This window comes from Desulfovibrio sp. SGI.169, from assembly GCF_050313595.1.
Taxonomy (GTDB): domain Bacteria; phylum Desulfobacterota; class Desulfovibrionia; order Desulfovibrionales; family Desulfovibrionaceae; genus Desulfovibrio.
Map to the genome: position 1 here is coordinate 1 of NZ_JBNPLS010000014.1, position 53949 is coordinate 53949.

General features: G+C 63.6%; 62 protein-coding genes and 1 pseudogene (1 of these 63 only partly in view). 43 read left to right on the forward strand and 20 right to left on the reverse strand.

Annotated features, from left to right (window positions below):
- Together ACQRA4_RS08440 and ACQRA4_RS08445 are read left to right on the forward strand one after the other, a co-directional pair.
- Positions 1 to 3762: pseudogene (locus tag ACQRA4_RS08440) on the forward strand (non-ribosomal peptide synthetase); the annotation flags it as partial.
- Between the two features lie 58 nt (positions 3763 to 3820).
- Positions 3821 to 4819: a condensation domain-containing protein gene (locus tag ACQRA4_RS08445; RefSeq protein WP_427822635.1), complete on the forward strand. Its 999-nt coding sequence runs from the start codon at positions 3821 to 3823 to the stop codon at positions 4817 to 4819.
- A gap of 202 nt (positions 4820 to 5021) precedes the next feature.
- Here the strand turns inward: ACQRA4_RS08445 and ACQRA4_RS08450 are convergent, their stop codons facing one another.
- The 11 genes from ACQRA4_RS08450 to ACQRA4_RS08500 form a co-directional block, all read right to left on the reverse strand.
- Positions 5022 to 5327 carry an HU family DNA-binding protein gene (locus tag ACQRA4_RS08450; RefSeq protein ID WP_427822636.1) on the reverse strand — a complete coding sequence of 102 codons (306 nt, stop codon included), beginning with the start codon at positions 5325 to 5327 and terminating at the stop codon, positions 5022 to 5024.
- 211 nt (positions 5328 to 5538) lie between these two features.
- Entirely contained in the window at positions 5539 to 5856 is a 318-nt protein-coding gene (locus tag ACQRA4_RS08455) for a Mor transcription activator family protein (RefSeq protein ID WP_427822637.1), read from the reverse strand.
- Positions 5846 to 6346 carry a gp16 family protein gene (locus tag ACQRA4_RS08460; protein ID WP_427822638.1) on the reverse strand — a complete coding sequence of 167 codons (501 nt, stop codon included), beginning with the start codon at positions 6344 to 6346 and terminating at the stop codon, positions 5846 to 5848. Before ACQRA4_RS08460 ends, ACQRA4_RS08455 begins: the two co-directional genes overlap by 11 nt.
- Before the next feature lie 9 nt (positions 6347 to 6355).
- Positions 6356 to 6883 carry a host-nuclease inhibitor Gam family protein gene (locus tag ACQRA4_RS08465; protein WP_427822639.1) on the reverse strand — a complete coding sequence of 176 codons (528 nt, stop codon included), beginning with the start codon at positions 6881 to 6883 and terminating at the stop codon, positions 6356 to 6358.
- 35 nt (positions 6884 to 6918) lie between these two features.
- Positions 6919 to 8097 (reverse strand): AAA family ATPase, encoded by a 1179-nt coding sequence (locus tag ACQRA4_RS08470; protein WP_427822640.1) that lies wholly within the window; start codon positions 8095 to 8097, stop codon positions 6919 to 6921.
- Entirely contained in the window at positions 8085 to 9893 is a 1809-nt protein-coding gene (locus tag ACQRA4_RS08475; RefSeq protein WP_427822641.1) for a hypothetical protein, read from the reverse strand. Before ACQRA4_RS08475 ends, ACQRA4_RS08470 begins: the two co-directional genes overlap by 13 nt.
- A gap of 4 nt (positions 9894 to 9897) precedes the next feature.
- Positions 9898 to 10920: a hypothetical protein gene (locus ACQRA4_RS08480; RefSeq protein WP_427822642.1), complete on the reverse strand. Its 1023-nt coding sequence runs from the start codon at positions 10918 to 10920 to the stop codon at positions 9898 to 9900.
- Positions 10921 to 10931: 11 nt separating this feature from the next.
- Positions 10932 to 11246, reverse strand: a complete 315-nt coding sequence (locus ACQRA4_RS08485) for a helix-turn-helix domain-containing protein (protein ID WP_427822643.1) — start codon at positions 11244 to 11246, stop codon at positions 10932 to 10934.
- A gap of 2 nt (positions 11247 to 11248) precedes the next feature.
- On the reverse strand, positions 11249 to 11995 hold the full coding sequence (locus ACQRA4_RS08490) for a DUF1937 family protein (RefSeq protein WP_427822644.1): 747 nt from the start codon (positions 11993 to 11995) through the stop codon (positions 11249 to 11251).
- 2 nt (positions 11996 to 11997) lie between these two features.
- Complete coding sequence (locus tag ACQRA4_RS08495) at positions 11998 to 12204, reverse strand: hypothetical protein (RefSeq protein ID WP_427822645.1); 207 nt, start codon at positions 12202 to 12204, stop codon at positions 11998 to 12000.
- Positions 12205 to 12273: 69 nt separating this feature from the next.
- Entirely contained in the window at positions 12274 to 12492 is a 219-nt protein-coding gene (locus ACQRA4_RS08500) for a DNA-binding protein (protein WP_427822646.1), read from the reverse strand.
- A 355-nt stretch (positions 12493 to 12847) separates the two neighbouring features.
- Here ACQRA4_RS08500 and ACQRA4_RS08505 point away from each other — a divergent pair, with 355 nt between their 5' ends.
- The 14 genes from ACQRA4_RS08505 (at position 12848) to ACQRA4_RS08570 (ending at position 22558) form a co-directional block, all read left to right on the forward strand.
- Positions 12848 to 13423 (forward strand): helix-turn-helix domain-containing protein, encoded by a 576-nt coding sequence (locus ACQRA4_RS08505; protein WP_427822647.1) that lies wholly within the window; start codon positions 12848 to 12850, stop codon positions 13421 to 13423.
- 6 nt (positions 13424 to 13429) lie between these two features.
- The gene (locus ACQRA4_RS08510) at positions 13430 to 13993 is read left to right on the forward strand and encodes an ATP-binding protein (RefSeq protein WP_427822648.1); all 564 of its coding nucleotides are present in this window, start codon (positions 13430 to 13432) and stop codon (positions 13991 to 13993) included.
- Positions 13975 to 15045, forward strand: a complete 1071-nt coding sequence (locus tag ACQRA4_RS08515; protein WP_427822649.1) for a hypothetical protein — start codon at positions 13975 to 13977, stop codon at positions 15043 to 15045. The genes ACQRA4_RS08510 and ACQRA4_RS08515 overlap by 19 nt, the downstream gene beginning before the upstream one ends.
- Complete coding sequence (locus ACQRA4_RS08520) at positions 15032 to 15391, forward strand: ASCH domain-containing protein (protein WP_427822650.1); 360 nt, start codon at positions 15032 to 15034, stop codon at positions 15389 to 15391. Before ACQRA4_RS08515 ends, ACQRA4_RS08520 begins: the two co-directional genes overlap by 14 nt.
- A 168-nt stretch (positions 15392 to 15559) precedes the next feature.
- Entirely contained in the window at positions 15560 to 15880 is a 321-nt protein-coding gene (locus tag ACQRA4_RS08525) for a hypothetical protein (RefSeq protein ID WP_427822651.1), read from the forward strand.
- Positions 15880 to 16554, forward strand: coding sequence for a hypothetical protein (locus ACQRA4_RS08530; protein ID WP_427822652.1), 675 nt, complete (start codon positions 15880 to 15882; stop codon positions 16552 to 16554). The genes ACQRA4_RS08525 and ACQRA4_RS08530 overlap by 1 nt, the downstream gene beginning before the upstream one ends.
- Positions 16551 to 16916 (forward strand): hypothetical protein, encoded by a 366-nt coding sequence (locus ACQRA4_RS08535; protein ID WP_427822653.1) that lies wholly within the window; start codon positions 16551 to 16553, stop codon positions 16914 to 16916. The genes ACQRA4_RS08530 and ACQRA4_RS08535 overlap by 4 nt, the downstream gene beginning before the upstream one ends.
- A gap of 97 nt (positions 16917 to 17013) precedes the next feature.
- A complete protein-coding gene (locus tag ACQRA4_RS08540; RefSeq protein WP_427822654.1) occupies positions 17014 to 17280 on the forward strand; it encodes a hypothetical protein in 267 nt (88 codons plus the stop codon).
- Entirely contained in the window at positions 17277 to 17660 is a 384-nt protein-coding gene (locus ACQRA4_RS08545) for a hypothetical protein (RefSeq protein ID WP_427822655.1), read from the forward strand. The genes ACQRA4_RS08540 and ACQRA4_RS08545 overlap by 4 nt, the downstream gene beginning before the upstream one ends.
- Positions 17661 to 17663: 3 nt before the next feature.
- Entirely contained in the window at positions 17664 to 17960 is a 297-nt protein-coding gene (locus ACQRA4_RS08550; protein ID WP_427822656.1) for an ArsR family transcriptional regulator, read from the forward strand.
- An 8-nt stretch (positions 17961 to 17968) separates the two neighbouring features.
- Entirely contained in the window at positions 17969 to 18529 is a 561-nt protein-coding gene (locus tag ACQRA4_RS08555; protein ID WP_427822657.1) for a phage protein Gp27 family protein, read from the forward strand.
- Positions 18529 to 19920 (forward strand): terminase large subunit domain-containing protein, encoded by a 1392-nt coding sequence (locus tag ACQRA4_RS08560; RefSeq protein WP_427822658.1) that lies wholly within the window; start codon positions 18529 to 18531, stop codon positions 19918 to 19920. Before ACQRA4_RS08555 ends, ACQRA4_RS08560 begins: the two co-directional genes overlap by 1 nt.
- On the forward strand, positions 19920 to 21410 hold the full coding sequence (locus tag ACQRA4_RS08565; protein ID WP_427822659.1) for a phage portal protein family protein: 1491 nt from the start codon (positions 19920 to 19922) through the stop codon (positions 21408 to 21410). The genes ACQRA4_RS08560 and ACQRA4_RS08565 overlap by 1 nt, the downstream gene beginning before the upstream one ends.
- A gap of 2 nt (positions 21411 to 21412) precedes the next feature.
- On the forward strand, positions 21413 to 22558 hold the full coding sequence (locus ACQRA4_RS08570; protein ID WP_427822660.1) for a PBECR2 nuclease fold domain-containing protein: 1146 nt from the start codon (positions 21413 to 21415) through the stop codon (positions 22556 to 22558).
- Positions 22559 to 22827: 269 nt separating this feature from the next.
- On the opposite strand, the gene ACQRA4_RS08575 is transcribed toward ACQRA4_RS08570, so the two are convergent.
- From ACQRA4_RS08575 to ACQRA4_RS08590, 4 genes are all read right to left on the reverse strand, one after another.
- Positions 22828 to 23136, reverse strand: a complete 309-nt coding sequence (locus ACQRA4_RS08575) for a hypothetical protein (protein ID WP_427822661.1) — start codon at positions 23134 to 23136, stop codon at positions 22828 to 22830.
- The gene (locus ACQRA4_RS08580; RefSeq protein ID WP_427822662.1) at positions 23129 to 23752 is read right to left on the reverse strand and encodes a Rha family transcriptional regulator; all 624 of its coding nucleotides are present in this window, start codon (positions 23750 to 23752) and stop codon (positions 23129 to 23131) included. The genes ACQRA4_RS08575 and ACQRA4_RS08580 overlap by 8 nt, the downstream gene beginning before the upstream one ends.
- Positions 23753 to 24160: 408 nt before the next feature.
- Positions 24161 to 24424 carry a hypothetical protein gene (locus ACQRA4_RS08585; protein WP_427822663.1) on the reverse strand — a complete coding sequence of 88 codons (264 nt, stop codon included), beginning with the start codon at positions 24422 to 24424 and terminating at the stop codon, positions 24161 to 24163.
- Positions 24417 to 25028 carry a Rha family transcriptional regulator gene (locus ACQRA4_RS08590; protein WP_427822664.1) on the reverse strand — a complete coding sequence of 204 codons (612 nt, stop codon included), beginning with the start codon at positions 25026 to 25028 and terminating at the stop codon, positions 24417 to 24419. Before ACQRA4_RS08590 ends, ACQRA4_RS08585 begins: the two co-directional genes overlap by 8 nt.
- 619 nt (positions 25029 to 25647) lie before the next feature.
- Here ACQRA4_RS08590 and ACQRA4_RS08595 point away from each other — a divergent pair.
- The 27 genes from ACQRA4_RS08595 to ACQRA4_RS08725 all read left to right on the forward strand — a co-directional run bounded on the left by ACQRA4_RS08595 (position 25648) and on the right by ACQRA4_RS08725 (position 51187).
- Positions 25648 to 26814 carry a phage protease gene (locus ACQRA4_RS08595; RefSeq protein WP_427822665.1) on the forward strand — a complete coding sequence of 389 codons (1167 nt, stop codon included), beginning with the start codon at positions 25648 to 25650 and terminating at the stop codon, positions 26812 to 26814.
- Complete coding sequence (locus ACQRA4_RS08600; RefSeq protein WP_427822666.1) at positions 26814 to 27233, forward strand: DUF2190 family protein; 420 nt, start codon at positions 26814 to 26816, stop codon at positions 27231 to 27233. The genes ACQRA4_RS08595 and ACQRA4_RS08600 overlap by 1 nt, the downstream gene beginning before the upstream one ends.
- Entirely contained in the window at positions 27233 to 28168 is a 936-nt protein-coding gene (locus ACQRA4_RS08605; protein WP_427822667.1) for a hypothetical protein, read from the forward strand. The genes ACQRA4_RS08600 and ACQRA4_RS08605 overlap by 1 nt, the downstream gene beginning before the upstream one ends.
- Positions 28169 to 28173: 5 nt before the next feature.
- Positions 28174 to 28593: a phage protein Gp36 family protein gene (locus tag ACQRA4_RS08610; protein ID WP_427822668.1), complete on the forward strand. Its 420-nt coding sequence runs from the start codon at positions 28174 to 28176 to the stop codon at positions 28591 to 28593.
- Between the two features lie 124 nt (positions 28594 to 28717).
- Positions 28718 to 29209 (forward strand): phage virion morphogenesis protein, encoded by a 492-nt coding sequence (locus ACQRA4_RS08615; RefSeq protein ID WP_427822669.1) that lies wholly within the window; start codon positions 28718 to 28720, stop codon positions 29207 to 29209.
- Positions 29210 to 29375: 166 nt separating this feature from the next.
- Positions 29376 to 29927: a hypothetical protein gene (locus ACQRA4_RS08620; RefSeq protein ID WP_427822670.1), complete on the forward strand. Its 552-nt coding sequence runs from the start codon at positions 29376 to 29378 to the stop codon at positions 29925 to 29927.
- Entirely contained in the window at positions 29924 to 30145 is a 222-nt protein-coding gene (locus tag ACQRA4_RS08625; protein WP_427822671.1) for a DUF2635 domain-containing protein, read from the forward strand. Before ACQRA4_RS08620 ends, ACQRA4_RS08625 begins: the two co-directional genes overlap by 4 nt.
- Positions 30146 to 30148: 3 nt before the next feature.
- A complete protein-coding gene (locus tag ACQRA4_RS08630) occupies positions 30149 to 31624 on the forward strand; it encodes a phage tail sheath C-terminal domain-containing protein (protein ID WP_427822672.1) in 1476 nt (491 codons plus the stop codon).
- 12 nt (positions 31625 to 31636) lie between these two features.
- Entirely contained in the window at positions 31637 to 31990 is a 354-nt protein-coding gene (locus ACQRA4_RS08635) for a phage tail tube protein (RefSeq protein ID WP_427822673.1), read from the forward strand.
- 159 nt (positions 31991 to 32149) lie between these two features.
- Positions 32150 to 32644 (forward strand): hypothetical protein, encoded by a 495-nt coding sequence (locus tag ACQRA4_RS08640; RefSeq protein WP_427822674.1) that lies wholly within the window; start codon positions 32150 to 32152, stop codon positions 32642 to 32644.
- A gap of 63 nt (positions 32645 to 32707) precedes the next feature.
- Positions 32708 to 34696, forward strand: coding sequence for a tail tape measure protein (locus ACQRA4_RS08645; protein WP_427822675.1), 1989 nt, complete (start codon positions 32708 to 32710; stop codon positions 34694 to 34696).
- Positions 34697 to 35932, forward strand: coding sequence for a DNA circularization protein (locus ACQRA4_RS08650; RefSeq protein WP_427822676.1), 1236 nt, complete (start codon positions 34697 to 34699; stop codon positions 35930 to 35932).
- Positions 35925 to 37001: a phage baseplate assembly protein gene (locus tag ACQRA4_RS08655; RefSeq protein WP_427822677.1), complete on the forward strand. Its 1077-nt coding sequence runs from the start codon at positions 35925 to 35927 to the stop codon at positions 36999 to 37001. Before ACQRA4_RS08650 ends, ACQRA4_RS08655 begins: the two co-directional genes overlap by 8 nt.
- Positions 36998 to 37633: a phage baseplate assembly protein V gene (locus ACQRA4_RS08660; protein WP_427822678.1), complete on the forward strand. Its 636-nt coding sequence runs from the start codon at positions 36998 to 37000 to the stop codon at positions 37631 to 37633. Before ACQRA4_RS08655 ends, ACQRA4_RS08660 begins: the two co-directional genes overlap by 4 nt.
- A complete protein-coding gene (locus ACQRA4_RS08665) occupies positions 37630 to 38127 on the forward strand; it encodes a phage GP46 family protein (RefSeq protein ID WP_427822679.1) in 498 nt (165 codons plus the stop codon). The genes ACQRA4_RS08660 and ACQRA4_RS08665 overlap by 4 nt, the downstream gene beginning before the upstream one ends.
- A gap of 66 nt (positions 38128 to 38193) precedes the next feature.
- Positions 38194 to 39258, forward strand: coding sequence for a baseplate J/gp47 family protein (locus tag ACQRA4_RS08670; protein WP_427822680.1), 1065 nt, complete (start codon positions 38194 to 38196; stop codon positions 39256 to 39258).
- The gene (locus ACQRA4_RS08675) at positions 39248 to 39847 is read left to right on the forward strand and encodes a YmfQ family protein (RefSeq protein WP_427822681.1); all 600 of its coding nucleotides are present in this window, start codon (positions 39248 to 39250) and stop codon (positions 39845 to 39847) included. Before ACQRA4_RS08670 ends, ACQRA4_RS08675 begins: the two co-directional genes overlap by 11 nt.
- Positions 39844 to 40776, forward strand: coding sequence for a hypothetical protein (locus ACQRA4_RS08680; protein ID WP_427822682.1), 933 nt, complete (start codon positions 39844 to 39846; stop codon positions 40774 to 40776). Before ACQRA4_RS08675 ends, ACQRA4_RS08680 begins: the two co-directional genes overlap by 4 nt.
- Before the next feature lie 317 nt (positions 40777 to 41093).
- Positions 41094 to 41696, forward strand: a complete 603-nt coding sequence (locus ACQRA4_RS08685; RefSeq protein ID WP_427822683.1) for a phage tail protein — start codon at positions 41094 to 41096, stop codon at positions 41694 to 41696.
- A 102-nt stretch (positions 41697 to 41798) separates the two neighbouring features.
- Positions 41799 to 42593 carry a hypothetical protein gene (locus ACQRA4_RS08690; RefSeq protein WP_427822684.1) on the forward strand — a complete coding sequence of 265 codons (795 nt, stop codon included), beginning with the start codon at positions 41799 to 41801 and terminating at the stop codon, positions 42591 to 42593.
- 222 nt (positions 42594 to 42815) lie between these two features.
- Positions 42816 to 42998, forward strand: coding sequence for a Com family DNA-binding transcriptional regulator (locus tag ACQRA4_RS08695; protein WP_427822685.1), 183 nt, complete (start codon positions 42816 to 42818; stop codon positions 42996 to 42998).
- 505 nt (positions 42999 to 43503) lie between these two features.
- The gene (locus ACQRA4_RS08700) at positions 43504 to 44244 is read left to right on the forward strand and encodes a DNA-methyltransferase (protein ID WP_427822686.1); all 741 of its coding nucleotides are present in this window, start codon (positions 43504 to 43506) and stop codon (positions 44242 to 44244) included.
- A 53-nt stretch (positions 44245 to 44297) separates the two neighbouring features.
- A complete protein-coding gene (locus tag ACQRA4_RS08705; protein WP_300907617.1) occupies positions 44298 to 44483 on the forward strand; it encodes a hypothetical protein in 186 nt (61 codons plus the stop codon).
- Between the two features lie 126 nt (positions 44484 to 44609).
- On the forward strand, positions 44610 to 47201 hold the full coding sequence (locus tag ACQRA4_RS08710; protein WP_427822687.1) for an AMP-binding protein: 2592 nt from the start codon (positions 44610 to 44612) through the stop codon (positions 47199 to 47201).
- Positions 47202 to 47212: 11 nt separating this feature from the next.
- On the forward strand, positions 47213 to 47845 hold the full coding sequence (locus ACQRA4_RS08715) for a 4'-phosphopantetheinyl transferase family protein (protein ID WP_427822688.1): 633 nt from the start codon (positions 47213 to 47215) through the stop codon (positions 47843 to 47845).
- Between the two features lie 182 nt (positions 47846 to 48027).
- Positions 48028 to 49413: a hypothetical protein gene (locus ACQRA4_RS08720; protein ID WP_427822689.1), complete on the forward strand. Its 1386-nt coding sequence runs from the start codon at positions 48028 to 48030 to the stop codon at positions 49411 to 49413.
- A gap of 16 nt (positions 49414 to 49429) precedes the next feature.
- Positions 49430 to 51187, forward strand: coding sequence for an MATE family efflux transporter (locus tag ACQRA4_RS08725; protein ID WP_427822690.1), 1758 nt, complete (start codon positions 49430 to 49432; stop codon positions 51185 to 51187).
- 156 nt (positions 51188 to 51343) lie between these two features.
- Here the strand turns inward: ACQRA4_RS08725 and mutM are convergent, their stop codons facing one another.
- The 5 genes from mutM to ffh form a co-directional block, all read right to left on the reverse strand.
- A complete protein-coding gene (mutM, locus tag ACQRA4_RS08730; RefSeq protein ID WP_427822691.1) occupies positions 51344 to 52198 on the reverse strand; it encodes a bifunctional DNA-formamidopyrimidine glycosylase/DNA-(apurinic or apyrimidinic site) lyase in 855 nt (284 codons plus the stop codon).
- A gap of 103 nt (positions 52199 to 52301) precedes the next feature.
- Complete coding sequence (rimM, locus tag ACQRA4_RS08735; RefSeq protein ID WP_427822692.1) at positions 52302 to 52823, reverse strand: ribosome maturation factor RimM; 522 nt, start codon at positions 52821 to 52823, stop codon at positions 52302 to 52304.
- A gap of 15 nt (positions 52824 to 52838) precedes the next feature.
- Positions 52839 to 53069 carry a KH domain-containing protein gene (locus ACQRA4_RS08740; RefSeq protein WP_427822693.1) on the reverse strand — a complete coding sequence of 77 codons (231 nt, stop codon included), beginning with the start codon at positions 53067 to 53069 and terminating at the stop codon, positions 52839 to 52841.
- Positions 53070 to 53386: 317 nt separating this feature from the next.
- Positions 53387 to 53626 carry a 30S ribosomal protein S16 gene (rpsP, locus tag ACQRA4_RS08745; protein WP_427822694.1) on the reverse strand — a complete coding sequence of 80 codons (240 nt, stop codon included), beginning with the start codon at positions 53624 to 53626 and terminating at the stop codon, positions 53387 to 53389.
- 86 nt (positions 53627 to 53712) lie between these two features.
- Positions 53713 to 53949, reverse strand: partial view of a signal recognition particle protein gene (ffh, locus tag ACQRA4_RS08750; protein WP_427822695.1) — the 3' end only. 1248 nt of this gene lie beyond the right edge of the window; the window shows 237 of its 1485 coding nt (coding positions 1249-1485); the start codon falls outside the window, past its right edge — the gene reads right to left on this strand; it ends in the stop codon at positions 53713 to 53715.

The following is a 53949-nucleotide window of genomic DNA, read 5'->3' on the forward strand; positions in this document are numbered from 1 at the left end:
CTGACGCCTGCCCCGGATCGCGAGGAATGGCCGCTTACCTTCAGCGAGCGCCAGATGGCCACGGAACAGGGGCTGACGCCGGATTCTGTGGCCTATAACGTCAACCTGGCCTTCCTCATGGAAGGGGCGCTGGAGAGCGCGCGCCTGAAACAGGCGTTGGCGGTGCTGGCACGCAAGTACCGCATCTTGCGTTCCTTCTACCCGCTGCGCAACGGCGCGCATGTCCGCTGTCTTCTTCCAGAAGACATGGAGATGCCCTTTGAACTGGAGAGCTGCGCGGAAGCGGAAGCGCCAGCGCGCATAAAGGAACGCAATACGCCATTTGACCTGGGCCACGGGCCGCTTTTCCGCGTGACTGTTTTCAGAATCGGGCCGGAGCGGCACATACTGCATTTCCTTTTCCACCACATCATCGTGGATGGCCTGAGCGTCGAGCCTTTGCTCACGACCCTCATGCAGGCGTACGCCAATGGCGCTCTGCCGGAAGAGGCAAAAACGGTTCGCCCCGATTACCTGGATTTTGCCGTGCTCCAGGCAAGCGAACCGGAACCGGCCCCGGACTTTTTCAAAAGCATGTTCGCGGACGGCGTTCCGGAAAACGAAATGCCCACAGTTCCCTCACGCCCGGAGATACTGCCCTGTCCCAACGCCTCTGCCAACCGCGCCGTTTCTTTCACCGGGCTGGAACAGCGCGCGCGAATGCTTGGCGTTACGCCCTATGCCGTGATGCTGTCCGCGCTGGCGCTGACCCTCGGCAAATATTGCGGAAACGATGACGTGACCCTGGGGGCGGCCATGAACTGCCGCCATCTGCCTGAAACGGTCGCCATGCCGGGCATGTTTGTCAATATCCTGCCCATGCGCCTGCATATCGCGGCGGGGGCGGGGCTGCATGAGCATATACGCAAAACAGGCGAACTTGTTGAGAAAGTGCGGGCCAACAGCGGCTGCCCCTTTTCAAGTCTTGTCCCGTTGCTCGCCCCGGACCGCAGCTCTGCCCGCGCGCCCATCTTTGACGTGCTGGTCAATTATCTTGAAGAAACCTCCTGCCCCGATCCGGGGGCGTCAGGTTTGCGCATGACCGCTTTCCCCCTGCCTCTCCAGGCGCTGCCCATGGACCTCACCCTGGAGCTGCGGCATTGCGGGGACGCATTGCAAATGAAGCTGCTTTATTCCACGGATCTCTATGACCGGGAAATCGCGGAAGGCATGCTGGAGCATTACAAGGCCGTCCTGGAACGCATTATCGCCGGCAACGACATGACTCTCGCCGATGCTTCCGAACTTACCGAAGCGCAACGCCGCCAGATTCTGGAAGATTTCGCGGGCAGGGATACAGGCCCGGAATCCGGCAAGACCGTTGTGGACGCCTTCCGCGACATGGCCCGGAAGCATCCGCAACGCCGTGCGGCAGCCCTTGGCGACGATTTTCTCACCTATGCCGGTCTTGACAGTCTCAGCGACCTCCTCGCCCGCAGGCTGGCAGACAGGGGCCTGCGCAGGGGCCGGGTCGCCGGCGTCATCGTCAAGCGCGGCCTCATGATGCCGGTCGGGGCCCTGGGCGTTCTCAAATGCGGCGCGGCCTATCTGCCGCTGGACCCCAGTTATCCGGCGGAGCGACTGGAATACATGCTGGCCGATTCCGGGGCCGATTTGCTTATCGCCGATCATGATTTGCTCGACAAGGTTCCCGGATTCAGGGGCGCAATTATGGACGCGGACGAAATACTCGCCACGCGCGCCCATTCGCCCGCTTTGGAGAAGGGGGATTTGCCGCCTGCGCCGCTGCCTGGCGACCTGCTGACCCTCATCTATACGTCGGGCACTACCGGAAAGCCCAAAGGCGTTATGATTTCGCACGCCAACCTTGCGACATTCTGCAACTGGTATGCGCGCCATTACGAACTGACGCCGGCTGACGTCGTGGCCGCCTACGCCAGCTTCGGCTTTGACGCCTGCCTGATGGACATGTACCCCGCGCTTGCCCAGGGGGCCTGCATCCAGATCATTCCCGAAGAAATGCGGCTCGATTTGCCCGGCCTGAACTCGTGTTTTGAGAAATACGGCGTGACGCTGGCCTTCCTCACGACCCAGCTGGGCCGCCAGTTCGCGGCAAGCATGGTCAACACCGGGCTTCGCGCGCTGGTCACAGGCGGCGAAACGCTGACGCCGCTGGATCCGCCGAAAAATTTCGCTTTCGATAATGCCTACGGGCCAACGGAATGCACGATAATCACCACCATCTTCCGCATGTCGCGACGTTATGACCGTGTGCCGCTGGGAAGGCCAGTGGACGACATGCGCCTTTACATAGTGGACAAACAGGGCAGACTGGCGCCCGTGGGCGCCGCGGGGGAACTCTGCATCGCCGGGCGACAGGTGGCTCTGGGCTATCTGAACCGCCCGGATCTCACAGCGGAAAAATTTACGCCCAACCCCTTCGACAACCGGCCAGGCTATGAACACATCTATCATACCGGCGACATGGCCCGCCTGTTGCCGGACGGAAATCTGGATTTCATGGGCCGCAGGGACTTCCAGGTCAAAATACGCGGCTTTCGCGTGGAACTGACGGAAATAGAGGGCCGCATCCGCCAGCATCCAGATGTGGAGGATGCGGCAGTCGTGGCCGTGGATGCCCCGGGAGGGGGGAAATGCGCCGCGGCCTATGTTGTCATGCGCGATGGCAAAAAGCTTGATGCCGAGCGCCTTGACGCCTTCATCGCGGAAGAGCTGCCGCCGTATATGATTCCGTCCGCCACTACACAGCTTGAGGCGATTCCTCTCAATCCCAATGGCAAGGTTGACCGCAGAAGATTGCCGCCCCCGGATTTTGCGGCGCCAGCGGCGGACGCCCCTGCGGAATGCGCCGCGCAGCCTGAAAACCTGCTTACAGGCGCGGTGCGCGAGGTTGTTGCCGCCGTCCTCGGTCATACGCAATTCAGCCGGTGTTCAAACCTGCTGCGAGCCGGGCTTGCCTCTCTTTCCGCGATAAGGCTTGCGGCCTTGCTCGATGAGCGCTTTGGGGCCGCTCCAGCCGTACGGGAGATAATGGCCGACCCTACGCCGCTGGGCATTGAAAATGCGCTTATCCGCTCCTTGCTCGCAAAAGGGCAGGCCGCGCCGCAGGACACGCCTGAAACGCCCGCCGGCGACAATGCGCCATGGCCTTTGGCCGCCAACCAGCTCGGCATTTATTTTGACTGCGTGAAGCGCCCCGACACGCTTGCCTACAATGTGCCTTTCAGTCTCGACTTGCCGTCGGGCGTTGATGCGGCGCGGCTTGCAGAGGCGCTCCGGGCGGTGGTTGCCGCCCATGACGCCCTGAATGTGCGCGTGGAGACCCTTGACGGCCGCGTATGCGCCGTTCCGTTGCGTCAGCAGGTGGAGATACCGTGCCTTCATGCCGAAACTGCCGAAATCGCGCATCGCCGCGCATCATTCGCGCGCCCGTTCGACATGTTCAAGGGGCCGCTCTGGAGGGCGGAAGTCATTGACAGCGGCAAAGGCGTCACCCTGCTCTGGGATGCCCATCATCTGGTCTTTGATGGCGCATCGCTGGATATTTTGCTGCATTCCCTGGCTGTCTGCTATGAAACCGGCGCTCTGCCTCCAAGGCTTCTCGAAAAACTCTCAATGCGGGATTGGGCGCTGCAGGCGGCAGCCCAGGAAAACGGAGAGCAACGGCAGAAAGACAGAGAATGGATCAGCGGCCTGTTTCAGAATTTTGAGGCCGCCAGTCAAATCCCCCCCCGATCTTCCCCTCCAGGAAAAGCGGAGCAAACTGGCCGAAACAGTTCAGCCGCTGGACAGGGAGGCCATGGAAAACTTCTGCCGGGCCAATGGGTTCACGCAGGCGGCCCTTTGTTTCGCCGCCGTGTGCTATGCCGTTTGCCGCTGGACGCAGGGCAACGATGCGTGGCTCTCCGCCATCAGCAGCGGAAGGAGCGACCCCCGCCTGCGCGCCACGATCGGGATGTTCGTCCAAACGGTTCCCCTGGGCGTCAGCCTGGGCGAAAACATGAGCAGGATGGCCTATGTCCGCTCCGTGCAGGGCAGTCTGAACGAAGCCATTGTCCACGAAGAATATCCCTATGCGTCGGTTTGCGAGGAATACGGCTTTGCCCCCCACATCATGTACGCCTGCGAACTGGGCATAGCCGCCACGGCGCAGTTTGACGGCAAGGCGGCGGTCATGACGCCCCTGGCCATGCCGGAACCCAAATTTGATCTTTCGATCCATGTGGAAGAGCGAGACGGCAAACCTGTTTTCGCGGTGCAGTATGACAGCGCGCTCTATTCGGCCTGGATCATGGATCGCTTTGCCGACACGCTGGGCATGGCATTGGCGGGCATCCTGGCCCGGCCTGATGAACCCGTGCGAACCCTCTCCCTCGTTTCTCCGCAACAGGAGAAGCTTCTGGAAAGCATCAACGATACGAGCTTCCCCCTGGATGAAATGGCGCTGCACCGCAAATTTGAAGCCCAGGCGGCGCGGTGGCCCCATCGCGCGGCACTTGTCGCGGATGAGGGAAGATATGAGTATGCGGCTCTCAATGCCGCCGCCAACCGTCTGGCGCATGGCCTGCTGGCCCTGGGGCTTCAGCCCGAGGAGCGCGTGGCCTTCGCGCTGCCCCGCACAGGCAGAATCATTGTGGCCATGCTGGGCATTCTCAAGGCCGGGGGGCCTATATTCCGCTTGATCCTGAATATCCCGCAGAACGCATCTCCCATGTGCTGGAAGACAGCGGGGCGCGTTTCATCATCACAGACGGCGGAAGCGGCGACATCTGCCCCGGAGGAAGCGCAACCGTCCTGAACTTTGAAGAGGTGGGCAAAAACCGGCCGGAAAGCAATCCGAACGTCAGCGTCGTGAACCGTGACGTAATAACTCTGAAGGAAATTGCGGGATAAGTCGGGAAAAGGCGGGATATATCGGAACGGCGTTTGTAATGGGATTACACACTGTGTAATGAAAAGGCGGGGGACGATCCCCGCCTTTTCTCATTCTTTTCCATTCGTCAGGCCGGAGCCGACATGCCCTTAGCGGCTGCCTTGAGCTCCCCGCTGGCCCGGAATACGGGCACGATGCAGGCCGGAATTTCCAGCGTCTCGCCCGTGCGGGGATTGCGCCCCTGCCGGGCGCGGCGTTTTTTGATTTCCAGTCTGCCAATGCCCGTCAGCGGCACGGAGTCACCGCTGGCGAGTGCCTGCTGCGCGATCATTCCCAAGGCGGCCAGAAATACCTCGGTATCAGCCTTGACAATGTTCCTCCCGGACTCCCGCACGGTGTGTGTCAGTTCATTGATGAGTTCTGCTTTGGTCATTGCTGTTTCCCTTCCTTTTTGTTTCCAGTTCCAAGAAAACCGCTCCCAACGCCAGACTGATAGCCTTCCTTAATCTCTCCATGAGCTTATCCCTTATGGGATTCAGACGGCTGTCAACCGCCACCTGTAACGAATAGTTGGCCTCATCAGCGGAACTTGATGGCAAGCATGATATGTTGATCATCCAGAGCAATTTTACCGCATTTTACGTTCATGTCATCCTCACGCCCGGCAGGGAAGCCTGCCGCTGTCGCCGGCGCATGCGTTCCTTGTTGACGATCTCATAGATCTGCTTTGTGGACAGCCTGTACCGGGCCGCAAGCTCGTGGACGTTATCGCCTTTGAAAGCGGCGTAGATGCGGGCATTCCTGCGTTTGCGGTCGAAAGGAAAGTACACCTGCTGGCCACCGAAAGTGTCGGCAATAATGTCCGTGACGCGACGGCCCAGCCCCTGAACGCCTTTGCTTGCCTCCTGATCCACGATGGCGGCAATCGTTTCCAGAATCTCCGCCGCACGGTCACTGAACACGCCCATTGCGCGCCTCTGTGACCAGATTGCCGTCAAGGACTGGCGGCGGATTTTCATCCTGAAGGATGGAAAGACAGACCGCGCGTTTCTTTGGATCGTCACAGCGGTCAAACCACTGTTTCAGGATTTCGATCATGGCCTGGCACTGTTTGACGGTGGCATCCTCCAGTGTGCGGCCCGTGAAGCGCCGCATGCAGGAGGCAAGCGCCTTTTCCGAACGGTCGCGCACGATGCCGCAGTCTGCCATTGTCAGCCAGAGCGCGCGTATCTTCTTCGCCTGCGGATCACTGATCAGGCGCTTGCCCTTGTGCGTGGGCTTCTTTTGAAAGCCCTTGCGCTTCATCTCTTCAATGACGCGCCATTGTTCCTTCGGCGTCATTCTTGAGCAGGAATCCTTGCCCGTGAGGTCGATAAGCAAGGCGCGATAGGTGTCATCATCCAAGCCTAGCTGAATCTTGGCCACATGGATCATGCCGATGAGCCTGGACATTGCGGACTCCTATGCGGGTACGGTCGATGTGTCGGCCAGTTCCGCCTCGTTGAGCTCGTAGAAGAAGTCATCGGACTGCGCGAGCTTGCAGCCCACCTCGGCCAGCATGTCGGCGGGCAAGGCGCGGAGCTTGTCCTTGTCCACTTCCTGCTTGATGCGCACGGCGTCGAGGCCCCTGTCCTGAATGAGGGTAAGGATGCGCTCCCAGGTGAACTTGCGATTGAGAGGTTTGACGGATGTGGAGGAGCGGAAGCCGATGGTGCCGAAGTCGAGCACAAGCGACTTGCGCGTCTTGAAAAGCTCCTCCCTGCGGTTTTGGGCGAACTGGACAAGAATCTGTTCGCGCTCGGCGATGCGCTGCCGGTGCGGCTCGCACTCCTGGGCGCAGCGGGCTTTGAGCTCGGCCACGCCCTCCTTGAGGGAAAGCTCGGCAAGGTCGATGGCGCGGCGGGACGCGGCGATTTCCGCGAGAACGGCGTCGGCGTCCTCCAGCGTGGAGATGGCGGGAATCTGCGGTACGGGTTTAACGCGTTTCATAATGCCTCCCAGAGTTATAAATCAAAGCCCCATCGCTATGCGCGCACCTGCCGCACGACATCTGCCGTGACCAGCCGTTCCCCCATGCCCGCGGCCAGGTTCATGGCCGCCGTGGCGTAGTTGCTGATGGCCAGCGGATAGCCCATGTACACGCCGTGGCCTGATCTGTCGCGCGCCACCATCAGCCTGTCCCGCAACGCCTCCAGGGCCTCGTCCTCGAATACGCTGTGAATATCGGCCCCCGCGCGGCTGAAACGGTGCTCCAGAAATTCGGCGGGCTTCTTGATGGGTTCCAGGCGAACGGGAACGCAACGCTGCACGACTTCCCGCACATCGCTCTGTGTGCTGCCGAGCTTGTCCATCAACTCGGTCTGGCCGATGAGGATGATGGACAGCAGGCGCTTCATGCCGTCCTTCAGTTCCCAGAAACGTTTGAGGCATTTCAGGGTATGGGCGTTCAGGTCATGCGCCTCCTCAATGATCAGCACATGGCGCATCCCGGCCCGGTTGGATTCCTTCAGTATCTGATGGAGCCGCCTGTCCCGCACTTCCTGGCTGCGCGGGATGGTAGTCCCCGGCGCCAGCGTGGCAATGATGGCCTCCGCGATATGCCGGGCCACCATAGGCTTGCCGTCGCGGCCGCCGGTCATGCTCAAGGTGTAGGGCTCGATGATGACCACTCCGTCGCCGTCTGCCCGCAGACGCTCGATCAGGTCTTCCCGCAGGGTCGACTTCCCGGAGCCGGATTCACCCACAACGGCCATGAAATTGCCGTTGGTGGCCGCGTCATACATGAACTCGCGCACATAGCGGCTTTCCGGCGAAAAATAGACATCCTCCGGGCTTTGCGGATCGTCGAACGGATCGCGCATGAGCTTGAAATGCTGCCGCGCCCGCGCGGTCAAAAGCTGTTTCCGCAATATCATTTCATCATCTCCCGTGTCGGTTTGTGCTTGTACTGGAGAACCTGGCGCCGGAGCGGAAGCCGTGACGGTTGTTCGGGCGGATTCGGCCAGCGCGGACTCGATCCTTTCAGGGGCAACATCGCGTTCTCGCAGCCACGCGGCGAGCTTGGCCCGGATGGCGGCCCAGTGCCGGGGAGTAGGCCGCCCGTTGCAGAGCCGGTTGATAGTGGTCACGGGCAGGCCGGTGTCCCTCGCCACCGCCCTCTGTCCCACGCCCATTTCCGACAGCAGCATCTTCAGTTGGCGCATGCCATGCCTCCGTCAAAATGCGTGATGGTAGCCGCCCGCGGCGCGAAGCGGGCCATGATGGCCTCCGCGAGTTCCGGGAGGGCGGATTCCGGCACCTGCCGGGGATAGCGCGCCCGAATCAGGTCATTGCAGCCCACCGGATCCGCCGCCCACGCCTCGCCGCACATCTCCATCAGCCGATTTGCCGCCTGCGCCCGATTGAGCGGCACAGGCGCGGCGGTCTTGCCTTCCACGTCCAGGGCACGGCCGGAGCGCCGCAGGTACTGCGGGGCCTCGCGCACATCGGCCATAGCGTCCATGTCCGCAAAGGGCTGCCGATTGCGGGCCTTGTGCGCCCGCTCGGCCTCTTCCAGATCGTCCGTGCCGTAGGCGCGCTTCTTGATCTCCTGGAGGCGTTGCTCGGCGGCGATCCGCGGCAGGCGGCGGTACTCCTCGCCGATGACCGGGGCCGTGATGTCCCGCCCAGCCTCGTCCTTTTCAATGGGCGGCACCTCAAAGCGCAGTTCCGTCCCGTCCGGCATGGCCTTGATGACCATGACGGCCGGGGCGCGGAAGGGATTGAGCCGCACGGTCACGCTGTCGCCGGAGGAAAGCCCGTGATAGCCGAGCTCGCGCAGGTCATATTCCCGGACGCCATGCGAGCGCGTGTCCACACTGATGCGGAAGCGGTTGTCGATCTGGCGGCGCTCGTCCTGCCAGTGGGCAATGGCCTCCAGCACCGGGCGCTCCACCGTCCGCAACTGCGTGTCCGTGATGCCCACCCAAAGCTGGTTGCGCGGTTTGCGCGCCCTGGTGAGAATGGCGTGGGCATTGAAATGCCGCCGCCAGCGGTCGGCCTGCGCCTGCAATTCCGCAAGCGACGGCGTATCCATGAAGCGCAATCGGCTCTCGAATCCGGTCTCCACAAGGTTTTGCGCCACTTCCACGGCGCCGGTGGCGCGGGCGTTGCCCGCCTCGTGCCAGAGCGGCTCTATCTCCAGATCGCGCAGGAACTGCACCACCAGAGAGGACTTGTTGCCGCTGCCCTTGTCCATGAAGAGGCGCAGCGGCGCGCCGTGCATGGGGTCACGCGGCCCCCTGTCGCTGATGGCCTCCACCAGTGTGGTAATGACGCCGCGCGCGTCCTCGCCTTTTGCCTGCTCATAATGCAGGAACAGGCAGCCGCTGAAGTGGTCGGCCACCACATAGCGGATGATGCGCTGCCCCGCGATTTCTATGAGCTTGCCGGGCTTGTGCGCGTTATAGTCCCGCTCATTGATGAGCCGCACGGCATCCTGCCCGCGCATGCGGTAGAGGACGCAGACCGAGGCGTCCAGTTCCCAGACGTGATTCGGATGCAGGCTGCGCATCTCCACCGCCGGGCGCGCCGCGCCGAGTTGGTCGGGATGGCAGCAATGCCTGCGCATGGCCCGTGAAAGCGTCTCCTTGCTTGGCATGGTCACCTCTCCCGTTTCGGCGTCGACAACGCCCAGCCCGTTGGCCGCCAGGCGTTCCCGCGCCGCCGTGATGGTGGTGATGCGCTTGCCGCCCTGGCGCTGACCCAAATGCACAAGGCCGCCCGCCAGCATGGCAAGCTCCGCGCTGACGCAGGTCTCTCCCTTGTCCGCCCTGGTCTTGCGGCCGCTGCGCCAGCCCGTGTATCGGTTCAGCAGCGCATAGACGGTTTTGCTGCTCCGCCCCAGAGTCTCCGCCGCCCGCGCCACCAGGGCGGCGCGCTCGCCGCCGCTGGGCGGGGCGGCGGCAAGCGCCTGGGCAAGATCGTGCAGATAGCTCTGCTGGGCGGCGGAAAGCGGCATGGCGCTACTCCGCTCCGTTCCCGGCCCGCGGCTCGTCTTCGCCGGGCAGTTCAAAGCGCGCCCGCAGGTCGACATCAATGCCGGCTCTCAACACCATATTCGCCACGGTATCCATGAGCTGGCCGACTCTCTCGTGCACATACGCGCAGGATTCCTCCGTGATGCGGTCGTCGGTCAGCATGGTGGCACAATGGCCGATGAGTTCCACGACAGCCAGAAAAACCTGCTGATACTTTTTATCCACACCTTCCCGCGCCCCAGCGTTGATGTCGTTCAAGGCCTTTTGCTGATCGTCCGGGGCCATGCTGGTCAGGCGGTTGATCTTTTCCTCCAGAGCGTCCAGACGCTCGCCCTTGTCCTTGCTGACCTTTTCCTTGGCGGCCAGCGTTTCCTCCATCTCCTTTTTTTCGACCTTGGCCCTGGCCAGTTCCAGCTTCAGTTCCGCGAGTTTGTCCTTCATCGCCTCCGGGCCGTCGGCGGCGTCCACTTCGGCCAGGATGGCCTCGCGCTCCGCGGGCGGCAGTTCCGCGATGCCTTGCCGCAGCAGGCGCAGATCGCGGTAGCCGAGATTGAGGGTCTCGGCTGTAGCCATGAAGGATTCGCCGAGAAGGGTGAGGTTTTGGAGATCCTCATAGACCTTGCCGCGTGACAGGCCAATATAAGAGCATAAATCCTCAAACGTATTAAGGTGAAGGCTCTGTCCATGGCGATCCGTGACAGTAATACCTTTGTAATCTCCGCTCTGTTTGCGCTCGGCCAGCCACTTGAGCCGGGCGAGGCCTGTAAACTGGCTTATCAGGTCAAACGCCTGGAACATGCCTAGCCCTTGAGCGAGGGAAAGACTCTGCGCCAGTTCCGCCTTGGGCATGGTCAGGCTCTGTGCCCGCAGGTCAGCCACCACCGGCGCGGCCGCCTGTTCGGCAAGCGCGGCCTCGGCGTTGCGGGAATCATCAGGGGCCGCGTCCAGCGGCCTGCGCCCGCGGCGGGGCGCGGCGGTTTCGATGGTGATATTGGGCAGGTCATTCATTGCATCACTCCTTACGGCAGCATCTGGCGCGCCTGGGCCGTCACGCGCATTTCAAAGTTGCGCCCGCGCTCGGCCAGATCGCTCATATACAGTTGATACATCTTCATCAGCGCCACCGGCTTCTCGCTGATGGCCCAGCGGCCGTTGTCCAGTTTGCGGACCCAGCCCGCCTCTTCCAGTGTCCGGAGGTCGCGGCAGACGTTGGCGCCGGAATATCCCGTGGCGCTGACGATCTCCTTGTTGCTCATGCCGTCCAGCACGGCGCGGAAGAGGGCCTCGGTGATCCTGAGCGCCCGCACGGCGGCATTATCCGTTTTTTGCACCATGCCTACCTCCACCACTTCGGCCGCGCCACTACCTCAAAGGGCTCGCCCTTGTTCGCGGCCTCCTCGCCGGGCAGCCTGATCTGATTGCAGGGCAGGCCGAGCCTGCGGGCATGGTCGAGCTCGGCGGCCACGCCCACGCTCTCGCGGATGCCGTCCAGCATGAGCACCACCAGGGCGTCGGACATTTCCAGCATCCGCAGGCACGGCTCGCGCCATACCTGGAAATCGCCTGCCAGGTCTCCGGGCTCCCCGTCGGCCTTGATGATGGCATGCCCCATGGAGAGCGGCGAAACCACGCTCCAGCCCGCCCGCATGAGCCATGCCGCGCACTCGCTGGCAAGATTCGCGCGTGCCGCGCGTTTTGCGGGTTCCGGGTGACTGTAGGAAGTGGCCAGATAGAGCAGGATCGGGCGGTCCATATCCAGGGCCTGCGTGGCGTCCGCCAGGCCGACAGGTTCCACAAACCGGAGGTTCCCGGAGTTCAGGTCAGATTCCGGGATAAACCCTTCATGGGGCCGGTCACAGGTCGGGCAGCGCCATTCAACGGTCAGTTGGAACTCGCCCCCGCCGTAATCGTTGCCGCGGCGGGCGATGGCGCACACGGCCCAGTCCGGCGGCAGGCGCGGCCCTTCGGGACAGTGACGGGGGAACCTGGCCACGCGCGCCAGTTTGCCCACATAGTCCTTTTTGAACCTGGGCGGCTCCACTTCGCGCCACTCGATAAGGCAATCGGGATTGCACAAACGCATGCCTACGCCTCCTCCGGGATCAACAGCCCGTTGACCTGTCCGGCCAGGCCCAGCAACTGGCCCCGGATAAGCCGAACCTCCAGCCACACTCCCTCATCAACGCGCCCGGCAAGCTCCGCAAGGTCGTCCGCGCGGGCCACTAGGTCTTGCGCCAGCGGCGAATCGTATTGCCTTTCTTCTCTGGGCCTGCTATCAGTTCTTTCAAACATGGATTCATCTCCCGTGTTTTGGATGGCGGTGTCTGTTGCAGCGGGTGCCGCCGTTTCTTTTCTCGGCCATTACACGGCCTCCCGCTCTGCCTCGCCTGTTTTGATGCCCAGCAGCACGGCTATGTCGTGCGCCGTCCCGAACTTGCCGCGGTTGCGCCCGGAGAGCACGTCATAGACGTGTCGGGGCCGCAGGCCATTGGCCCGCGCCCAGCCGGCAATGGTGAGGCCCTGGGCCTCCAGTTCGCGCCGCGCCTCGTCAGGCGTCCGCAGCCGCTTTTTCCTGGCCATGTGTCCTCCTTGTTGTCTGTGGGCCCCGGCTTGCGTCAGCCGTTGGCGAGTCTTCGAGCCTTACGGATGACGACAGCCTATGCTGTGCCGTGCCGGGGAACGTCCGGCCGAGGTAGGAAGCCGAATTCGCCGTTGCGCCTTGCCCGGTCGATGCCCTCCGGGGTCTCCACGGTCGCGGGAGCGGCGGCAAGTGGCCGCTGGAAAATTATGCGCTCCGCCGTCTTGTGCCGCCGTCCGCCTTCCTGTAGGAAAAAGAAAAATGTCGGCGGAAATCGGCGGACGTCATGGATAATTTTTATATCCACATAACGAAAACGTCAAGAAAAAATATAAAAAAATTATCCAGGCGGTAGGTATGGCTTTTCCAGAAAACTTTGGAGACAGACTTTTTGAAATACGGGGGCGGCGGTCTAGGGTCACTTTTGCCCGCCAATACGGTATCCATGAACAGAGTCTTATCCGATATGAAAAAAATCAGAGGATTCCAGATAATAATTTTATACGCAAAATTCTAGATGGAGAAGGCGTCTCTGAGGAATGGCTTATCAACGGACAAGGGCCAAAGTATATCTCACAACCTCCGACGGTCGGAGATTGTGGTGAGAATAAAAAACTTCAACCTACTGAAATAAATAAAATAAAAGAATATTCGGCCTCCGACGTCGGAGGTTGCGAAACAGATTTAATACGCACATTGCACGAAAATGCTGCTCTCTTGCGCGAAAACGGTGATCTCCGCGTGGAGGTGGAGCGCCTGAAAAACCAGTTGAACCAGGCCAAGGAAGGCAGACCGAATGATGACGCTCTGTTCGCCAGACTGGTGCAGGAAAACAAGGATCTGCGCGCCCGGCTCAAGGCGTTTGAGCTTGCCGGGATGGTCGCTCCACCCATGACGGATATAGCGCAAAATGGACTGCCTGAACGGGAATAGGAGGGCATGATGTCGGTGATATTCATTTGTGGAATACATGGGGCGGGGAAAACGACTTTTGGGAGGAAATTATCGGAACGTATCGGCCTGCCGCATTTTTCCTCAAGTGACCTCATCAGAAAAAAGACCCCCGCCGCACTTCCGACAGCAACCGGAGAAAAACGCGTTAGCAACAGTGACCAAAATCAAGCAACCCTCATTGAGGCTGTCAACGAAATCCATGAAAAATGTCCTGTCATAATTCTTGACGGTCATGCCACTATTCTCGATCCGGGAGGTGTCCCCGTCCCCATAGATAAACAAATTTTTCAAAGCCTTGATGTTTGCGCGTTGATTTTTCTGGATGTTGCTGTGAAGAAAATTGCGGAACAACTTGAAAGGCGGGATGGGAAGCACCCTGCTCTTGAGTTACTATCTAGGCATAGGAAAGCCGAACGTGCCCATGCTCAAACAGTGGCAGAAAGCTTACGTTGTCTCTTTCGTGCGATAGATGGCAGTGAAGAAAGTCTAAATAAGGTAGTAAAGGACTTAACTCAAAACTTGGGGGGGGTATGTCCGAGCCAGTTATAAGCGTGAAGAAGTTTAAAGACGTAAATATTGATGACCCCTTTTTTGAAAGCCTGAAAGGGGCCTATAATGAATTCCCGGACTGGTTCGCCCGGAAGGCGGACGAAGATGCCTACGTTTCCTACTCCCCATCTGGTGGCTTGCATGCTTTCTTGTACCTCAAGCCGGAGAAAGGGCCAATCACGGATATTGAACCACCTCTGGACGTTCCTGCCTGCCTTAAGGTGGGGACATTTAAGGTGGATGCCCACGGCACAAAGCTGGGGGAGCGTTTTGTCAAAATCATTGTGGATACGGCCCTGGCCCAAGGACTGCCCGTTGCCTATCTTACGATTTTTCCTGAGCATGAACCGCTTATCCGCATTCTGGAAACCTTCGGTTTCACGAAACGGGGAACGAAACCTGGCCCCAACGGCACGGAAGACGTTTATGTCAAGGATATGCGAGAGTTGACGGGCAACCTGCTCCTAGACTATCCCATTGTGGATAGCAGAGGGCATAAAAAATGGATGATGTCCATTTACGCAGATTACCACACAGACCTTTTCCCGGATTCAATCTTAAGAACGGAACGTCCGACTATGCTCCAGGACACAAGCCATACAAACGGCATTCATAAAGTATATGTAGGAGCATATCGGGACTTTCCCCAAGTTTCTTCCGGCGATTGCCTTGTCATCTATCGCTGCGTGGAAAGAGACAGTAACAAGCCAGCTTGGTATGGCTCAGTAGCGACATCCCTTTGTGTGGTGGAAGAAATCCAACCGGCGCGCTCCTTTGGCTCTGCCGAAAAGTTTATTACATACTGCAAAAAATATAGCGTTTTTGATGAGGCTAAGCTACGTTCTCTTTATCCAAAAACTGGAATGTACGCTGTATTGATGACATATAATCTGGCCTTTCCGCGACGTCCCACGCTCGGGTCATTGGTCGAAGCGCGTGCGGTTCCACACCCCAGTGAGGGGCATTACATGGGATTCCTGCCTCTCTCGGACGACGCGTTCAAAAAGATCTTAGAACTCGGAGGCATCCGTGAGGGCTATGTTATCTATTAAGCCGGAATTCGCAGAAAAAATTTTTTCCGGCGAAAAGGGATTCGAGTTCCGCAAGGTGGCTTTTCGGCGCGATGTAACAACCGTCGTTGTCTATGTGACGTCTCCCGTGGCAAAGATTGTAGGGGAGTTCGAGATTGCCCAAATCCTGGAGGGCAAGCCATACGACCTTTGGTGCCGAACGAAGGAAAAAGCCGGTATCTCCAAGAGATTTTTTTACGAGTACTTCAAGGGCAAAACAAAGGCCATAGCCATTGAAATTGGAAAGATACGGCAATATCCAAAGGCAAAAGACCCCTACGCAGGGGGGAAGAAGTTCACGCCGCCACAGTCTTTCCGTTATCTTTGATAAGGGAATCTGATAGTCTGTCTTCTCCCTGATTTTTTTCACCTCCGTTACAAGAAACCGCCCCAGGGCCACCGTATGGTGGCCCTGCGTGCGGCGGTCGTTACCACATCTCTCTCCCGCTCCGTGTGCTGACGAGCGCCGCGCGCCACATCACAACACGGAGGCGCCATGTCCCTTTTCAAGAAGCTCCTGGCCACACTGCGGCCGCTCTATGATTTCCGCGCCCTGCTTTTGCTCTTCGCCGCCTTCCTCATCGGCGCGGTGACGGACCCCGCGGCCACGCTGGGCCTTGCCGGCTATCTGGCCTATGTCATCGGCATGGCCGGGGCCGCGCTCATGCTTTCCAAAATCCTGATGCCCTACCAGCGCACGAGCCAGCATATCCGTTCCGCGCTCGAAGAGGGCAATGTGGCCTCGGCCCTGGTGGTGCTGGCGCGCGTCATCCTCATCCTCGGCCTGCTCATCACCCTCATGGCCTGGGGCAAGTGATGTCGTCCGCATTGCTGGCGCTGCCGCTCCTGGCGCAGTTGTACCTGCCCATGCTCTGGGAGGAGCATCTGGCCTATACGCCGGACTTCTACGACGCGAGCATTTACGCGGGCCAGGTGGAGCAGGAGACCTGCTACGGCCTCAAGGACAAGCGTTGCTGGAATCCCCGCACCGAGCTCAAGACCAGGCGAGAATATGGCTTTGGCCTCGGACAGTTGACCATCGCTTATGACGCTGCGGGCAAGGTGCGTTTCAACGCCTTTGACGAGGTGCGGCGGCTCCACGCCTCTCTTGAAAGGTGGAAGTGGGAAGAACGCTACGATCCGCGCCTCCAGTTGCGGGCATTGATCCTTAAAAACCGCGCCAACTGGAATGCCCTGCGCGGCTGCGCCACGGACGAGGACAGGGCGGCCATGATGCTCTCGGCCTACAACGGCGGCCTGGGCGGCGTCTTGCAAGACCGGGCCTATTGCGGCCGCGTCAGGGGCTGTGACCAGTCCCGCTGGGCGGGGCATGTGGAGACGCACAGCCGCAAAAGCCGCAAGGGCATGGGAAAAGCCTATGCCGACAAGTCGCCCTACGGCATCAACCGGGCCTATGTCCGCAACGTCATGGGGGAAAAGCGGGCGCGTTACCGCGCCGCCCTGGCGGAACTGGCGGAGGCGCGGCCATGAAGGACATCATCCTCACGCTGGTGCTCGTGATGGTCATCGGCGGCACGATAGCCATCCAGCATCTGCGCATCAATGCGGCCGAGGAGCGCGCCGCCCGGCTGGACGCCGAAGCGCTGGAGCTGCGGGAGGAAGTGGCCCGCTGGAAAGCCGCATATGTCCAGATGAAAACCGGGCAGGAGGCGCTCGCGGCGCAGGCCCAGGCATGTTTCGACCGTGAAGCGGCGGCCCGCGCCGATGCCGACCAGTGGCGGCAGATTTTTGAGAACATGACCCTTCGCAGCCTGGACGCGGAGGAAGCCCGGGGAGTGCCGGACGATGCGACACGCCGCGCCTTGCTGTCTGCTCTTGATCGCCCTCTTTAGAGGACGCCCGCCCCGCACGTCCTGTGCGGGATCGGGCTGTCGCTTGCCGCAAGCGCGGTTGCGGCTGCGCTCCCGCTGCGCGGCCAGCATCATCCTGATGCTGCTTTTATGCGCCTGCGCCCGCCCTGCGGCGCAACAGCCCGCCCCGGAGCCGGTCATCATCCGGCCCGCGCGCTGTGGCCGCCCGGCAACGCCGGAACTGCCCCGGCTCTCCGGCCTCGCGTTGTTGGAGAGCGCACAGGGCTATGCCCTGCTCAAGCGCCGGGACCGCGTCATGCGCGACTATATCGCCGGGCTGGAGGATGCCCTGGACTGCTATGAGGCGCAACTGCCGCCCGGCGAGACGCGGGAAGAGGGAGAATGATGGACGCCGTACTTGATTTTGTCCGCGCGTTCGGCTGGCTCGCCGCCATCCTCGTCAATCTGGTCATCGTCTGGGTTGGCTGGAGCCTGCGCCACAAGTTCGTCACCCGCGAGGATTGCGCCCAGCAACGCGCGGAGCAGGCCAGGGCGCGGGAACGTATGTCCGAATTACTTGCCACCCACGAAGCCGCCATGCGCGAGTTGACGCTCAAGCTCCAGGCTATGCCCGATCATGAGCGTTTGCACGGTATCGAGCTCAAGCTGGCGCGTATCGAGGGCGAACAGGGCAGGCTTGCCGAGGCATTGCACGGCATGCGCGCCATCCTTGAACGAGTCGAAAACCAGACGACGCTGCTGATGCGCGACCGGATGGGAGAATGAGCAATGAACACGCACGACCTTATCACCCGTAACCGGCGTCTCGCCATCTTGCGTTTTCTGGCGGCCGAGCCGGACTATTCGATGAACACCAGCGTTTTGCAGACGGCCCTGCGCCACATCGGCCACGGCGTCCCGCGCGACACGGTGGAAGCCGATGCCGCATGGCTGGCGGAACAGGGGCTTGCCACAGTGGAGCATCTGGACATCCCGGTGACGGTCCTGCGCATCACGCCGCGCGGCGCGGACGTGGCCAGCGGCGTTGCCGCACATCCGGGCGTCGATCGTCCGCTGCCCCGCTAGGTGTCGTCATGGGCCGCGCTTCCAAAATTCGCCGCCTGCCGGAAGCCCTGCGCGAGCAACTGCATGCCATGCTGGACGCCGGGCACACGCTCGACGAGATCACCGAACACCTCAAGGCCCTGGGCGCGGATGTGTCGCGCTCCGGCCTCGGCCGCTACAAGCAGCGGGTGGACAAGGTGGCCGCGCGTCTGCGGGAATCGCGCAACATGGCCGAGGCCATCATGGAGCGCATGGGCGCCGAGGCCGCCACGGGCAAGAGCGGCGACGCGCTCATCCAGATGCTGACCACCCTTACCACGGATTACATGCTGCGCCGCCTGGATGACCCGGAGGCTGTACCGGAGGTGGAGGAACTGCGCGGCCTTGCCCGTGCCGTCAAGGAGCGCGCCCAGGCCGCCCGCGCCACCCAGGACTACATGACCAGAGTGCGGGAGGACGCGCGGCGCGAAGAGGAACGCCGCATGCGCGAGGCTGTGGAACAGGCCGCCGGACAGGCCGGAGATGCCGGGGACATGAGCGCCGCCGAGGTCTTTGAGCGCATCCGGGCTGTATATAGGGGAGAAGCGTAATGCCGCGCCCCATCCTCTACCCCTACCAGCGGCGCTGGCTGGACGATCCGGCGCGCTTCAAGATCGGCATGTTTTCGCGCCAGAGCGGCAAGACCTATACGACCACCCTGGAGATCGCCGAGGACATTATCCGGGCCGAGTTGGAAAAGCGCCGGGTGCGCTGGGTCATCCTCTCCCGCGGCGAACGTCAGGCCAGGGAGGCGATGGACGAGGGGCTGAAAGTTCATCTGCGCGCCTTCGGCGCGGCCTTTGACGCCTTTGAGACCGATTTCCGCCTTTCGGACGCCACAAGCTGCAAAAGCCTGGAAGTGACCATGAAGCACGGCTCGCGCGTCACGGCGCTCCCGGCCAATGCCGACACGGCGCGCGGCTTTTCGGCCAACGTCTTTCTGGACGAGTTCGCCTTCCATCAGGATTCCCGCAAAATCTGGGCCGCGCTCTTCCCGGTCATCTCCCGGCCCGGCCTGCGCCTGCGCGTGGTCTCCACGCCCAACGGCAAGAACAACAAGTTCTATGACCTGATGACCGGCAAGGATGACGTCTGGTCCCGGCATACGGTGGACATTTATCAGGCCGTCGCCGACGGCCTTCCGCGGGACATCGACGAATTGCGCGAAGGCTGCGGAGACCCGGACGCCTGGGCGCAGGAATACGAGTTGCAGTGGCGGGATGAGGCCAGCGCCTGGCTGCCGTATGAGCTGATCACGGCCTGCGAGCATGACCGCGCCGGGCAGCCGGACGCCTATACGGGCGGCCCGGCATATGTGGGCGTGGACATCGGCCGCCGCCATGACCTGTTTGTGATCTGGGTGCTGGAAGCCCTGGGCGACGTGCTCTGGACGCGCGAGGTCATCGCCCGCAGGGGCGTCACCTTTGCCGAGCAGGCCGCCCTGCTGGACGAGGCGCTTGCCCGCTACCGCGTCCTGCGCGTCTGCATGGATCAGACCGGCATGGGCGAGATGCCCGTGGAGGAGGCGCGGCGCAAACACGGCACAAGCCGCGTGGAGGGCGTGCTGTTTACCGCCGCCCACAAGCTGGCGCTGGCCACGGTGGGCAAGCAGGCGTTCGAGGATCGCCGCCTGCGCATCCCCCTGGGCGATACGGCCCTGCGCGCCGACCTGCACAAGCTGCAAAAGGTTTCCGGCCCCACGGGCAGCCCTCGCTTTGTGGCGGATTCCGATTCCGGCGGTCATGCCGACCGCGCCTGGGCCTGCTTCCTGGCTGTGAGCGCGGCCACGTCTCCGGCTGCCGTCATGCCCGACCACGCCACCCCGCGCAGCTTGGGCATGACCGAGGGGGCGCACGGAACAGGCGCGCGTTTCCGCGATCCCGACATGGGCTACATGCCCCTCAGCCCCTCCTCTTTTGACGGCACGTTTCGGAGGCTCTGATGCCGGACGACATCCTGCATAATCCCAATACCATTCCCGCAAAGGCCGACTTCGCCGTCCATGCCGACGGCTCCCTGGATCTCGCCACTTTCGTGGGCGAGATCCTGCCCAGCACTGACCCGGTTCTTGTCTCCCTTGGCGGCTCCCTCAAGGAGTATCAGAAGCTCCGCCGCGACGACCAGGTGGCGGCCCTCATGCAGCAGCGGCAGGACAAGCTGGTGGAGGCGGAATGGGAAGTGGTTCCCGGCGGCGAGGACCGGCGGGACATCGAGGCGGCGGACTGGTTGCGGCAATGCCTGAACGGCCTGCAATTCGACCAGGTCTGCCGCAAGATGCACGGCGCCATCCTTTACGGCTACGGCGTGGCGGAATGTCTCTGGGCGCGGGACGGCGCCCGCGTCATCCTGGCGGACATCCGGGTGCGCGCCCCGTGGCGTTTCGGCTTCGGCAAGGACGGCCTGCTCAAACTTAAGGTGCGGACGGAATACCGCCCCATGCCGCCGCGCAAGTTTTGGCTCACCGCCTGGGGCGCGGAAGATGACGACAGCCCCTACGGCACAGGGCTGGGGCATATGCTCTGGTGGCCGGTCTTCCTCAAGCGCAACGGCGCGCGTTTCTGGGCCGCCTATCTGGACCGCTTCGGCGTGCCCACCACCAAGGCAACGTATGAACAGGGCGAATCGGACGCCGAGAACGAAAAACGCAAGCGCGCCGCGCTGGAGGCCGCCCTGGCGCTGCGCAGCGAGGGCGCGGTGGCCATGCCCCAGGGCTTTGACATCGCCCTGGTGGAGAGCACCAGCAAGGGCAGCGGCGACTTCAAGGATTTTCTCTCCTACTGGGATGACGCCATCGCCAAGGTCATCCTTTCCCAGCCCGGCACCTCGCGCATCGGCCAGTACAGCGGCACGGCGGAAGTCCACAGCGGCATCTCGGCCAGCGTGGTCAAGGCCGATGCCGACCTGCTCTGCCAGAGCTTCAATGCCGGGCCTGCAACCTGGCTGACCGAGTGGAATTTCCCCGGCGCAAAGCCCCCGCAGGTCTGGCGCAAGGTGGAGGACAACGAAAGGCTCAAGGCCCAGGCCGAGCTGGACAAGGGCATCGCCGATCTGGGCCTGGAACTGACGGATGATGAAGTCCAGCGCCGCTATGGCGACGCCTGGCAGCGGCGCAGTGTCGCTTCCTTCCAGCCGGGGCAGCCAGGCGCGGACTTTGCGGAACGTGTCGAGCCGCCCGCGGCGAACGACGGGCAGTACAGCGACATGCTGGCGCGGCAGGCGGAAGCCCTGACCGATGCGCCGCAAAGCGCCATGATCGACGCCATTCGGGAGGAACTGGACAAAACCATCGCCCAGGGCGGGAGCCTGGCGGACTTTGCCGAGCGCGTGCTGGCGCTGAATATTCCCGGCGGCCCCAGGGAGCTTGACGGCCTCGCCGACATTGTTTCCGGCGCGCTGCTCGCGGCGCATCTCGCCGGCCGCGCCGGAGAATAGCCATGCCCGAAGCGCAGGTCACGGCAACGAACACGCCCTTCCGGGAGGCCATTGACCACTTCCGGCGCAAGGTGCGCGTGCCGGTCACGACCTACCGCGATCTTGCCGGAGAGTGCCACGCCAAGGCGTTCATGGTGGCCGGCGCCAACAACGACGCGTTGCTGGCCGACCTCCACAAAACCATCCTCGGCTACATGGAGAGCGGCAGGTCTGCCCGGGACTTCCGGGCGGATTTCGAGCGCATCGTCAAGGCCCACGGCTGGCAATACAGGGGCGAACCGGGCTGGCGCAGCCGGGTCATCATCAATACCAACCTGCGCACCAGCTACATGGCGGGCCACTGGGAAAATCTGGTGGCCGAGCGCGAGGCGCGGCCCTGGCTCATGTACCAGCAGGTGCAGGACGCGAAGAAACGGCCGGAGCATTCCCAGTGGCACGGCCTCATCCTGCCCATCGACCACGAGTTCTGGAAAACGCACTACCCGCCCAACGGCTGGGGCTGCCGTTGCACGGTGGTGGGCGTGAGCGCGGGCCAGATGCGCCGCAACGGCTGGAAAGAGGCCACGGATGTGCCGACCTCTCCCGGCGACATCCCGGAGGAGTGGGCCTACAATGTGGGCATGGCCTCGCGCGTCTCCACGGGGCCGGAAAACGCGGAATGGGAACCGCTCATCCAAAGCCGCACGTATGAGACCTATGGCCGCCCGGAAGCCGTGCCGCTGGACAAGCCAAGGGCCGCGCCGGGGCAGGCGGCGGAAGGCCGCGCCGCCGTGCGGGCCGCTGTGGAAAAAATGCTCGGTGGCCAGGCCGGAATTTTCACCGGGCCGGACGCCCTCACGGTGGGCATCACGGCCCAGAGCCTCGGCAACCACCTCAAGCCTGACCGCGCCCCGCTGGTGCCCCTCATCCCGGAGATCATCGAAGACCCCTTTGAGATCTGGCTCATGCCCTACCGGGACAAGCGCACGGGCCGCGTGGAACTGCGGCGCCATTACATCAAGGCGTTCTCGCTCGGCAAAGGCTTGTATAGCTGGTTCGTGGCCGAGTTCTGCAAAGGGGAGCTTGTCGACGTGACGGCCATCGCCAGCAGTCGCAGCCGTGAGGAGCAGAAGCGGCGCGCGGGCATCCTCGTCTGGGGCCGGAAATAAAACCGCCCCGGTTTGAGCCGGGGCGGAGTTCCCCTTTGGGGGGATTCAGAGCTGATACACAGCCTTGAAAAAAAGATAACGAATTTTTGAAAAATATCAAGGGCCATGCGCGCCAGGCCGCGCGGGCATCCTGGTCTGGGGCCGGAAATAAAACCGCCCCGGTGTGAGCCGGGGCGGAGTTCCCCCTGCGGGGGGGGATTCATGAGCTGATACACAGCCTTGAAAACAGAATAGCGGTTTTTGGAAAAACGTCAAATGCCGGGGACGGCCTACGCCTGGCCTCCGCTATCGCTTTCCGGCGGGTCGGCGATAAGGCTTTCCAGCCCCTGACGAGCCAGACCGAGGATGGCGTTCATGCCCGCCCAGCCTTCCACGCTGTAGCCGTTTTCGCCCGTGCAGGCCGGTGTGGCCAGACGTGTGCCGTAGTTCCCGGCGGTCTCCTCCAGAAAGCGGAGTATTGTGGCGATGGAGGCAATGTTGTCCACGGGGTGTTCCTCCGGGGCGATGAGGGGGTTATTGCTCACTGTGTCCAGCCTGTCGGCGGCATCGGTGACGGGATAGCTCGGCGCGTCACGCATGGCATGCCTCCTTCATGGCCGGGGTGTCGATGCCCAGGCGCCGCCCGTGGGCGAACAGGTCGCTCACGCGCTGGTGGGCGATGTCAAGAAGGCGGGCAATGTCGCGGTTGGTCAGGCCCAAACGGCGATAGCGGAGCGCGCGCTCCAGAAGGCGCAGCCGGTCCGCCCGCGCGGCAAGGCGCCGCCCCTCGCGCAGGCCGTCGAGGTAGGAAGCCCTGAGCCGGCCCTCAAGCGCCGCGGGAGGCTCGGCATGCGGCTGCTGTTCCCGCAGGGCCGCCTCCATGCGGTTGAAGGCTTCGATATAGCGCAACTTCCAGAGCACGGCCGCCTTGCCCGTCATGCCCATGACCAGTAGCGAGAGGGCATCGCGGGAGAGAAGGTAGGCTTTTTCTTGCCGGATGCCTCCATTTGGGCCCGGAACATCGTTGGATGTCAGCCCAAAATTGGGCTCACAAAATGATTTCGGCAGGATAGACCGCAAACGGTCGATCTCGCGCAGGATGTGGCTGTGCCGCCGCTGGAAGTGCCGGGCCACCTCGGTGGAGAGCACGGCGGGCGCTGCGCCCAGGGTGTGGAAACGGATGTCGGGAGCGGAGGACGTGGAAAGCTGGGACATGGGACACCTCGTAGGGTTTGTTATTGGCCCCCGCCACAATGGCGAGGGCCGGGAGCTAACAACCGCTACGAGACGGCGGGCATATTCCCGGTTGCCCGGTATTGTATTAGCCCACTCCCGGCTGATGCGCGGGACGTGTCCCCAGAGGGGAAAATGAAAAGGCGCCGCGACTCGCGGAATGGCGAAAGAGCGGCGTCCGCTCGTAGGGAGTTGTTAAGCTCCGTGGGCAAACTCTAGAGGATTATTGCACGGAGCGCAATACTATTTCGCTCGTTGCAATGGCCGGAAATAAAACCGCCCCGGAACTAGCCGGGGCGGAGTTCCCCCTGCGGGGGGGATTCTGAGCTGATACACAGCCTTGAAAAGAGAATAGCGGTTTTTTGGAAAACGTCAAATGCCGGAGACGGCCTACGCCCGGCGTCCGCTACCGCTTTCCGGCGGGTCGGCGATAAGGCTTTCCAGCCCCTGGCGCGCATGGGCGAGGACAAGGCTCATGCCCGCCCAGCCTTCCACGCTGTAGCCGTTTTCGCCCGTGCAGGCCGGCGTGGCCAGACGCGTGCCGTAGTTCCCGGCGGTCTCCTCCAGAAAGCGCAGCAGTGTGGCGGCATGGCTTATGCCATCTTCCACGCCATCAGGCATTTCCGTGACGGGGCGCGTCTGTTCCTCACGCATGGCATGCCTCCTTCATGGCCGGGGTGTCGATGCCCAGGCGCCGCCCGTGGGCGAACAGGTCGCTCACGCGCTGGTGGGCGATGTCAAGAAGGCGGGCAATGTCGCGGTTGGTCAGGCCCAAACGGCGATAGCGGAGCGCGCGCTCCAGAAGGCGCAGCCGGTCCGCCCGCGCGGCAAGGCGCCGCCCCTCGCGCAGGCCGTCGAGGTAGGAAGCCCTGAGCCGCCCCTCAAGCGCCGCGGGAGGCTCGGCATGCGGCCGCTGTTCCCGCAGGGCCGCCTCCATGGCGTTGAACGCCTCGATGTAGCGCAGCTTCCACATGACGGCCGCCTTGCCCGTCATGCCCATGACGAGGAGCGAGAGGGCATCGCGGGTGAGGAGGAAGGCGCGGACAGAGCGGCCCGTACTGTCCTGATATTCACTCAGCCCAAAATTGGGCGCAGTAAATGATTTCGGCAGGATAGACCGCAAACGGTCGATTTCGCGCAGGATGTGGGTATGCCGTTTCTGGAAGTGCCGGGCCACTTCGGTGGAGAGCACGGCGGGCGCGGCGCCCAGGGTGTGGAACCGAATGTCGGGAGCGGAGGGCATGGAAAGCTGGGACATGGGACACCTCACAGGTTGTTTATTGGCCCCCGCCACAATGGCGAGGGCCGGGAGCTAAACACCGCTGTGAGACGGCGGGCGTATTCCCGGTTGCCCGGTATTGTATTAGCCCACTCCCGGCTGATGCGCGGGACGTGCCCCCAGAGGGGAAAATGAAAAAGCGCCGCGACTCGCGGAAAGGCGAAAGAGCGGCGTCCGCTCACAGGGAGTGTTTAAGCTCCGTGAACGAACTCTAGAGGATTATTGCACGGAGTGCAATACTATTTCGCTCGTTGCAATGGCCGGAAATAAAACCGCCCCGGAACCTGCCGGGGCGGAGTCCCTCCTGGGGGAGGGTTCTGAGCTGATACACAGCCTTGAAAAGAGCATAAGCATTTTTGGAAAAACGTCAAACTTCGCTCCTGCGGGCGTTTTCTCCGTCTGTCCCTGCCCACGGTCGCCCTTGGAGTGTTTCAGTGTTTTTAAACAATTTTAAACGGGTTCTCGCATGTCTCTTGACGCGCTCCCATACACCCCGTACCCTGCCTTTCACAGCCCCGCCCTCCGCGGGGCTTTTTTCACGTCCGTAAAAAGAAGTTTCTCTCCGCCCCTGGCATCCTGACCTTCCAAGGAGGTCAGCATGCCCAAGGCTCCATCCCCCATCCACATTTTCCGGCCGGGCCGTCACACGGCCATGCAGGGCCGCGCGCTGGAGTTTTCCGCGGCGGATCTGGCAGCCACGGCGGCGGCCTATGATCCGGCGCTGCACGAGGCGCCCCTGGTCATCGGCCACCCGGCGGCCAACGCCCCGGCCTTCGGCTGGGTCGCCGGCCTGAGGGCCGACGCCGACGGGCTGTTTGCCACGCCGCGCCAGCTTGAACCCGCCTTTGCCGAGGATGTCCGCGCCGGACGGTACAAAAAAGTCTCGGCCTCGTTCTACGCGCCGGATTCGCCCCACAATCCGAAACCCGGCGTCTTTTATCTGCGCCATGTGGGCTTTCTGGGCGCGCAACCGCCCGCGGTCAAGGGGCTTGCGCCTGTCCGGTTCGCCGAGGGCGATGACGAGGCGGGCTGCGTGACCGTGGAATTTTCCGAAAGCCCCGGCCTGCTCCGCCGCCTGGCGGACGCTTTTCGGGGCTTGCGCGAATACATCGTGGAAAAGGACGGCGCGGAAACCGCCGACCGGGTGCTGCCCGCCTGGACGGTGAGCGGGCTTCAGGAAGATGCCGCTCAGGCGGCCGCGAGCGCCGCGGAAATTCCCGCCTTCGCCGAACCCCCTGCAAAAAAGGAGATCCCCATGCCCGAAAATCCCGCAACCACCACGGCCACGGCGGCCACTCCGGCCGCCCCGGAGATGGCTGTGGCTTTCGCCGAAGCCCGCCAAAAGGCGGACGAACTTGCCGCCCAGGTGGCGGCGCTCCAGGCCGACGCCCGGCTGACCCGCGCCCGCGCGCTGGTGGAACAGCAGGTGGCCGCGGGCCGCCTCACCCCGGCGCAGACGCGGGGGCTCGCCGAGTTCATGGCGAGCCTCGACGATGGACTCACTTTCGAGTTCGCCGAGACGGACGGAAAGACCGCCGGCGTGACCCCGCTGGCCTTCATGACCGCGTTCCTCCAGCGCCTGCCCAAACAGGTGGAGTTTGCCGAGGTCAGCCGCGACACGCATGACCAGGTGGACGGCCTCACGCCCCGCCAGGCGGCGCAGGCGGCCCTGGACTACCAGGAGGAGGCCCGGCGCGCGGGCCGCACCATCAGCATCACCGACGCGCTGGACGCCGTGCGCGCGGGCAGGAAGGAGGGCAAGTGATGGCCACCACCCGTCTGTTCAAGACCTGGGATGTGGAGGGCGATCTCGCGCCGTACCGCATCGTCACCTTTGCCGACACGGCCTGGTTTGTGGCCCAGGCGTCCGACCCCGGCGAAACGCTCATCGGCACCACTGACGAGCTTGGGCGCCAGTCCAACGGCCGGGCGGACATCGCCATGTCCGCACAGCCGGAAGTGGAAGCCGGGGGCGCCGTGGCTTTCGGCGATGCTCTCACGAGCGACGCCCAGGGCCGGGCCGTCAAGGCCACGGCCACCGGCCAGCACATCATCGGCTTTGCGCTCATGGCGGCCCAGGCCGCCGGCGATATCATCGACTACATCTACGCCCCCGGCCTGTTCGCCGCGGTGGTCGAGGAAGAGGAGGCGGCCACGCCGCCCTCGCAGGGAGGAAACAGCTAATGTCCACCACGCCTTTTGTCACCCAGCCGGAACTGACGGCAATCGCCATCGCCTACATGCAGCAGCCGGCGGACTATATCGCCGATCTGGTCATGCCGCGCGTCAAGGCCGTGGGCAAGCGCGAGTTCAAGTATCAGGAATACGGGCTGGAAAGCTATTCCCGGCCCGATACCCGCGTGGGCCGCAAGGGTGTGCCCAACGAGGTGAACTGGGCCTCCAGTGAAAAAACGGCGGCCATCGAGGATTACGGTCTGGAAGACCCCATCCCGCAGGACGACATCGATCAGGGCGCCAGGGACGGCCGCAACGTCACCGGCGAGAGCACGGAATACATCATGGGGCTCCTGCGCCTGGACCGGGAATGTCGCGTGGCCTCCATCGTCCAGGACGCGGGCAACTATGCCTCGGCCAACGTCAAGACCCTCACCGCGGGACAGGGCGTGGACAATGATAATACCGACGCCGAAAGCCTGATCTTCGATCTGCTGGAAACGCCCATCGTGCGGCCCAATGTGGCCGTCATGTCCCGTCTGGTCTGGAGCAAGCTCTCGCGCAACGCCAAGCTGGTCAAGGCCATCAAGGGCAGCCTCGGCAGCGCCAAGGTCACGCCGGAGGAGTTCACGGCCCATTTCGAGCTTGCGGCCCTGCATATCGGCCCGGCGCGCGTCTCCCGCACGCCCAAGGGCCGCGCGCCCAGCCTGGAGCGCGTCTGGGGGCCGACCATCGCCTTCCACTACCGCGATCTGGCGGCCACGGAACAGCGCGGCGTCACCTGGGGCGTCACCGTGCCCTACGGCACGCCCGTGGCCGGCGCCACTCCGGACGGCAATATCGGCCTGCGCGGCGGCGTGCGCGTGCGCGCGGGCGAGAGCCTGAAGGAACTGGTGCTGGCCAAGGATGCCGGTTGTCTGCTGCGCAACGTCATTGCGGTGTAGCGATCATGTACGCGACGTTTGAGGACGTTTCCGCTCGCTACGGGCAGGAACTCTACATCTGGGCCGGGCGCACGGAAGAAGGCGAGGTCGATGCGGCCCCGGTGCTGCGCGCGCTGGAGGAGGCGTCGAGCGAGATCGACGTGACGCTCTCGGCCCGCTACGCCGTGCCTTTTGTGCCCGCGCCGCCGGTCCTGCGGCGCATCTGCGTGGACCTTGCCGTGGCGGCGCTGCCGCGCAACAACGCTTCCGAGTCATCGCTCTATGAGCGGCGGGGCAAGGAGGCGCGGGCGCTGCTCCAGGCCATCGGCGAAGGCCAGGTGAGCCTGGGCGCGGACGCTGTGCCGGCCCCGGCGCAGAAGGCGGCCGCGGGCATCGGCTACAGCTTCCCGGCCTCGGACTTCCGCCGCAAGCTGGAGGAGTTATGAACCGGCCGCGCAGGATGGGCGGCAAGCCGCGCAGCGGAGCGCAGCAAGCGCCGCGCCGCTTGCAAGCGAGAGCGAGTGTCGCGCAGGGACGCGCGACCGAGCTTCTCCTGAAAGGAGAATTGTAATGTCCGGCGCTACCCTGACCCTGCGCTATGAGGACGCGGACCTGCAACGCCTGGCAAAACGGCTCCAGCGCGCGCTCGCCAAAGCGGATTTCAAACCGCTCCTGCGACTCATCGCCGGGGGCCTGCGTGAAAGCGCCATCCTGCGTTTCCACCAGGGCAAGGCCCCGGACGGCAGCCACTGGAAAAAATCGCGCCGGGCGCTCGAAACGGGCGGGCAGACGCTCATCCTTGAGGGGCACCTGCGCGATTCCCTGGCGGCCCGCGTCAACGCCAAAAGCCTGGAAGTGGGCACCAACAAGGAATACGGCGGCATCCACCAGTTCGGCGGCATCATCCGGCCAAGGAACCGGCGGGCGCTCAATGTGCCGGGCATCGGGCCGCGCGCCTCCGTGACCATTCCCGCGCGTCCGTACCTCGGCATCAGCGCCGATGACGAGGCCGAGATCAAGGACATCACCGAAGCCTGGCTCCGTAAGCTGGTGAACCTGTGAACCGCCGCACAGGATGTGCGGCAGCCGCGCAGCGGAGCGCAGCAAAAGCCGCGCCTTTTGCAAGCGACAGCGAGTGTCGCGCAGGGACGCGCGACCGAGCGTTATGCGCGAAAGAAGAGGAGATAAAGGATATGACCGAAGCCTGGCTCCGCAAGCTGGTGGACCTGTGAACCCCGTCGATCTGCGCCGGGCCATCGTGGCCGACCTGGCCGCGAAGCTCCCCGCCGTCACGGTGGCGGGGCTTGGCGGCAGACTGGACGAGGCGGAACTCGCGCGCCTTGCCGTGCGCTCCCCCTCCGTCCATGTGGCGCTCATGGGCGTGGACGGCCTTGCGAGCAAGGGCGGCGCGCCGCTGGCCACGTTTTCGCTGGCGGCCATCATCGTCTGCGGCACGGGCCGCAAGGGCGAGCCGGCCGAGGAGGGCGCGCTGGCCATCGTGGGCGCCGTGCTGGAAGCCCTGGAGGGCAACCGCTTCGGCTGCGATGTCGATGCGCCCGCCAGCGTCCGGGCGGAAAACCTCTATTCCGGCAATCTGGACGCCGGGCACACCGCCCTCTGGGCCGTCACCTGGAACCAGGGCGTGGACGTGAGCAACAACATCAGGAGGCCGGAACTGGACGACTTTTTGCGCTGCTATGCGCGCGAGACGCCGGACGGCGCCATCACCCAAAAAATCAACCTGCCCGGCCCGGAAAAGCCGGCAACGGAGACTGTATGAACACCGCATTCATCAAACCCGCCCGCCCCGGCGCGCTGTTGCGCGATCCGGCCACGGGCGAGGTCATCCCGCCGGAAGGCGCGGCCATCGTCATGGGAGCGCACCGGGCCTACTGGCTGCGGCGCGTGAAAGACGGCGACGCCGAGATGACCGCCGAAAAGCCGAGAGATATGGCGGGAACAAAGCAGGCCCGGCCCGCCCCCGCCGCACAGGAGTAAATCATGGCAGTTTCCTTCAATCAGATTCCTTCCGATGTGCGCGTTCCGCTCTGCTATGTGGAGTTCGACAATTCCGGCGCGCTCATGGCCACGCCGGTCATGGAGTGGCGCGTCCTTCTGCTGGGCGCGGCGGAGCCGGACTGTGACGGCCCACTGATGGTTCCCACCCTCATCACGTCCGCCGACCAGGCGGCGCGCCTCTGGGGCCGGGGTTCCATGATCGCCTCCATGTTCCGTTACGCCAAACGTCAGGGCGGCATCCTTGAGACCTGGGGCCTTGCCGTGCCCGACCCGGATGCGGCCGTTGCCGCCACGGGCGAGGTGACGCTTTCCGGCGCCTGCTCCCAGGCCGGACTCATCAGCCTCTATATCGGGGGCGAGCGTGTGCGTGTGGTGGCCCAGCCCGGCGAGGCGCTCGCCACGCTGGCCGGACGGCTGGCCGCCGCCATCAACGCCGACGGCGAGTTGCCCGTCAAGGCCCAGGCGCAGACCGACAAGGCCGGGAGCATCCTGCTCACCTGCCGCTGGAAGGGCGCCACCGGCAATGATGTTGACCTGCGCGTCAACTATGCCAGCGACGATGCGCTGCCCAAGGGGCTGCATGTGGCCTGCACGGCCATGAGCAACGGCGCTGGCGCGCCGGAAATGGACGGCATCATCGCCGCCCTGGGCGATACCTGGTGGAAGGCTATGGCCTGCCCGTGGCTCGCCAAGAGCGAGCGCGACGTGCTGGAGGAATGGCTGGATACGCAGTTCGGCCCCCTGCGCCAGCAGGAGTGCCAGGTGTTCGGGGCGTTCCGCGGCACCCTGGCCGAAGCCTCGGCCTTCGGCAACGCGGGCAACTCTGAACTCGTCTCTGTCATGGCCCTGGGCGCCTCGCCCAGCAATCCCTGGGACATGGCGGCGGCCTATGCCCTGACCGCGGCAACGAGCCTTGCCGACGATCCCGCCCGCCCGCTCCAGACGCTGGAACTGACGGGCATCAGGGCGCCGGCCCGTGAAGACCGCTGGAACATGGAAGAGCGCAATATCCTGCTCTTTGACGGCATGGCCACCTATATGGTGGCCAGCGACGACACTGTGCAGATCGAGCGCGAAGTCACCATGTACCAGAAAAACTCCTGGGGTATGGCCGATCCGAGCTATCTGGACGTGCAGACCCCGGCCACCCTGGGCTACTGGCGCTATGCCGTGCGCAGCCGCATCATGCAGAAGTTCCCGCGCTGCAAGCTGGCCGATGACGGCACACGCTACGGCGCCGGGCAGGCCGTGGTGACGCCCTCGGTCATCCGCGCCGAGCTTGTGGCCCTCCATGCGGAGCTGGAGGAGAAGGGGCTGCTGGAAAACGCCGAGGCGTTCAAGGCAGACCTGGTGGTGGAGCGCAACAAGGATGACCGCAACCGTCTGGACGTGGTGGCCACGCCGGATCTGGTCAACCAGTTCCGCATCTTCGCCATGCAGACCCGGTTCGTGCTGTAGGAAGGAGGAACCATGCAACTCACAGGCAAAGCCATCATCCGCGTGGACGGCAAGGAATGGCGCTGCGAGGACGGCGCCAGTCTGGACGTGGGCGGCGTCAAGCGCGAGGCCAAGGCGGGCGGCGGCAAGGTCCACGGGTACACGGAAGAAACCTCGGCTCCGGAACTGGAGTGCAAGGTTTTCCATGCGAAGGATACGGATCTGACCGCCTTCAACACCATTACCGACGCCACCGTGCTGTTCGAGACAGACACGGGCGACCGCTATGTGCTGCGCAACGCCTTTGTGCTGGAGCCCGGCAAGCTGGAAGCCAAGGACGGCACGGTGGACGTCAAGTTTTCCGGCATGAGCTGCGAACGGCTGTAAAGCGAACTGCCTTTGAAAAAGGCATTCGCTTCCGGCGGCCGCGAGAGCGGGCGCCCGCGCCGAATGAGCCTGAAAACCGCGTTTTTCAGGCGAAATGATGGCGGCGCCGCTTTTGAAATTGCAAATTTCAAAAGCAAATACGCTGATTAGGAGGAAGCGATGAACAGGACGGAAATCACCGATGCCCGCATCATGGAGGGCGCCGCTGTGATCGAGGCCGGGCGCGTCATCGTGCCGCTTGCCGACGGGCTGACCCTGGGCAAGGTGACATATACCCGCGCCATTTTGCGTCAGTTGACCGCCGGGGACATCCTGGAAGCGCAGGAGGAGGCCGAACGGCTGGTCTATGCCAAAGACGGCACGCTCTCCCTGGTCATGAGCCCGGCGCGCATGGGCCGCGAGGCCCTGCGCCGCCAGGTGGCCCGGCTGGAGGGCGAAAGCGGCGAAACCTTTGACGGCCCGCTGGCCGTTGAGGAACTGGGGCGCTGCACCGGGCGCGATCTGGCGGCCCTCCAGACGGGCGTGGAACTGCTGGATTCGGCGGCCGCCCGCAACGCGGAGGCGTTGCAGGCGCGGGGGCGATCTGCTGCGGGCCGGGGAAACGACGCTCCTGCTGGCGACCACGGCGGCCCGCAAGACGGGGATGCCGTTTAGGGATGCCCTGGCCCTGCCCGTGCCCCGCCTGCTGACCCTCTGCCACACACTCCGAGACATGCAATGGCGCTGAAAACCTCGATCATCATCGACCTTGCGGGCAATATCCAGGCCCGCGCGCGTCAGTACGGTTCCGCCCTGGGCGGTCTGGCCCGAAAAGGCCGGGCCGCCATGCAGGGGCTTTCCCGCGCGGCACAGACGGCGGGCGCGGGACTGGACAGGCTGGGCAACCGCTACACGGCCATCCTTGGGGGCGGCGCCGCCGCCCTGGCCGTGAAAAGCACCATGACCCTCCAGGAGCGCCTCACCCGCCTGGGTATCACGGCGGACGCCAGCGACGAGCACATCAAGGCCCTGCATGAACGCATCCTGGATGTGGCCAACGCGCCGAACATCCGCGTGGACCCCTCGCAGATCCTCGCGGGTGTGGAATCGGTCATGGAAAAGACCGGCGATCTCAAGTTCGTGGAGGAGAACATCCGCAATATCGGTCTGGCCATTCAGGCGGCCGGAGCGGACGGCGGCGCCGTGGGCGACATTTTCGCCGAGTTCCAGAAGCAGGGCATGAGCGCCAGGGATGCGCTTGCCAGCGTGGACATCCTCATCGCCCAGGGCAAGGCGGGCGCCTTCACCCTCAAGGATCTGGCGGCCCTTGGCCCGCGCGTGGTCACGGCCTACACGTCACTTGGCCGCAAAGGCCCGCAGGCCATGCGCGAAATGGGCGCGGTCCTTCAGATGATCCGCATGGCCACAGGCTCTTCGGAACAGGCGTCGACCGCCTGGGAAGCCATGCTGCGCACCTTCTCCGACCGCAAGAAACTGGCGTTCCTGCAAAAGCAGGGCGTCAAGGTCTTTGACCCCGAAGAACTCAAGAAAGGCCGTGAAGTGCTGCGCCCGGCCAACGAACTCATTGAGAACATCCTCAAAGCAGCGGGCAACTCGCGCGTCAATCTGTCGGATGTGTTCGACGCCGAGGCGCTGCGCGCCTTCAACGCGCTCATGGACAAGGTGGGCATCGACAAGTTGCGCGAACTCATGGCGATCGAAGCCGATGGCTCCACCGTGCAGCGGGACTCGGCGCGCGCCGCCACAACCGCCAACGCGGCCCTGCAAAGCCTGCGTACCACCTGGGGCCGCTTTGCGGACGCCAACCTGGCCGAACCCATTCAGAAGCTGGCCGACATCCTCAACGCCATCGACCCCCAGCGTCTGCAAACCGCGCTCCAGGGCGCGGGCATCCTGGCGGCCGGGCTGGGCGCGGCCGTTGCCGCAAAAAAGGCCGTGAACGCCGGGCAGGCCGTGCGCGGCTGGTTCGGGGGCGGCAAAAAGACGGCAGCCGGGGCGGCGCTCTCCGGCGCGTCCGGGCTTGCCGGCCTCAAGCTGCCCTTGCCCGTCTATGTGGTCAACCGCCAGATGAGCCTCACCCGCGACGCCATGCTGGGCAAGGATGGCGGGGCCGTGCCGCCCGTGGGCGCGGGCGGCGGCAAGCCCGGAAAAGCGCCGGCTCCGGGGCGGCGCGCCGCCCGCAATGCCGGGCGTACCGCGGGCGTTGCCGCAGCCGGGTATGCGGCCTGGGATGTGTATCAGATATGGAAGGATGACCAGGCTTCCATCGGCGAAAAAACCGGAGCCGTGGTGGAGGCGGGCGGCGAGGCTGCCGGGGGCTTTGCGGGCGGCGTCCTGGGCGCCAAGGTGGGCGCGGCCATCGGCACAGCCATTGCGCCAGGTCTGGGCACAGCCATCGGCGGAGCCCTGGGCGGCGTGGTGGGCGGCATTGCCGGTTCCAAGCTGGGCCAGAGCATCGGCGAGGCCGCGCGTTCGTGGCTTTCCGGCGTGGCCGACTGGTTCACGGGCAAGCCTTCGACGGAGGAGGCCGTGACGCGGGCCGCGCAGCAGATGCGCGAGGCCGCGGCGCTCTTCCAGCAGACATGCGCCAGGGGCGTGGGCGTTGACGTCAACGTCCAGGGCAATGCCACGGCCAGCATCGCGCGAGGTTCCGGCGAGGTGAACCTCAGCGCGGGCGTGAGCCACAGCCGGATGCTGGGGGGCTAGATGCCGCGCTCCTCCTTCTTTTCCACGCTCCGGCAGGCCAGTTTCCGCGGCGTTCCTTTTGAGGTCGACGACGCGGACGAGTCCGGCGGCCGCCGCCTGGCCCGACACGAATATCCGCTGCGCGACCTGCCCTTCGCCGAAGACCTGGGCCGCAAGGCCGGGGAATGGCGCATCAGGGCGTTCATCGTCCAGGGCCGGAGCCATGACTACGTTCAGGCCCGCGACGCCCTGCGCAAGGCCCTCACCGCCTACGGCCCGGCAACGCTGATCCATCCGTGGCTCGGCGAGTTGACTGTGGCCGTGGATCGCTTTTCCCTGCGCGAGACCACGAGCAAGGGCGGCTATTGCGAGTTTGACATCGACTTTGTGGAGGCCGGACAGCGCGAGAACCCCGGCGCCAAAGCGGACACGGCCCAGGCCGTGGCCGCGAGCGCGGGGAACTGCCGCCAGGCGTTGCGGCAGAGCTTCGCCGCGCTCTATGCGCCGCTGGCGCAGGAACTGGAGACCTGCCTTTCCGCGCTCAATGACGGCATGGCCTGGGCCATGGAATATCTGCAACTCCCGGAAGCCCTGATCTCCGACGCCCTGGACTTCGCGGGCGGCCTCATCGGCGCCCCGTCCGGGCTGTTTGACGCGCTCTCCGGCATCTTCGGCGGCCTCCTCGGCAGCCTCGGCGCAGCCGAAGCCCTGGCCCTGGGCTTTGACCTCGGCCTGTTGGCCGGTGGCTCCGGCCAGGTGGATGAGGACGGCTATTACCGCTACGGCCCGGCGGATGCGCTGCCCTCGCGCAACCGGGAGGTGCTGGACAAATTGCTGGCGGTCAACAGCGTTACCGCCATTCCCCCGGCCACGGTCCTCAAGCGCCAGATTGCCCAGGTGGTGGTCATGGAAGACGCGGCCGCCAGCGCGAGGCTGGAGTTTGTGACGGCCGACGACGCCCTGGCCTGCCGCAAGACCGTGCTGGACGGTCTGGAGGCCGTGGCGCCCATAGCCACAGACCCGGTCTTTGCCGCTCTTTCCGGCCTGCGCCTTGACGTGGCGCGTGACCTGACCACCAGAGGGGGCGAGCTCCCGCGTGTGCGCCGGGCAATACTTCCCGCCACCATGCCCGCCCTTGTGGCCGCCTGGCGTCTGCATGGCGACGCCGCGCGGGCGGAGGAGATCGTGAGCAGAAACCGCATCCGCCATCCGGGCCGCGTGCCCGGCGCAACAGCCCTGGAGGTGCTCAGTGAGTGACGAACGGCCCGACATCAGGCTCGAAGTGGCCGGGGAACTCTGGGGCGGCTGGACCAGCATCGAGATCAGGCGCGGCCTGGAGCAGTGCGCGGGCACATTCTCCCTTGACCTCACCGACCGCTGGCCAGGGCAGGAATCGCGCCGCTCCATCAGGGCCGGTTGCGCCTGCCGCGTGCTCATCGACAAGACGCCCGTCATCACCGGCTATATCGACGAGGTGGAGGCCGCCTGGGATGCCGCCACGCACAGTTACCGCGTTTCCGGTCGGGACAAGACGTGTGACCTGGTCGACTGCTGCCCGCCCTCGACGCAGATCAGGGCCGCTTCCCTGCCGGATCTGGCCCGGCGTTGGGCCGCGCTCTTTGGCATCGAGGTGGTGGTGGCCTGCGAGTGCAACAAGCCCGTGCCGTCATTCAAGAGCGACGAGGGCGACACCTGCTTTGAAATGCTGGAAAAGCTGGCGCGCGCCAATGCGGTCATGCTCACCAGCGACGGCCGGGGGAGGCTGGTCATCACCCGCGCGGGCACGGAAAAGGCCGGCGCCACCCTCTCCCTTGGGCAAAACCTGCTCCACCTCTCCATGCAATCCAGCATGGAGAATCGCTTCAGTGAAATCACGGTCAAGGGGCAGAGCGCCGGAAGCTCCGGCTGGAACGCCGCGCCCTGCGCCCAGGGCAAGGGCGTCGCCAAGGACCCGGCCGTGCCCAGGTATCGCCCGCTCACGCTGGTGGCCGAGCAGGAAGAGTTCGGCAATGCCGCGCGCCGCGCGCGGCATGAGGTGAATATCCGCTACGGCAAGGGGCACAACGCCCGCGCCAGGGTCTGCGGCTGGTACGCGAAACCCGGCGAGCTCTGGCAGCCCAACCGGCTGGCGGACATTATGACCGGCGATCTGCTGGTGGTCACCTGGCTCATCACCGAAGTCACCTGGAAGATGGACGACAATGGCTGCATAACCGAGATGACCCTGCATCCTGCCGAGGCGTTCGACCTCATTCCCGTCACGCAAAAGAGCGACAAGGGCAAAAAGGGCAAGGAAACGACGACGTGGCCGGGGGTTTCCGAATGAACCTCAATCGCCTGCTCGATCCCCTGCGCCGCCGCGTGGCCACGCTCATCAGCCGCGCCGTGCTGGCGGGCGTCAATGCCGCGCCCGGCTGCCAGACCCTCCAGGTGACCATCCTGGCGGACGAGCCGCAGACCGACGTGGAGCATCTGGAGCCGTATGGCTTCACCAGCAACCCGCTCCCCGGCGCCGAAGGCGTCATCCTCAATGTGGCCGGACAGCGTGGAGCATGTATCGGCCTCAACTTCGGCGACCGCCGGGTGCGCGTTACAAGCCTCAAGTCCGGCGAGGTCTGCGTCTATACCGACGAGGGCGACAAGATCCACCTCATGCGCGAGCGCCACATGCGCCTGGAGACCCTGCATCTGGAGATCATGGCACAGGAAGACGCCACCGTGGAAACGAAAGTCTATACGGTCAGGGCCTCCCAGGGCGTGAGCTATGCCACCCCGTCGTTCGCCCTCGGCGGGGAGGGCGGCTGCAACGCGGCCATCAATGCCAATATGGCCATCAACGGCGACACCACGCAAACGGGCGCCATCACCGCTTCCGGCGATGTGCGGGGCCGGGGCGTCTCCCTGGCGGAACATACCCACACCGGCGATTCCGGCGGCGTCACGGGGAAACCGCTATGACAATGCGCGCCGAAGCCAACGACCTGCGTCTTGTCTGGGCCGGGATGGCCTCCGATTGCGCCATGAGCGGCGGCGATCTGGCGGCGGAAAGCGGCCTTGAGACGGCGGTCATCCTCTCGCTGTTCTGCGATGCCCGCGCGCGGGAGGATGACGTGATCCCGGACGGCACGGGCTACCGGCGCGGCTGGTGGGCCGACAGCGTTGCGCCCCTGGCCTCCGGCGGCCTCACCGTGCGCGAGGACGCGGCCGCCGCCCATGACCGCATCGGCTCCCGGCTCTGGCTTTTGGGCCGCGAAAAACAGCTTGCCGAGGTCGTGCGCCGCGCGAAGGACTACGCCGAAGAGGCGCTTGCCTGGCTCATTGACGACGGCGTGGCAAGCGGTGTCAGCGTCACGCCGTCCGTGCCGCGCCGGGGCTGGCTTATGCTGGACATCCGCATCTCCCTGGCCGATGGCGGCGAATACCGCCAGGGGCTGGAATATCCCCTAGCCTGAACGCCGGAAAATATTTTTGTGAAATTCCTCAAAAGATTTTACCCGGAACATCACTGAGGATTGCCCATGCCCTTTGAACGCCCCGACCTCATCGCCCTCATCGACCGCGCCCAGGCGGACATGGACAGCCGCCTTGACGGCGCGCCCTGGTTGCGTCGCCGTCTGCTGGCCGTGCTCGCCCGCATGCAGGGCGGCGTGGCGCACGGGCTCTACGGCTATCTGGACTGGCTGGCGCTCCAGTTGATGCCCGACACGGCCGAGGTCGAGCACCTCAACCGCTGGGCCGGCATCTGGGGCGTCACCCGCAAGGCGGCCACAAAAGCAGCGAGCTACGCCGTTTTTCCCGCTGCCGCCGGCGCGGTGCTCCCGGCCGGTACGGAGCTTTTGCGCGCTGATGGTGTCCGTTATCTGACGCTGGCCGACGTGGCCGAACACGAGGGACAGGTGCGCGTGGCCATAGAGGCGGCGGAAGCCGGACTTGCCGGCAATGCCGGGGCCGCCACGCCGTTGCAGCTTGCCGCGCCTGTTCTGGGGCTGGAGGCCCGGGGCGTCTCTGACGGCGAGATCACGGGCGGCGCGGACGAGGAGAGCGACGCCGGCCTCCGCGCCCGGCTTTTGACGCGCATCCGCAAACAGCCCAGCGGCGGCGCCATGCGCGATTATGTGGCTTGGGCGCTGGAAGTGCCGGGCGTGACCCACGCCTGGTGTTATCCCGGCGAGATGGGGCGCGGTTCGGTCACCGTGCGTTTCTGCATGGACGAGACGTATGCCGACGGCATCCCGCACCCCGATGACGTGGCCCGCGTCCAGGCGCACATCGAGGGGCTGCGGCCTGTCACGGCGGATGTCTATGTGGTGGCGCCCGTGCCGTATCCCGTGGACCTTGACCTGCGCATCAGCCCGGACACGCCGCGCGTGCGCGCCAGCGTGACGGCGGCCGTCTGGGCGCAGTTGCGCCGCGAGGCCGAGCCGGGGGGCGTGGTGGTCATCTCCCGGCTGCGCGAGGCCATCAGCCTGGCCGAGGGCGAGGAGGACCACGTCCTCCTGTCGCCCGCCGCCAACCTGCATCTCGCCACGGGCCGCATGGCCGTACCTGGCAGCATTACATGGGAAGATTCCGATGATGAATGACTACCAGGCCCAGCTTTTCGCGCTCCAGCCGCCGGGACGCGCCTTGCCGCGGGACCCGGCCAGCGTCTGGGGCCGTCTGCTGGACGGGCTCGCCCAGGAGTTCGCCCGCGCGGAACAGCGCGGCGAAGACCTGATCCGGGAATCCGATCCGCGCCGGGCCACGGAGCTTTTGCCGGACTGGGAGCGCGTTTGCGGCCTGCCCGGTGACTGCCCCATCGCCTGGGACAGCACCCTCCAGGCGCGTCGCGCCGCCGTGGTGGCTCAACTCACGGGGGCGGGCGGCCAGCGCGCGGCGTGGTTCGAGAGCCTGGCCGCCCTCATGGGCCTGGGCATCAGTGTTACCGAGTATCGGCCATTTCTGGCCGGGCTGTCGCGTTGCGGCGACAGGCTCAACGGTGACCATGACGTGCGCTTTTGCTGGTCTGTGGTGGTCAGGGGAAGCCGCGTCACGCGTTTCCGTTGCGGGGCCAGCGTGCCCGGCGAGCGTCTGCTGGACTTTGCGCGGCGCGAGGATCTGGAATGTCTGCTCCGGCTCTACGCGCCCGCCCATACCATATTGATTGTCGGCTACGAGGAGGATGCGGCATGAAATACGCGCCGCCCATCGGGCAGGAAGCACAGGGCGAAAGCGCCCACTACATTGACGGCAACCCGGAACTGGGCATCCTGGGCTCGCCCGTTCCCGCGGCCGCGCTCGAACCCGGCCAGCGCGAGCTTGTGCATGTCATCCGGCAGGCGGGCCTGACCCCCAGCGCGGAAGACCTGACCCAGCTCTATCAGGCCATCTGCAAAATCATCGGCGCCCAGGTGCCGCTCGCCACGGATGAGAATGTCGGCCTGGTCAAGCCTGACGGCACGACCCTTACAGTGGACGAAGATGGCGTGCTGTCCGTCATTCAAAAGGCGGACGCCACGGTGGCGAGACTGGAGGAACTCCGCAAGCTTTCCATCGGTGCGCCCAGGTTCCACCGCTCCGCGGCATTGCCGGCCAACCACGCCTGGCCGGACGGATCGCTTGTGGAGTTTGAGGACTGGCCGGAGCTTGCGGAGGTCTACGAGCAGGGCGGCTTTACGGGCATGCTGCTGCCGTGGGACGCCGATGCGGAAACACAGGCGGCCAACCTCGGCAAGTTTCGGCCCAACGCCGCTAACCCCACGGGATTATACCTGCCTTTGCATGGCGGCCAGTTTTTCCGAAATTGGACGCTGGGCCAAGGGGCGGACGCGGGCGCGTGGGGCGAAGACCAGATGCAGCGGCTCACTGGCGGATTTTACCGGGAGAGTGCGCCAAATCAGGGATTTTTGCTTGATTATCAACTGGTCGCATCCGGTGTTTTTGGTTTTACGGCGGGGCCGACGCAGGACTCGCAAAGCAAGTTTTCGGGGGTAGATGAGTCAAGGGCATGGGCGTATGCCCCAATAGATTTTGACTCCGCTCGTGTGGCGCGCAGCGGCACAGAGACAGTGCCGTCCCATATCCGGCAGCCTGTCATTATCTATTTGGGCCGTCCGAGATAGATAATCACAGGCATGTTAATACTTGGCGGCATGACGGTGGGCGATGCGCCATACTCTGAATTTGACCTAGATGCGTTCAGATTTAACCACGCACCACCCCAATTTGCTCCTGTTTGGTGGGGATGGTTCATGGAGAAATTGCTAAATGACAACGCGCCACCGGCAGTTGCCCCAGAATATGTATGAATTAATGCATAGCCTTCTATATTGGGCAGTCCCGGCGCGTTATACCCACCCGCGCTCCCGTCCCCGCCCAGCGCCCAAGCTCGGAAAGGCGAAGTGCAAAACAATAACCCTCAACCATCCAAGGATATACTATGAGCACTCTCATGCATACATATGACCTGCTCACCGGCGCTTTGACCGGTTCCCGCCCCGCCCAGGTTGTCGGCGGCAAGGAGCTGACCGATTGCGCCAATGCCACGCCCGCGGCTCCGCCCGCTGATATCCCGTCCGGCCATACGGCCCGCTGGACGGGCAGCGCCTGGGAGGTGGTCGAGGATCACCGGCAACAGATGGATTCCACGGGCGGCAAACAGGGCGGCACGCCCTACTGGCTGCCAGCCAAGGGCGACGACTGGCAAAGCCCGCCGCGTTACATGGAGGCCCTTGGCCCGTTGCCCGACGGGGCCGTGACCACGCGCCCGGAAAAACCGCTGTCCGCCCTCAAGGCCGAAAAGGCGCGCGAGATCAGATCCGCCTGTGACGCGGCCATCGTGGCCAGCCTGACCATGCCCTCGGAGACTCCCTCCTCATTGGAGGTCACAACGGCCGCCGCCTCCCTGGCCGGGATTGATCCTGACGGGCCGGACACCTTGCTGGCCCTGCACACAGCCCGGCGCGACGAGCTGCTGGCCGCTGTCGCGGCGGCGGAATCTCCCGCTGAGCTGGCGGCAGTGGAGGTCAGCTATGCCGTCTAGCCTCTTGGGCCGCACATGCCCGACATGCGGACACATCTTGCGGCCCGCCCTGATTGACGGGCGGCTGGTGTGGCTCTGTCCGCTTTGCGAGGTGGCGCGGTCATGATGCCTACTGTTATTGAGGGCGGGCTTTGCACCGGCCCGGACGCGCCCGGTGAGGATGGCATCAAGGTTGACGGCACGGGCCTGGGCGTGACCGAGATTCGTCACCGCATCTTTGATTTTCGCGCCTGCCCCCACGCGGATCAGGATGAGGTTCTCAGCGGCGTCAACGGCGCTGTGGCCCGACTGCACGGCTGCGTCATCATGGGCGGCATCAAGGCCATACTGGCGGGCAACGGCGACCACCCAGGCGAGGACATGGCCCGCGCCCGCTGGGAGCTGGACAGTTGCGTCATCATGGAGGCCGGCCGCCGCTGCCCGGAGGCTCAGGACGGAGCCACGGTCATCATGCGCCGCTGCTGGATACATGACTGGGGCCGGGCCTTTGACGTGCGGGCCTTCGGGGCCTGGGCGCACCGGGGCGGCAGGATCATTGCCGAGGACTGCCTGTTTACACAATCCGGCGGGCCGCTGGCTCTCGGCCTGCGCAATACTCTGGCGGACATCGGCAATCATGTGGGTCAGGCTGTCAATGACCACGGTCTGCGGGCCGTGTTATGGCCAAGTAGCTGGAGGCCCGGAGTTTGCCGGGGCCTGACCGCCGACACCGGCGGCCTGGTCCTGTCCACGCGCTGCTACCGCAACCGGCCCTGGATTATTGTTGAGGGCTGTAATCAATGGATGAGCAGGGAGCAAGCCCTGGATACCGTGCTGCATCTTGAGGGGGTGTGCCCGGATGTGCGGGACAGACTGGGCGGCGTTGGTCTTGCGGAGATTTTCCGCGCCGTGGCGTAGCGTAACCTGAGCGCTCTTTTACAATCGCAGAGAGATCCGACCGATTTGATTTGGCGGAGGCGGGGGCGCGGCAACGCCCCCACCGGCGCGGCGTAGTAGCGCCGCACCACGGCCCCACATGAGGCGTAGACCCATCATGCGGAGTAACCGCCTGCTGTTTGCTCCCGGAGAGCGCAAACAGGCTAGCAGGCTGTTGCACGGGGCGCAACATTATTACACGCCATGCAAGAGGATATCTACCAGGAGATCAGATGTTGCCAGTGCCGCAAGCTGCTGGCCAGAGGCTGGGCGCGTGACGCCCATATTATCCATAAGTGCCCCCGTTGCGGGGCCTACAACACCCTGCGGGCCACGCGCCCCCACTCCGAGCCGCATGACGAGCCGCCAGGGAGCAAGCATTGCTGACAGTGGGCAGCCCGTTCGCGTTAGCCGTTGCCGCGCCAGCGGCTTACGGATAACGACAGCAATTTCGCTGGCTGGCTGCGGTGTTACCCAATTACTGTCGCCATGCGTAGCTTCCTGCGTCGCAACGCCTGGCGCAGCGGGGCCGGGTTATGTGACCTCGGCCTCCACTGGGCGGGCTTCAGACATCAATGGTTTTGCGAGATAAATCCGTTTTGTCGGAGCGTCCTCGCCCGGCACTGGCCAGGCACACCTATACTTAATGATGTGGCCGCGCTCACGGGAGCGGATCTTCCGCCGGTGGATGTGCTGCCCGCGGCGGCCCTTGGCGCCCCGTCTCAAGGCTCTCGGCAATGCCATCACACCGCAACAGGCATACGCCATCGCGGTTTGTATCCTTGAGGCCGAGGGACTTCCGGCGCCGCCCATGCCGTTGCCGTAACCCGCACCGCTGAGGGCCGCGCGCCCCCGCTTCGAGCCGCCGGACGGCCTTTACCGGAGCAGAGCCATGATCAAGATATCGCTGGCTGACCACGTCACGCTGTTTCAGGGCGACGCCCTGGGCGTCCTCACCACTCTCCCCGCCGCAAGCGTTGACGCCGTGCTGACCGATCCGCCGTATTCCAGTGGCGGGATAACTCTGAGCGCCAAACAGGTCGACCCAGCGCGCAAATACCAGCGCTCATACATTAAGCGGCAATATCCGCCCATGCTCGGCGATTCCAAGGATCAGCGCAGCTGGACGATGTGGTGCACCCTCTGGCTTGCCGAGTGCTGGCGTATAGCCCGTGAGGGTTCACCACTCCTTGTTTTTACGGACTGGCGGCAGCTTCCGGCCCTGAGTGATTCCGTCCAGGCTGCGGGCTGGGCGTGGCGGGGCATCGTGGCGTGGGACAAGCGTTCCGGGAGGCCACAACTGGGCAGATTCCGGCAACAGTGCGAGTATGTGCTCTTCGCTTCCAAAGGCCGTTTCTGCGCGCCGTCACAGGCATGCCTGCCCGGCGTCTACTCCTATCCCGTCAACCCGGCGCACAAAGTCCACCTGACCAGCAAGCCCGTGGCGCTCATTACTGATTTGCTGGCCGTGACGGCTACGGGCGTCACCGTGCTTGATCCGTTCATGGGCGGCGGCTCTGTCGGCGAGGCGTGTCTGGCCACGGGGCGCGGCTACGTCGGCTGCGAGCTTTCGCCGGAGTATTTCGAGATCAGCCGGACCCGCCTGAAAAAGTTTCTGATAGAGTGCAGATAAGAGTGGATATTCATCCGTGAGTACGCCATGTCTGATGTCACGGAGGTTATACCATGTACAAGACAGTCGATCCGGCCCTGGGCCTGAGCATGGATAAGGACTACGGCGGCATCCAGCTTCTGAGCAAGGCGTTCCTGCTGGCGGTGGCCAACGGCGAAGTGGACGCCAGGGCGCTGCTGGAGGAGGAGTTGGCGTCGCGCGGCTATGACAAGGACGGCCACTGGATCGGCTGCCGCTGATCACAGCCTGGCGACAGGTTTCTACCATCACGGGCGGGGCTTCGGCCCCGCCATCCTTAACTGAAAAAGGCGGGGTGAGAATCCCGCCTTTGTAATTTTATTACGCCCAGCGTAATGCGATGCCGCTTGAGTTATTACGCCGCCAGGGGCCGAGTTTTTACGCCGCGCATCAGCGTCGCCCCTGAACAGCTCGCCTATCTGATTTATACATCCGGCTCCACTGGCAAACCCAAAGGCGTCATGCTGCGCCATGCCGGAATCTGCAACTATGTGACCGCCCACGAACGCAACGCCCATGTCGCGGCCCTGGCGCAGGATGCGCATGCCATGCTTTCCGTGACTACGGTCGCTTTCGACATGTTCCTCAAGGAGAGCATGACCACGCTTTGCAACGGCCTGACCCTGGTGCTGGCCAACGACGACGAGGCGCGCGACCCGGTGCGCCTGGCGCGCCTTTTTGCCGCCACAGGCGCGGACGCCTTCAACGCCACCCCATCCCGTCTGGTGGAATATGCGGAGTATCCCCCCCTGCTTGAGGCCTTGAACAAGTGCCGTGTCCTCATGGCGGGCGCTGAAAAATATCCCGAAGCCCTGCTCAGAAAACTGCGTACGGGGAGCGCGCGTCTGTTCAATACATATGGCCCGACGGAAATCACGGTTTCCTGCAATTGCAAGGAACTGACAAACGCGGACAAAGTGACTGTGGGCGCGCCGTTGCTCAACGTGCGTGAACATGTGGTTGATGGCGACGGCAACGTGTTGCCCTGCGGCATGATTGGAGAATTGCTTGTCGGGGGCATTGGCGTCGCCGCCGGCTACAACAACCTTCCCGGGCAGACTGCCGCTCGCTTCATCAATTTTGCCGGTCAGCGCGCTTACCGCACGGGAGATTATGCGCGCTGGACCGAGAATGGCGAAATCGCCATCCTTGGCCGAAATGACAGCCAGGTCAAGTTGCGGGGTCTGCGCATCGAACTGGGCGAAGTGGAAAATGTCCTCGCGTCCCTGCCTGGCGTGAGCGCGTGCGTGGCCGGCATACGGGTGCTGAACGGCCAGGAGCATCTCTGCGCATGGTACACCGGCGAGGCGACAGATCCACAGGGCTTGCGCGAACGGGCCGCCGGCACTCTTCCCGGCTACATGACGCCCACCGCGTGGGTGCATCTGGAAAAAATGCCGTCCCTGCCCAATGGCAAGACCGATTTTCGCAATCTCCCGAATCCCGTTCCTCTGGCATCCGGGGGATATGCGGCGCCAAAAACGGAAACGGAGCGGAAAATCTGCGCTGTATTCGCCGCAGTGCTTGGCCTGGAAACGGTGGGCGCCACGGACGGCTTCTTTGACCTGGGCGGCTCCTCCCTGGCTGTGGCGCGCGTGCTGATTGAGGCGGAGCGCGCCAGTCTCTCCGGCATTGCCTATGCGGACGTTTTTGCCCATCCCACGCCGCGGGAGCTGGCCGCCTGTCTCGCCGCCCGCAATGCGCCCGCTGACGTGGCGGCGGCTCCGCAGACTTCGCCGGAGACGCCCGAAGGGGAATATACGACAATCAACTGGCTGTTGCGGGAAAATACGCTGGAGTCGTTTCGCGCCGGGCAGGAAAGACCGTTGGGCAATGTCTTGCTCACCGGCCCTGCCGGTTTTCTCGGCTCGCACATCCTGCATGGCCTCATCACGCGGAGCGATGGCGCGATTTGCTGCCTGATGCGGCGTGGGCGCTACGAATCCGCCGAAAAACGCTTGAAGCAGATTCTCTACTATTATTTTGAGGATGATTTTGAGCAGCTTTTCGGCAGACGCCTTACAGTGGTGGAAGGCGATATCACCAGGGCGGCCGATCTTGCGCGCATTGACGCTCTGCAGTCTCTCAAGATCGACACCATCATCAACTGCGCGGCCAATGTTTCACACTTTTCGCGGGGCAGCGACATTGCCGACGTCAATCTTGGCGGGGTGCGCAACCTGATTGACCTTGGCCTGCGCCTTGGGGCCCGCCTGGTGCAGATTTCCACGGCAAGCGTCGCCGGCTTTTCCATTGATGGAGAACCCGCGCCCGATACGCGCCTTACAGAGCGGGATCTCTATATCGGGCAAAACCTGGACAACCAGTATGTGCGCAGCAAATTCCTGGCGGAGAAAGCCATTCTGGAGGCGGCTTCCCGGGGCCTCGACGCCAAAATCATGCGTGTGGGCAACCTTATGGCGCGCAACCACGATGGGGAATTTCAGATCAACCTGCGCTCCAACAGCTTTATCGGGCGTTTGCGGGCATGGCATGTGATTGGCGGTTTTCCCTACTCATCCTTCCTGCATCATACGGAACTTGCGCCCATAGACTGCACGGCCAGGGCCGTCCTGTTGCTGGCCGCGGCGCCGGAAGCATGCCGCATTTTTCATCCTTTCAACAATCACAGCCTTTTCATGGGCGATATCGTGGAGGCCATGCGTGAAGAGGGAATCGACATTCCTCTCATGGAAGACGAGGAATTCGCGCATGCCATGGCCAGGGTCAGAAACGACCCGGACAAGGCTGAACGGCTTGTCACCCTGCTGGCCTACAACAATATGGCCGATGGCCGGGCTGCGGTTCCCCTGGCGGCCGCAAGCGCCTACACCGCCCAGGCGCTTCTGCGCCATGGCTGGCGCTGGCCTGAAACCGGCGGCGTCTATTTGCGCAATTTCATCAGAGCCTTGTCGGGCATGGTTTTTTTTGACATGTAGGATACCCGGACGTGAGCAGTCACGCACACGCAAAATGCTATTCCCTGGACATCGCCGCCCTGCCGCCATTGCCCGAAATCGAATCGGAAATGCCGCCTGAACGGCGCAAGGCCCTCCATGCCCTTGCACGCCACGATGACAGACTTCGCTGCGCAGCCGGCTGGCTGCTCATGCGCGCGGTTCTCGGGTCAGGGACGGCCCGGGTGCGCTACGGGCGCTACGGCAAACCTTTCTTGCCGGGCGGGCCGTATTTCAGCCTTTCCCATTCAGGGCGTTATGCGCTCCTTGCGGAAGCGCCGATGCCCGTTGGCGTTGATGTGGAGGAAATACGCCAGGAAAAGGATTGCGCCGCGCTTGCGCGCCAGGCCCTGCACCCTGATGAACGGAAATTTTTTGCCGGAAAACCTGTGCCGCAGACGTTTTTTGACATCTGGACGCTGAAGGAGAGCTATCTCAAATTGCGGGGCACCGGCCTTAATGAAAATCCGGCCACATTCGCCCTGACATTCGGAAAATCCAATGCGCGCCTGCCTGGAATGCCGGATGTCCATTTCTGTCTCTATCACCATCTCCCCGGGCACAGCGCCGCCATTTGCCTGTATCGCTGCATGCCGCCGCAGGCCATCGTGGCCCTGCGTCTTTAATTCGCCAGGCTCAGACCTCATTAAAAAGCTATGGTTTTTGTCTGTCTGTACAAAGGGAGATTTTCCGCCCAAAATCGCACCGTGACGCGGCCAGCGCGAAAAAGGCCGTTTTTGACGGATAATTCCAGCAACCACCCTAACCAACAGCCCGTTAATAGGGCCTGACTTCAAAAGGACAAGCTATGTATGATCCATCCCCTTCCATGAATCCGGAACTTGCCATGAAGCTTGTCCGCCAGGCTGAGGGCATGACCCAAGAGGCTCTGGCGCGACTGCAGGAGGAACGCCTGCATTTTCTGCTTGCCCATGCCAGGGCCAATTCGCCGTTTCTCGCGGAAAAATACAAGAATTTGCCAGAAAAGCCCTCTCTGCGGGATATTCCGATTCTGGAGCGGGCCGAAGGCGTGGCGCATTTTGACGACTGGATGTGCGACAGGAACGTGACCGCAAGGAAGCTGGAGGATTTTCTCGCCAATCCCGCGACCATGCGCCAGGACTTCCTGAATCGCTACAGGGCGCTCAGTACTTCCGGTTCCACGGCGGCTCCCTTGCATATTGTCCGGGATATGCGCCACAATCACATCAATGCGGCCCTGCTTCAAAGCCGTTTCTGGAATGGCGGCAAGCTGGGCGGCATAGCCGAAATCCAGCGCCCGTGGCCCAGGGCCTGCGCGATCACCGCGGGGAACGGCCGCCACTCCTCTTACCTTTCCTTCCTGCGAATGCAGAAGGCGTATGAAGAAAACGGCAAGGGAGACCGCATCGCATTCTGTTCCATTGAGACCCCCTTGCCCAGCCTTGTTGATACGCTCAATGCCTTTCAGCCTGAAATTCTGGGTTCGTATCCTTCAATTCTTCAGATACTTGCAAAGGCGCAAAAAGCCGGCAGGCTTGCCATCAGGCCACTGGCGCTGTGCAGTTCGGCGGAATATCTCTCGCCTGATGTTCTTGCCATGCTGGAAGAGGTCTTTCAATGCCCTGTCATGGAGAACTACTGCTCCACGGAAGGCGGCGAAGTGGCCATGCTCTGCAAGGCCAATCACCTGCATCTCAACAGCGACTGGATCATCATGGAACCGGTGGATGCCGACAATAACCCGGTGGAGGAAGGGTTGAGCGACGGCATCCTGCTTACCAATCTTGCGAACCTGGTTCAGCCTGTGATCCGCTACCGGGTTTCAGACAGGGCCAGATTGCGCAAGCAACCCTGCGCCTGCGGTTCCCCTTTCCCCGTACTGGAAATTGAAGGGCGGAAGGAAGACATCCTCGAATTTCCGGCCAGGAACGGCAGCTTCTTCCTGTCGCCGCCGGTGATGATGGTGGCAGCCCTGCATGTGCCGGGCTGCGCCGCCTGCCAGTTCATCCAGCGGTCGCCGACGGAGCTTGAGATCCGTTGTGTGCCCATGGAGAACGCGGAGCGCGCCGCTGTCGCAAAGGCGCTGACGGATGTAATGGTTCGCATTTTGAAAGCAAACGACGCTGAAGACGTGCGTGTTCGCGCTTCCGATGAGGCTCCAAAACGCGGCAACAGCGGGAAATTGCGCGTCTTTGTCAAAGATTTTGACTGACAGGTGAAAGAAAGCGATGTTTGAAAGAAACGGCATTTTGCTGCTCAAACGTTTCAACAGCTATTTTTTGCCTACCATCATGATGAGTGTGGCCCTGTCCATGAGTGTCGTCGTGGATGGCATCATTGTGGGCAACATGCTGGGGCAGGACGCCCTTGCCGCGGTGAACCTGGGGCTGCCGCTGATGCAGGCTTTTGCGACAATATTCGTCTTTTTCGGCATGGGCGGTTCCATTCTTTCGGCATGGCGCCTCGGAAGGCATGAGACCGCGCTCGCCGGGACTGTCTTCACCCTTTCAATCCTGGCGCTCCTGCTGGCAGGCATCGGTTGCGTATGGGCCGGCATCTTTTTCGGCGATGAGCTTGCCGGGCTGCTGGCTGGAGGCTCCACGCTCGCGGAGCTTTTGCGCCGCTACATGACTCCGCTCCTGTGGGGAGCGCCGCTGCTTCTGGTGGTGTCGGGCATAAGCTATTTTGTGCGCGTGGACGGCGGGGCCGGCCTCGCATCCGCCATATTGGTCACCGCCAATATTGTCAATCTGGTCTGCGATGTCCTGTTCATTCATTACAGCGGCAGCATTGCGGGGGCGGCCCTTGCGACAGTGAGCGGATACGGAGTGGGCTTGCTGCTGTCCGCGCATTATCTGAGGTCACCGCAAAGATCCCTCCATTTCACGCTCAAAGGCGGTCAATTGCCTGCAAACATCTGCGACATCCTCCGTTCAGGGCTGCCAGGCGGCCTTGCCATAGGTTTGCAGTTCATCAAATTTTTCTGCCTCAACATGCTGGTTATTTCAGTGGCCGGCAAAAGCGGCATGGTGGCATTTTCCGTCTGTCTGGCCTGCCTTTCTCTGGCTTCCATGTTCATATCCGGCGCATCACAAACCATGATGCCGATCATGGGCGTGCTGTATGGCGAAGGCGATTACACAGGCATGAGAATCATCTTCAGGCGGGCATTGAAAGTGCTGTTGTCTTGCACCATCTGCCTGATTGTCGTTCTCATGCTGTTTCCGCGCGAATTGCTCGTGCTCTTCGGCGTTGCCGGGGCAGACCTCTCCCTGGGAGCGCATGCGGTGCGCTATTACGCCCCAAGCCTGCTTGGGGACGCTTTCGCGATGTTCATGATCTATTACGCGCAGACCCTGCGCAAACCAACAGTCGCCGTGGTGAGCACATTCATCCAGAATGTGGCCGCGCTGATCCCCTGCGCGTGGCTGTTCTCCCGCTGGCTCGCGCTGGACGGCATCTGGCTTCCTTTCAGTGTCACCGGCATCATTACCGCCCTGGCATTGCTTGCCCTCACGCGTCATGAATCCGCGCGCTCAGGCGGCCGGATTTCGGGTCTGCTCATGCTGCCAGCCCAAAACGCCTCGCGCGACTGCCTGGATGTCTCCCTTCACAATACGCTGGCTGAGGCGACAGGCCTTTCGGCCCGCGTCACAGACTTTTGCCGTGAGCAGGGCGTCGATCAGGGGCTGGCCATGAGGGCCGGCATCATTGTGGAAGAAATGGCGGTAAACGCCGTGCGTTATGGCGGACAAAAGCCGAATTCCACCCTGATGGACGTAAATATCCGCGTGACGGATCGGGAAGTGCGCATTTCTTTCCGCGATGCCGGTCGCCCTTTCAGCCCCCTTGACTACAAGACGGAAAACAGCCCGGCCACGGTTGGCGGCATACCCCTGATACGCGTTCTTGGCGCCCGACTTTCCTACAGTTACTCTCTGGGGTTCAATAACAGCACTGTGATATTGCCAAGAACAGCGGCATGACAGGCGGATTGCCCACCCTGTCCAAAAAGCGGGAATCTGGCGGACAAATCAGGCCAGGCGCCCTGAATTTTCACCCTCCCGCTCTGGTGGGCGCGTCCGCAACCATCATTGCCGTCAACGCCGCGATATACGTCAAACGGATGCCTGTCGGGCGCGCTAGTTCTGGCAGTGCGGACAAAACACCGTGGCTCGTCCCGCCACGCGGATTTTTTTCAGAGGACGGCCGCAACGGACGCAGGGCGCGCCACCCCGGCCGTAAACCGCAAAGCTGTTCTGAAATGCGCCCACGTCGCCGTTGGCGTCGCGGTAATCGCGGATGGAGCTGCCGCACTGGGCAATGGAACGCCGCAGCACATCCTGAAGGGCCGCCAGCAGGCAACGGCTCTGGGCGGGGCTGAGCCCGGCGGCCTTGCGACGCGGGTCCAGCCCGGCCTGAAAAAGCGACTCGTCAGCGTAAATATTGCCAATGCCGGCAATGGCTTTCTGATCCAGCAGCACAGCCTTGAGCGCCGCGCCCCGGCCCTTGAGCAGCGCCGCAAAGGTCCGCGCGCCGAGTTCCAGCGGTTCCGGCCCCAGTTCGCGCCAGAAATCCCAGCTCTGCCGGATATCCGGCGTGCTCGCCAGCACCAGGCCAAAGGCCCTTGTATCGTCGAAAAAGAGGCGACGGGCCGTGCCGTCCGGGGCGCGCAGATCAAAAATGCAGCGTGTGTGGGGGCCGGGCGGCGCGCCCTGCGGCCAGGTCATCAGACGACCGGTCATGCGCAGGTGCACGGCCAGCATGTCCGGCGCGGGAGCGCTCTTCCGCGTACCGTCCGGCGGGGCCAGACGCAGCAGCAACAGCTTGCCCCTGCGGCCCACATCCGCAATACGGCGGCCCGTCAGAACGGACAGGGGCAGGCTCAGAGGGTGCAGGCTGCTCGCCCGCAGGACTTGCGCGCCGCTCAGCACGCAATTTTGCACCTGGGGGCGAAGGGTGCGGGCAACGGTTTCAACTTCCGGCAATTCAGGCATGGCGGCATCCGGCTTTTTTTGCCGCTGGCGGCGTCAGGCCGCGCGGCTCTCTGGGGGGGCCCCGGGGGCTGCGCGCCGGAAAGGGCCGCGACGGCATGATGGCTCAGGCAAGATAAATTTCCAGCAGACCTTCGGGCGGGTCAATGGTCACCGAGGGGGCGTCCAGGTCAAAGCCCACAATGAAACAGGGCCGCGCCGGAAAGAGAATTTCCCGCTCGTCTGGCGTGACAATGACCCAGATTTCCTGATCCGCCGGATATTCCACATGGTCGAGCCGCCCCAGGCGGCGACCGTCGGGCAGCAGCACATCGCAGCCCAGCAGGTCTTCCACATAGGCTTCATCCTCTTCCGGCTGGGGCAGGCTTTCACGCGGCACCAGAAGCTTGCAGCCCCGCAGGGCCTCGGCCGCCGCGCGATCCGCCACGCCCTCCAGCAGAAGCAGGGGACGCCCCTTGTGCCAGCGACAGGCCAGCGCGCGAACGCGGCGGGGAGCGCCGCTTCCGGCCTGCAGCCAGAAAGGCGCGTCCAAAAGCAAGGGGGAGCCCGCATGCCAGTCGATGCAGATCTCCCCTCTGATGCCGTGGGGCCGCGCCAGCGTGCCCATGTGAATCATCGCATCCGCCATGATATCAAGCCGGCGCTACTCCAGAATTTCCAGAACAGCGCGTTTCTTGGACTTGGTGGATGCGGCGCTCAGGATGGTGCGCATGGCGCGGGCCGTGCGGCCCTGCTTGCCGATGACCTTGCCCAGATCCTCCTTGGCGACCTTGAGCTCAAGCACCGTCGTCTGTTCGCCTTCCACTTCGCTGAGTTGCACCTCTTCGGGATGATCCACCAGGGACTTGGCTATATACTCGATCAGGGTCTTCATCGCGTACCTCCCAAAGGGGCCTTGTGCCCGCGAGCAAACGCGGGCAAAGGCTGAATAGCGCGCAACCTTCGGAGCAACCGGCCTTTCGCCGCCCCACCCTTCCTCCGCCGGGCGGCGGCCTTCCCCATTGGGGCGCGCCTGCCTCATCCATCCGCGCATGCGCCGAAAAAGCCCGCCAACGGGAGAAGCGCGCATCACAGGCGCGCGTCGGCCTTTCCGGCGGTCGGGCCGCGCCGTTCACCAGCCGCGCCGGCCATGGCGCATCTTGCGGCGCATTGTCGCGACAGGCTTTTCGCCTTGCCGCAACAGCGGCGCATTTACGACAGATGCGCCTTGATCAGCGAGCGCACTGTATCCGTGGGTTCGGCGCCGCGCGCGAGCCACTCTTTGATTTTATCAGCATTGAGCTTCACGTCCGCCGGATTGGTCATGGGGTTGTAGTACCCCAGAAATTCCAGCGGGCGGCCATCACGACGGGTTTCGTCATTGGCGGCCACCACCCGGTAAAAAGGATGCTTTTTGCTGCCGAGACGGGTCAATTTCAACTTTACAGCCATGAGTCCAACTCCCTTTGGTTTTATGTTAGCTTCGCGCCCGTAAAAGGGCAAGAGGAAACGGCATTTACCGCACCGCGCCGAGGCGGTCACTTCTTTTTGCGCTTCTGGCGCTCTTTCTTTTTTCGTTTTTTGGCGGCGGCGGACTTGCCGCCCGAAGGCCGCCCGCCCGGCAACTCCATGCCGCCCATGCCGGGCATGCCCAGACCCGGAGGCATCATGCCCGGCGGCATGCCGCGCGGCATTCTGGGCATGGCGGGATGGCCGCCCTTGCCGCCCATCATGCCTTTCATCATCTGGCGCATCTGCTCGAACTGGCGCACCAT

What these genes read in the sequence shown, in the direction of transcription:
- ACQRA4_RS08445 (WP_427822635.1), top strand. Translation starts at nt 3,821, where the DNA reads ATGGAAAACTTCTGCCGGGCCAATGGGTTCACGCAGGCGGCCCTTTGT.
- ACQRA4_RS08450 (WP_427822636.1), bottom strand. Translation starts at nt 5,327, where the DNA reads ATGACCAAAGCAGAACTCATCAATGAACTGACACACACCGTGCGGGAG.
- ACQRA4_RS08460 (WP_427822638.1), bottom strand. Translation starts at nt 6,346, where the DNA reads ATGTCCAGGCTCATCGGCATGATCCATGTGGCCAAGATTCAGCTAGGC.
- ACQRA4_RS08465 (WP_427822639.1), bottom strand. Translation starts at nt 6,883, where the DNA reads ATGAAACGCGTTAAACCCGTACCGCAGATTCCCGCCATCTCCACGCTG.
- ACQRA4_RS08470 (WP_427822640.1), bottom strand. Translation starts at nt 8,097, where the DNA reads ATGCGCCAACTGAAGATGCTGCTGTCGGAAATGGGCGTGGGACAGAGG.
- ACQRA4_RS08475 (WP_427822641.1), bottom strand. Translation starts at nt 9,893, where the DNA reads ATGCCGCTTTCCGCCGCCCAGCAGAGCTATCTGCACGATCTTGCCCAG.
- ACQRA4_RS08480 (WP_427822642.1), bottom strand. Translation starts at nt 10,920, where the DNA reads ATGAATGACCTGCCCAATATCACCATCGAAACCGCCGCGCCCCGCCGC.
- ACQRA4_RS08485 (WP_427822643.1), bottom strand. Translation starts at nt 11,246, where the DNA reads ATGGTGCAAAAAACGGATAATGCCGCCGTGCGGGCGCTCAGGATCACC.
- ACQRA4_RS08490 (WP_427822644.1), bottom strand. Translation starts at nt 11,995, where the DNA reads ATGCGTTTGTGCAATCCCGATTGCCTTATCGAGTGGCGCGAAGTGGAG.
- ACQRA4_RS08495 (WP_427822645.1), bottom strand. Translation starts at nt 12,204, where the DNA reads ATGTTTGAAAGAACTGATAGCAGGCCCAGAGAAGAAAGGCAATACGAT.
- ACQRA4_RS08500 (WP_427822646.1), bottom strand. Translation starts at nt 12,492, where the DNA reads ATGGCCAGGAAAAAGCGGCTGCGGACGCCTGACGAGGCGCGGCGCGAA.
- ACQRA4_RS08505 (WP_427822647.1), top strand. Translation starts at nt 12,848, where the DNA reads ATGGCTTTTCCAGAAAACTTTGGAGACAGACTTTTTGAAATACGGGGG.
- ACQRA4_RS08510 (WP_427822648.1), top strand. Translation starts at nt 13,430, where the DNA reads ATGATGTCGGTGATATTCATTTGTGGAATACATGGGGCGGGGAAAACG.
- ACQRA4_RS08515 (WP_427822649.1), top strand. Translation starts at nt 13,975, where the DNA reads ATGTCCGAGCCAGTTATAAGCGTGAAGAAGTTTAAAGACGTAAATATT.
- ACQRA4_RS08520 (WP_427822650.1), top strand. Translation starts at nt 15,032, where the DNA reads ATGTTATCTATTAAGCCGGAATTCGCAGAAAAAATTTTTTCCGGCGAA.
- ACQRA4_RS08525 (WP_427822651.1), top strand. Translation starts at nt 15,560, where the DNA reads ATGTCCCTTTTCAAGAAGCTCCTGGCCACACTGCGGCCGCTCTATGAT.
- ACQRA4_RS08530 (WP_427822652.1), top strand. Translation starts at nt 15,880, where the DNA reads ATGTCGTCCGCATTGCTGGCGCTGCCGCTCCTGGCGCAGTTGTACCTG.
- ACQRA4_RS08535 (WP_427822653.1), top strand. Translation starts at nt 16,551, where the DNA reads ATGAAGGACATCATCCTCACGCTGGTGCTCGTGATGGTCATCGGCGGC.
- ACQRA4_RS08540 (WP_427822654.1), top strand. Translation starts at nt 17,014, where the DNA reads ATGCTGCTTTTATGCGCCTGCGCCCGCCCTGCGGCGCAACAGCCCGCC.
- ACQRA4_RS08545 (WP_427822655.1), top strand. Translation starts at nt 17,277, where the DNA reads ATGATGGACGCCGTACTTGATTTTGTCCGCGCGTTCGGCTGGCTCGCC.
- ACQRA4_RS08550 (WP_427822656.1), top strand. Translation starts at nt 17,664, where the DNA reads ATGAACACGCACGACCTTATCACCCGTAACCGGCGTCTCGCCATCTTG.
- ACQRA4_RS08555 (WP_427822657.1), top strand. Translation starts at nt 17,969, where the DNA reads ATGGGCCGCGCTTCCAAAATTCGCCGCCTGCCGGAAGCCCTGCGCGAG.
- ACQRA4_RS08560 (WP_427822658.1), top strand. Translation starts at nt 18,529, where the DNA reads ATGCCGCGCCCCATCCTCTACCCCTACCAGCGGCGCTGGCTGGACGAT.
- ACQRA4_RS08565 (WP_427822659.1), top strand. Translation starts at nt 19,920, where the DNA reads ATGCCGGACGACATCCTGCATAATCCCAATACCATTCCCGCAAAGGCC.
- ACQRA4_RS08570 (WP_427822660.1), top strand. Translation starts at nt 21,413, where the DNA reads ATGCCCGAAGCGCAGGTCACGGCAACGAACACGCCCTTCCGGGAGGCC.
- ACQRA4_RS08575 (WP_427822661.1), bottom strand. Translation starts at nt 23,136, where the DNA reads ATGCGTGACGCGCCGAGCTATCCCGTCACCGATGCCGCCGACAGGCTG.
- ACQRA4_RS08580 (WP_427822662.1), bottom strand. Translation starts at nt 23,752, where the DNA reads ATGTCCCAGCTTTCCACGTCCTCCGCTCCCGACATCCGTTTCCACACC.
- ACQRA4_RS08585 (WP_427822663.1), bottom strand. Translation starts at nt 24,424, where the DNA reads ATGCGTGAGGAACAGACGCGCCCCGTCACGGAAATGCCTGATGGCGTG.
- ACQRA4_RS08590 (WP_427822664.1), bottom strand. Translation starts at nt 25,028, where the DNA reads ATGTCCCAGCTTTCCATGCCCTCCGCTCCCGACATTCGGTTCCACACC.
- ACQRA4_RS08595 (WP_427822665.1), top strand. Translation starts at nt 25,648, where the DNA reads ATGCCCAAGGCTCCATCCCCCATCCACATTTTCCGGCCGGGCCGTCAC.
- ACQRA4_RS08600 (WP_427822666.1), top strand. Translation starts at nt 26,814, where the DNA reads ATGGCCACCACCCGTCTGTTCAAGACCTGGGATGTGGAGGGCGATCTC.
- ACQRA4_RS08605 (WP_427822667.1), top strand. Translation starts at nt 27,233, where the DNA reads ATGTCCACCACGCCTTTTGTCACCCAGCCGGAACTGACGGCAATCGCC.
- ACQRA4_RS08610 (WP_427822668.1), top strand. Translation starts at nt 28,174, where the DNA reads ATGTACGCGACGTTTGAGGACGTTTCCGCTCGCTACGGGCAGGAACTC.
- ACQRA4_RS08615 (WP_427822669.1), top strand. Translation starts at nt 28,718, where the DNA reads ATGTCCGGCGCTACCCTGACCCTGCGCTATGAGGACGCGGACCTGCAA.
- ACQRA4_RS08625 (WP_427822671.1), top strand. Translation starts at nt 29,924, where the DNA reads ATGAACACCGCATTCATCAAACCCGCCCGCCCCGGCGCGCTGTTGCGC.
- ACQRA4_RS08630 (WP_427822672.1), top strand. Translation starts at nt 30,149, where the DNA reads ATGGCAGTTTCCTTCAATCAGATTCCTTCCGATGTGCGCGTTCCGCTC.
- ACQRA4_RS08635 (WP_427822673.1), top strand. Translation starts at nt 31,637, where the DNA reads ATGCAACTCACAGGCAAAGCCATCATCCGCGTGGACGGCAAGGAATGG.
- ACQRA4_RS08640 (WP_427822674.1), top strand. Translation starts at nt 32,150, where the DNA reads ATGAACAGGACGGAAATCACCGATGCCCGCATCATGGAGGGCGCCGCT.
- ACQRA4_RS08645 (WP_427822675.1), top strand. Translation starts at nt 32,708, where the DNA reads ATGGCGCTGAAAACCTCGATCATCATCGACCTTGCGGGCAATATCCAG.
- ACQRA4_RS08650 (WP_427822676.1), top strand. Translation starts at nt 34,697, where the DNA reads ATGCCGCGCTCCTCCTTCTTTTCCACGCTCCGGCAGGCCAGTTTCCGC.
- ACQRA4_RS08660 (WP_427822678.1), top strand. Translation starts at nt 36,998, where the DNA reads ATGAACCTCAATCGCCTGCTCGATCCCCTGCGCCGCCGCGTGGCCACG.
- ACQRA4_RS08665 (WP_427822679.1), top strand. Translation starts at nt 37,630, where the DNA reads ATGACAATGCGCGCCGAAGCCAACGACCTGCGTCTTGTCTGGGCCGGG.
- ACQRA4_RS08670 (WP_427822680.1), top strand. Translation starts at nt 38,194, where the DNA reads ATGCCCTTTGAACGCCCCGACCTCATCGCCCTCATCGACCGCGCCCAG.
- ACQRA4_RS08675 (WP_427822681.1), top strand. Translation starts at nt 39,248, where the DNA reads ATGATGAATGACTACCAGGCCCAGCTTTTCGCGCTCCAGCCGCCGGGA.
- ACQRA4_RS08680 (WP_427822682.1), top strand. Translation starts at nt 39,844, where the DNA reads ATGAAATACGCGCCGCCCATCGGGCAGGAAGCACAGGGCGAAAGCGCC.
- ACQRA4_RS08685 (WP_427822683.1), top strand. Translation starts at nt 41,094, where the DNA reads ATGAGCACTCTCATGCATACATATGACCTGCTCACCGGCGCTTTGACC.
- ACQRA4_RS08690 (WP_427822684.1), top strand. Translation starts at nt 41,799, where the DNA reads ATGATGCCTACTGTTATTGAGGGCGGGCTTTGCACCGGCCCGGACGCG.
- ACQRA4_RS08695 (WP_427822685.1), top strand. Translation starts at nt 42,816, where the DNA reads ATGCAAGAGGATATCTACCAGGAGATCAGATGTTGCCAGTGCCGCAAG.
- ACQRA4_RS08700 (WP_427822686.1), top strand. Translation starts at nt 43,504, where the DNA reads ATGATCAAGATATCGCTGGCTGACCACGTCACGCTGTTTCAGGGCGAC.
- ACQRA4_RS08705 (WP_300907617.1), top strand. Translation starts at nt 44,298, where the DNA reads ATGTACAAGACAGTCGATCCGGCCCTGGGCCTGAGCATGGATAAGGAC.
- ACQRA4_RS08720 (WP_427822689.1), top strand. Translation starts at nt 48,028, where the DNA reads ATGTATGATCCATCCCCTTCCATGAATCCGGAACTTGCCATGAAGCTT.
- ACQRA4_RS08725 (WP_427822690.1), top strand. Translation starts at nt 49,430, where the DNA reads ATGTTTGAAAGAAACGGCATTTTGCTGCTCAAACGTTTCAACAGCTAT.
- mutM (WP_427822691.1), bottom strand. Translation starts at nt 52,198, where the DNA reads ATGCCTGAATTGCCGGAAGTTGAAACCGTTGCCCGCACCCTTCGCCCC.
- rimM (WP_427822692.1), bottom strand. Translation starts at nt 52,823, where the DNA reads ATGGCGGATGCGATGATTCACATGGGCACGCTGGCGCGGCCCCACGGC.
- ACQRA4_RS08740 (WP_427822693.1), bottom strand. Translation starts at nt 53,069, where the DNA reads ATGAAGACCCTGATCGAGTATATAGCCAAGTCCCTGGTGGATCATCCC.
- rpsP (WP_427822694.1), bottom strand. Translation starts at nt 53,626, where the DNA reads ATGGCTGTAAAGTTGAAATTGACCCGTCTCGGCAGCAAAAAGCATCCT.